Origin of the sequence: Gemmiger formicilis, assembly GCF_016901605.1 — a bacterium.
GTDB classification, from domain to species: domain Bacteria; phylum Bacillota; class Clostridia; order Oscillospirales; family Ruminococcaceae; genus Gemmiger; species Gemmiger formicilis_B.
In genome coordinates this window covers 1-54,779 of sequence record NZ_JACJKP010000001.1, presented here as the reverse complement: position 1 = coordinate 54,779, position 54,779 = coordinate 1, and the positions used below count along the sequence as shown (strand labels likewise).

Below are 54,779 nucleotides of genomic sequence, written 5' to 3'. Positions count from 1 at the left end.
AGATGTGTATAAGAGACAGATGATGAAGTTGGCGGGGGCAAAATCCACCTCGGCGCTGTGGGAAATTCCGCTGGTTTCACGCCCGGCCATGGGGTGGCTGGCAATGAACTCCACTCCTTCAGGCAGCATCTCCTGAATGGGTTCCACCACACCGCGTTTTACACCGGAAACATCGGTCACCAGTGTGCCGGGCCGCAGCAGCGAGCCATATTCCCGCACCCAGTCCAGCAGTACGGTGGGGTACAATCCAAAAATCACACAGTCGGCACCGGTGACCAGATCTGCGAAATCTTCCGTTTTGCCGGCCTGAATATACCCATGAGTCAGTGCATACTCGATGGTGGAACGGCTGTGGGTAATGCCGGTAACATGATAGCCTTTCTGGCTCAGCACCTGTGCATATTTGCCGCCCAGCAGGCCAAGGCCCACGATGAGATAGGTTTTGCTTTTGTCTAACATTCCATTCACGCCCCAACTTTAGTCAAATTCCACTTTGGCGCCCAGTCCGCGCAGGGTATCCCAGAAAGCGGGCCAGCTTTTGTTGACGGCTTCCGCACCGGAAATCAACGCCGGCAGACCGGATGCCGCAGCTGCCACAGCAAGAGCCATCACAATACGGTGGTCGTTGTGGCCAAAAAGCGTTCCGTTGGGAGCATGCAGCGCCACACCGGTAATATGCACTTCGTCGCCTTCCACCTCAATGCGGGCACCCATCTTTTTCAGTTCGGACTGCATGGCTTCAATGCGGTCCGATTCTTTCAGGCGCAGACGCCCGGCATTGCGGATGATGGTTTCGCCGCTGCAGAAACAGCCCAGCGTAAACAGGACCGGTCCCAAGTCGGGGCAATCGGCCAGATCGATCTCGGTGGCGCGCAGCAAACTGCGGGAAAAACGGTATCCGCCGTCCACGGCTTTGAACTTGCCGCCGCAACGCTGCAGAATTTCCAGAATGACCTTATCGCCCTGTTGGCTGTCGGGATTCAGTCCGGTAACGGTGATGCCGCCGATCACACATCCCAGCACCGCCAGGAACGCCGCCTGGCTGTAATCTCCTTCCACCGCAAAATCGCAGGCGGTATAGCGCTGAGGGGCGGCAATGCGGTAGATCACGCTGCCGTTTTTGCGGGCGCGGGCGGTGACCTTTATGCCAAATTGCTGCATGGCTGCCACCGTCAGGTCCACATAGGAACGGCTTTCATAAGGGGGGAGTACCTCGATGGTGCTCTCGGACTCCATCAGCGGTGCAGCAAACAGCAAACCGCTGATAAACTGGCTGGATACATCCCCCGGCAGTGTAAAGCCGCCCGGGCGCAGCCGACCAAAAATGCTGATGCCGTCGCCAGACTGCTCAAAGCGCAGGCCCTGCCGGTCGAACAGCATCTGGTATACGGCCTGGGGACGGTCGAACAACCGTCCCGCACCGGTAAAGCGGACTTTCTGGGCCGTCAGGCTGAACAGCGGGATCATGAACCGCAGGGTGGAGCCGCTTTCGTTGCAGAACACGGGCCGGGTCACTGTCACAAAACCATTGGCATTGCCTCGCCCGGTGATGGTGACAGCGTTGGGTTCTTCCTGAATTTTGGCGCCCAGCTGGGCCGCCGCCCCCAAAGTGGCGCGGATGTCCTGGCTGTACTCAATATTGGTAATATGGCTGACGCCGTCGGCCAGCGCTGCACACAAGACTGCGCGATGAGCCGCGCTTTTGCTGGGCGGCACCGGGGCCGAGCCACTCAAACGGCTGACATGCAGACGCGCGTCCACGCTTACATCTCCCGGCCGATGGCAGCGGCTACCTTGCGGCACATGGCAATGGTCTCGGCAAATTTATCGGGTTTCAGGCACTGGGCGCCGTCGCTCCAGGCGCACTGCGGATTATCGTGTACTTCGATCTCCAGACCGTCGGCACCGGCAGCCACGGCGGCAATGGCCATGCTTTCCACATATTTGTAATCACCGGTGGCGTGGCTGGGGTCTACGATAATGGGCAGGTGGGTCTTTTCCTTCACCACGGGCACCGCCGAAAGATCCAGCGTGTTGCGGGTGGCACGTTCAAAGGTACGGATGCCGCGTTCGCAGAGGATAACGTTCTCGTTGCCGCCGGCCATGATGTATTCGGCGGACATGATCCACTCTTCGATGGTGTTGGCCAGGCCGCGCTTGAGCAGTACCGGCTTATGCATCTTGCCAACGGCCTTGAGCAGCTGGAAGTTCTGCATGTTGCGGGCACCGATCTGCACCACGTCCACGTATTCTTCAAATTCGTCAATGTGGGCTTCGTCCATCAGTTCGCTGACGATGGGCAGACCGGTGATCTCACGGGCTTTGACCAGGTCCAGGATACCCTCGGTACCCAGACCCTGGAAAGAGTAGGGGCTGGTACGGGGCTTGTAGGCACCGCCGCGGATGAAGTTGGCGCCGCCTTCCTTGACCAGTTTGGCCATCTTGATCATATGATCTTCGCCTTCCACACTGCAGGGACCGGCCATGACCGCAATGGGGGCGTGACCGCCGATTTTGGTGCCGTTGACATCCACAACGGTGTCCTCGGGGTGGAACAGACGGTTGGCGCGCTTGTAGGGAGCCGAAACACGGGTCACGTTTTCGACCCAGGGGTTGGCCAGCACGTCTTTTTCGGCGATTTTGGTGGTATCGCCCACCAGACCGAAGACGTTATAATCGGTACCGCGGATCAGTGTGACCGACAGCCCCTGCTTTTCGAAGCTGTCAATAATACGGTCCAGTTCAGCTTGCGGCGTACCCTTTTTGGTGGAAATAATCATGAAGGAAACCTCTTTCTTGCAAATTTATACATCAGAATGTTACAGCAGATTGTCAGATTCAAAAATCCGTACGGCAGCTTCCACCACATTGTTCAAGGTGGTGGAATTGTCCAGTACGGCGTTGGCGGCCGCGCGGTAAAGGGGCGTGCGTTCCGCCTGCAGCTGTTTGAGGGCTGCGCCGCCCTGTGACAAAGGACGGCCGCCGGTAGCCAGCTTGCCCAGCGGGCGCTGTACCCACAGCACGGTGCCGTTCTGGCGCAAAGCCCGTACGTTGGCAGGCGTTTTGATCACGCCGCCGCCGCAGGCAATGACCTGGCCGGTCTGTTTGGCAAGGTCGGCCAGGGTATCGGCTTCGTAGCGGCGGAACGCTTCTTCCCCTTCCCGGGCAAAAATATCGGGGATATTATTCCCGGTACGCCGCTCAATTTCTTCGTCCAGGTCCACAAAGGTTTTGCCCAGACGTTTGGCCAGAGCAGCGCCGATGGTAGTTTTGCCGCAGCCCGGCATACCGATCAGCGAAATGTTGGCCAGCTGATGGGCCAGACGCCGGGTGGCGGTGGGGATCATGCTGTCGGTGGCATAAAAACGACCGGTGAAATGCTGGGCCGCAAAAACAGCCTGCGCCACCAGCATCTCAAACCCTCCGGCGATGGTGATGCCGTGTTCTTCGGCGCGCAGCAGCAATTCGGTGCGGAAGGGATTGTACACCACATCCAGCACCGCTTCCAAAGCGGGGAAGGCTGTGGGGGCCAGCATGCACTGGCCCACATTGGGGTACATACCACAGGGGGTAGTGTTCACAATGATCTGTACATCCCGGTGGCGCATGGCCTCGTTGTACGTCAGCGCGCCGTATTTGCCGGTACGGCTGGCGGTAAGGATGGTGGCGGCGCCGCCGTCACGGCAGACAGCTTCCACGGTGGAATGGGTGCCGCCCGTGCCCAGAATCAGCACGGTTTTGTCGGCAAAATCCACATTGTGGACGCGGGCTAAGTAAGCAAAACCCGCGTAATCGGTATTGTATCCGTACAGCTTGCCGTCCCGGTTCATAATGGTATTGACCGCACCGATGGCCTTGGCCTTGGGGTCCACCACATCACAGTAGGGAATGACCAGCTGCTTATAAGGAATGGTCACATTGATGGCGGAAAAAGCACGTTTTTCCATAAAAGCACGTGCCTCCGCCTCGGTCGGCAGGGGAATCAACTCATAGTGGTAGCCGCCAACCTGTTCATGAATGATTTTGGAATAGCTGTGCCCCAGCTTGGCACCGATCAGACCATACAACTTTTGTTCCATAGCGGTTCACATCCTTTCCGCAGGTTCATAGGTGGGCAGCCCGTGCTTCTGGGCCAGGGTACCGTAGCGCACGGTCAGCAGATCCAGCAGACCGAAAGCGGTCAGGGTGTTCTGCACCACAGCCGCACGGGGAACGATACAGGGGTCGTGCCTGCCTTTGATCTGCAACAGGGCATCTTCCCGGGCCATATAATCCACGGTGTGCTGCTGTTTGTAAATGCTGGGCGTGGGCTTGAGTACAGTGCGGAACACCAGCGGCATACCATTGGTAATGCCGCCGTTGATGCCGCCGTTGCGGTTGGTGGCGGTGACAACCTGACCGTCCCGCATGGTAAACGGGTCGTTGGCTTCACTGCCGCGCATACTGGCAAACCGGAACCCTGCGCCGAATTCCAAACCCTTACAGGCGGGAATGGCAAACATCAGATGAGCCAATTCGCTTTCCACGCTGTCAAACCACGGTTCACCGATGCCGGCCGGCAATCCGGTGACAATGGTTTCCAGAATGCCGCCCACACTGTCGCCCTCACTGCCCGCCGCGCGGATGGCTTCCTGCATGGGGGCTTCCCGGCTGGGGTCCAGCAGGGAAAAATGGCCGGGCACCGGTTCCGGCAGTACCAACCCGGCAGCACTGGACAAAGGCGCATCCTCAACACCGGCGCAGGCGGCAATATGGGTGTAGACCCGGATGCCCAGGTTTTTCAGCACGGTTTCGCACAAAGCCCCGGCGGCTACCGAGGCTGCCGTGATGCGGCCGGAAAAATGACCGCCGCCGCGGGCATCCTGCCAGCCTTCGTATTTCGCGTAAGCGGTAAAGTCGGCGTGACCGGGGCGCAGCAGGTCGGCGGTTTTGGCATAGTCGCCGCTGCGCGTGTTTTCGTTGCGGATCATCAGTGTGATGGCGGTGCCGGTGGTGTGGCCCTGGTAGACACCGGAAACAAACTCTACGGTGTCTGCTTCGGTGCGGGCGGTGGAAAGTCCGTCGCCGCGGGCACGGCGGCGGTCCATGGCGGCCGCAATGGTGGCTTCATCCACCGGCAGCCCGGCGGCCAGACCGTCCAGCACCGCACCCACGGCGGGACCGTGGCTCTCGCCAAAAATCGTCAGGCTGATGGCGTTGCCAAACGTGTTTTTCATCCAACAGGTCCTTTCAAGAGGGAAAAAGAGCACGCCGCACCGGGTGCGGCGGCAAATGAAACGAAACTTATTCCAGGCCCAGCAAATGGGGCAGCTCGGCAGTAGAAATCTTGTCCGCACGCCAGCAGCCCAGCCCCGGGCAAAGGATCACGGTGATGGAAGCACCGCAGGTCTTTTTGTCGTGCTGCATATATTCCAGCACTTTGGCCTTGTTCACGCCGGTGCGGGTGGGCAGCCCCAAAGTCCGGTAGATGGCGCGGACGCGCTTGACCAGCGCGGGGTCTTCGATCATGGGCAGCATGCCCAGCGCAACACATTCGCCGTGGTACAGACCGGTGGTGCGGCGGCCGCGGATGCCTTTGACGGCTTCGATGCCGTGGCCGATGGTGTGACCGAAGTTCAGGCAGGCACGTACGCTGCCTTCCCGCTCGTCCTGTTCCACGATCTTTTTCTTGAATTTCAGGCTGCGGTAGACGATCTGCTCGATGTTTTCTTCCGGGTGTTCGGTTTCAAACATGGCGAATAACTGCGGGTCGCCGATCAGGGCGGTTTTCAACGCTTCGGCCAATCCGTTCACAACATGGCGCCGGGGCAGGGTGGCCAGGGTATCAAAGTCCACCAGCACTACCTTGGGCTGCCAGAAAGCACCCACAATGTTTTTGGTTTCGCCCAGGTCAATGGCGGTCTTGCCGCCGATGGAGGAGTCCACCTGGGCCAGCACTGTAGTGGGGCAGTTGACAAAATCAATGCCGCGCATATAGCTTGCGGCACAGAATCCGCCCAGATCTCCCACCACGCCGCCGCCTACGGCCACCAGCAGGTCCTTGCGGTCCATGCCAAAATCCAGCATGGCCTGCAGTACCTGGCCAAACACCTTCAGGCATTTGCTGCCTTCCCCCTGGGGAATGGTGTAAATGGTGGAGGTGGGGCACTGGGCGGCAATGGTTTCGGCATACTGGGCGGGCACGCCGGAATCCGTCAGTACAAAGACTCTGCGGTTCTGTACGTTGGTAAACTGGTGCAGATTGGCAAGGCATCCTGCTTTCAGGATGATATCATAGCTGCGGCTTTTCAGTTGCATCGTCAGTTTCATGCTTTGCACGTCCTTTTTTATCGGTTAATTCTCCGCGGTATCCAGGGTAAAGGCACCCAGCAGACGCAGCGTACTGCAATCGGTGCGCAGGGTGTCCAGCAGAGTGTCGCAGTCGGTGCTGGTGCATCCGGCCGGGCAGACCAGCTGGACATAAAAATAATACTCAAAGGGTACATGGGGCAGGGGGCGGCTTTTGATACATTCCATATTGAAGCCGCAGGCACCGATCTGGTCCAGAACGGCTGCCAGCTGCCCCGGCTTGTGCCGGGCGGTGAACAGCAGCGCCAGCCGCTGGCCGTCACCGGTCATCACCGGGGGCTGTGCTGCGCGCTCAATGACAATAAAGCGGGTGGTGTTGTCGCCGTCGGCATTCACGCCCTGGGCCAGAATCTGCAGTCCGTACAACCCGGCGGTTTCGGCGCTGGCAATGGCGGCCACTGTGGGATCGTTCAGTTCCGCAATGTGGCGCGCGGCATCCGCGGTGTTGTTCCAGGCGCGGGTAATAAACCCGTGCTGCTGCAGAAAAACGCTGCTTTGCGCCAGTGCCTGGGGATGGCTGACCACCGTGCGCACATTGGCCAGAGCAGCGCCCGGTACCCCCAGCAGGTCCTGCCGGATGGGCAGGTCACACATCCGTGCTACGATGATGTCCGGGTGGGTATACAGCAGATCCAGTACGGTGGAAACGTCCCCGGCGTTGGAATTTTCAAAAGGCAGTACACCAAACTGGGCGTCGCCGTTCTGTACGGTGTCGAACACTTCCCCCCAGGTGGCAAAAGATACCGCCCGGGAAAACGGAAACAGCCGGCGCAGGGCAATGTGGCTCCAGGCACCTTCCACACCCTGGTAGGCGGCGGTATCCCGGCCCAGCATGGCGCGCTGGTAAGCGCGGGAAACCGACATGGCCTCCTGCAAAAAAGCCCGGTAGTAGGGGCGCAGGGTTTCATCCTGCAGCCGGGCGGTGTTTTTTTCCAGCACGGCTGCTTCCCGCACTGCGTCAAAAACAGGCTTGCCGGTCTGGGCCTTGTAGCGTGCCACATCGGCCACCGCGCGCATACGCCGTTCAAACAGTACGGCCATTTCGGCATCAATGGCGTCAATCTCGGTTCGCGCTTGCTGCAAAAGGTCCATATCCGGCGGCTCCTTTGTCTGATCAGAATTATAAATATACATAATCAGTATACCATAAAGAAAATGCCACCACAAGAGTGGCGGCAATAAAAGTGAGAAATCCTGGTTAACCGTGCAGGGCACTGCGCAGGGCAGCCAGCAACTCTGTCTGGTATTCCGGGCTGAAGGTGCCGTGCAGCAGCTTGGGCAGGGCTTCTTCCTGCAGGCGGCGCCAACTTTCGGCTTCTCGTCCCGGCAGGATGGGAACAAAAGAAACACCGTTGGCAGCAGCGGCCTGAGCGTCCCCCATGGCGTCGCCCACCATCATGACTTTGCGGCTCTGGTAGCCGCAGGCCAGCATGGTGGCAATGGAGTTGGCTTTGCTGCCCACTTCCTGCCCGAAAATAATATCGGCGTGCTGTGCCAGGCCGTAGCGCTTCCATTCACTGGCAATGGCGCTTTCGTTGGCGGCACTTACAACTGCCAGGTCGGCCACGGCATGCAGCTGGCGCAGACTTTCCTGTACACCGGGGAACGGTTCAAAAGTAGGTTCCAGCGCCTGAATACGGCGATTGCAGGCGTTGCTCCATTCCAACAGCTTGCGCAGCGCCAGGCTGCCGGTCTGCTTCAGTTCATGCTGCAGGCTGGCGGTGGCCAGCTCGGTGGACGTGCTGACCCAGGCGGCAATGTCATCGCTGCCCGGGATTTCGATGCCGCGATTTTTCAGACGGTCGAAAACCAGCACGACACTCTCAAACCGGGAGATGCCCCGCGTCATGGTATGCAGATTGATTTCCTCCCAGGCGGCGGTAACAAAGTCGGCGTGGTCCTCCAGCGCGAATACACGGATGAGCTCCGGGCACATGACCGTGGTATGCTTGATGCGCACGGTGTCCATTACACAGCCATCTGAGTCCATGCAGACCAAAAATTCACGTTTCTTGGTAAAATCTGTCAATGCGTTTGCCACGGTATCATACCCCCCAATACCTTCCCAAACAATACCTTATATACACCTTTATCATAACAAATACAAATGGTGCTTGGCAATGGTTTTTTGAAAAAAATCCGCGTTTTGTATAAAAATTGCCGTTTATTCGGCAGCCTGCAGGGATAGTGCCTCTCCAATGGGCCGGTTGAGTACCAGCGTGGCCATGGAATCGGCCGGGGTAGGCTGTTTATTGATGACCACCAGCTCGTCACCCCGGAAATAGCGCAGCAATCCGGCTGCCGGGTACACCGCCAGACTGGTGCCGCCTACAATGAGGGTGTCGGCGGCAGCAATGGCGCGGATGGCGTTTTCCATTGTCTGCTCGTCCAAACCTTCCTCATACAGGACCACGTCGGGCTTTACAATCCCGCCGCATTCGGTGCAGCGGGGGATGCCGTCGCCCTGCCCGGCGGCCTCTTCTATGAATTCCACCGGATAAAATTTTCCGCACCGGGTGCAGTAGTTGCGCAGGGTGGAGCCATGCAGCTCATATACGGTATGGCTGCCGGCGGCCTGGTGCAGGCCGTCAATGTTCTGGGTGACCACCGCTTTGCAGATGCCCTGTTGTTCCAGCTGGGCCAGACGCAGATGGGCGGCGTTGGGTTTGGCACCGTGGACAATCAGTTTGTTGCGGTAAAAATCAAAAAACTCCGCCGTATGGGATTCATAAAAACTGTGGGAGAGCATGACCTCCGGCGGATAGCGGAATTTCTGGTGGTACAGCCCATCCACCGAGCGAAAATCCGGGATGCCGCTCTCGGTGGATACACCGGCACCGCCGAAGAATACGAGATTTTTGGATTTTGCCAGAATGGCCTCCAAAGCCGGAACCATACAAACTGCCCCTTTCGTTTTTGGTACAGATGGATTATAATGATTCACAAGGAATGTACTTCCATTATAATCCATTTTAAGGGGGATGCAAGATGCAGGACATCACACGGGAAATGGTGCGCGGTCTGCTGCCCGAACGCCGGGCAGAAACCAACAAGGGCAGTTTCGGCAGTGTGCTGGCGGTGGCCGGCAGCATGGCGTATCGCGGTGCGGCGTCGCTCTGCGTGGAAGGCGCGCTGCGGGGCGGCGCAGGGCTGGTGTATCTGGCCAGTGTGGAACCGGTACTGCAGCTGGTGCTGGCCCGCACACCGGAGTGCTGCGCCTGCGGCTGCCGGACAGATGCAGGCGGCGGTATCCATCCGCAGGATACCGCTGCGTTGCGCGCCTGGTTTACGGATAAAAATACCGTGCTGCTGGCCGGTCCCGGTCTGGGGGAGAGCGCCGGCAACATCTGTAATGTGCTGCTGGGTAAGCGGCAACCCTGGGCGGCAGCCGTGCTGGATGCCGACGCCCTCAATGCCCTGGCGGCAGGCACGCTGCGCGCCGCTTTGCCGGAGCACACCATCCTTACCCCTCATCCGGGAGAAGCTGCCCGTCTGTTGGACACCACCGTACAGGAAATTCAGGCCGACCGGGAAGGGGCAGTGCGGCAGCTGGCAGAAGAATATAACTGTGTTGCGGTGCTGAAAGGAAACGGTACGTTGATCACTGCGCCCGGTGAACCGGTCTGGCGCAATACCACCGGCAATGCCGGTCTGGCACGGGGTGGCAGCGGGGATATTCTGGCGGGCATCATGGCAGGCTTGCTGGCTTCCGGCTGGCAGCAGGGGCGCAGTGCGCTGCAGGCGGCAGTTTCGGCGGTCTGGCTGCATGGCGCCGCTGCTGACCGCTGCGTCAAACGGCGCAGCAGCACCGCGATGCTGCCGCAGGATATTTTTGCGGACCTGGGGATTTTGCTGGCGGAGATGGATGCCTGAAAAGTGAGTAAGCAATAGGGGAGAGAAGAAACACCATGGCAATTGAAAAAGTAAAACAGTTTTTTGCACAGTATGGGATGCAGGAGCGGGTACTGGAATTTCCGGTTTCCAGCGCCACGGTGGAACTGGCTGCCGAGGCCCTGCACTGTGAGCCTTGCCGGATCGCCAAGACCCTGTCCTTTTTGGTGGAGGATGGTCCGGTGCTGATTGTGACGGCAGGAGATGCCAAAATCGACAATCCGAAGTATAAGGCGCAGTTTTCCACCAAAGCCAAGATGCTTACGCCGGAACAGGCTGCCACGATGGTGGGCCACGCGGTGGGTGGGGTTTGCCCCTTTGCGGTGAACCCCGGCGTCAAGGTTTACCTGGATGTTTCGCTGCGCCGGTTTGAAACGGTATTCCCGGCCTGCGGCAGCAGCAACAGCGCCATTGAACTGACCATTCCGGAACTGGAGCAATATTCCGGTTATCTGCAGTGGGTAGACGTCTGCAAAGGCTGGAATTGAAAGAAAGGAGCTTGTCATGACCTACGAAGAAGTGTTTGCCAAGGTAAAGGAACTGTTTGGGGATGCGGACGTGAGCGGCATAGGGGAGCATCTGGCCTATCAGTTCAATGTGACCGGGGAAGGGGCCGGGGCTTTCTATGTGGAAGTCCGGGACGGAAAACTCTTCATGGAACCTTACGAGTATCATGACCGGGATGCCTGCTTTACCTGTTCGGCCGATACGCTGCTGAAAATCGCGTCGGGCAAAATGGACCCGGTGCCGGCGGTCATGCTGGGCCGTCTGAAAGTAGAGGGCAGCATTGAAAAAGCCCTGCGCCTGAAGGAATTCCTCAAGGAGCGCAGGGACTGAACAGCCGTGCACAACACGCGGAAGGAGTGTGCCCGATGGTCTGGCTGGGAATGACGGCTACAACGGCCTGGTTTGTCTTTATGACCTGGCTTTCCCATCAGAGCGGAGAAAAAACCTCCCGTGCCAGCCGCATGCTGGCGGAAGACCTGGGGGAACTGCTGCCGTCCGAAGACCCGGAACGACTCAATACCCTGCTGCGAAAAACGGCTCATGTGGTGGTGTTTGCCGTGCTGGCGGTCCTTTCGCTGCTGACCTGGCAGGCGGCAGGAAAACGGCCTGCCGGATATGGGATTTGGGCGGCACTGCTGTTATGGTGCTGGGGCGACGAGGCCACCAAACGGATGGTGCCCGGGCGGCATTTTTCCTGGCTGGATACCGGCCTGAATGTGTTGGGCGTGCTGGTTGGCGGCGCGGTTTGTGCTGCATGGTGACAGGTAAATAAAAAAGGAGATACGAATCTGCTTATGCGGCAGGCTCGTATCTCCTTTTGATTTGTAATTGTGACGCCGGGCGGTCAAATGAACCGCTCTGTGGCAAAGGCAGATTACTTTTTGTGGTACTTGCGGTCCTCTTCTTCGTAGACGGGCTCGCAGGTCAGGTACATGCCCAATTTGTTGAGGGTATCGCTGTCCACACTGGAAAGGATTACGGTAGAATGAACATCGCAGCCTTTCAGTTTGGGCAGTTGAGCCAATGCGGCGGCTGCGTACTCATTTTCGGACACCGAGCTGGACAGGGCAATGAGAATCTCATCGGTATGCAGACGCGGGTTTTTGCTGCCCAGATAGGTGGTTTTCAGCGTCTGGATGGGCTCAATGGCACGGGCGGAAACAAGTTCCACTTCCTGGTCGATGCCGGACAGCTTTTTCAGTGCGTTGAGCAAAGCCGAAGAAGCGGCGCCCAGCAGAGGGCCGGTTTTGCCGGTGACGATGGTGCCGTCCGGCAATTCAATGGCCGCAGCCGGCAAGCCGCCGGTCTCCTGAGAGCGGATGTGGGCTTGCTGTTCCACGCCGCGGCTGCCTACGGTCAGGCCGGCCTGGTTGAGCAGCAGTTCCAGTTTGAACCGCTCTTCTTTAACGGTGCCGCCCACTTTCTGCTCACACAGGCACTTGAAGTACCGGCGAAGGATCTCGTTGCGGGAAGCTTCGCAGCAGACGGCATCGTCCACAATGCAGTTGCCGGCCATGTTGACACCCATATCTGTGGGGGAGCTGTAGGGGCTTTTGCCGGAGATCATCTCGAACATAGCGTTCAGTACCGGGAAGATCTCAATGTCGCGGTTATAGTTGACGGCAGTCTCACCATAGGCTTCCAGATGGAAGGGGTCGATCATGTTTACGTCGTTCAGGTCAGCGGTGGCGGCTTCGTACGCCAGGTTGACCGGATGCTTCAACGGCAGATTCCAGATGGGGAAGGTTTCGAACTTGGCGTAACCGGCTTTCACACCACGATGATGTTCGTGGTACAGCTGGGACAGGCAGACGGCCATTTTGCCGCTGCCGGGACCGGGTGCCGTGACAACGACCAGCGGACGCTGGGTCTCGATATATTCGTTTTTGCCGTAGCCTTCATCGCTGACGATGCGGGATACGTCGTTGGGGTACCCGGGAATCTTGTAATGGCGGAAGGTACGGATGCCCAGTGCATGAAGACGGTTCTCAAAAGCCTCCACTTCCGGCTCGGCCGTGTACATCGTCACACAGACACTACCCACAAACAGCCCCACTTCCTGGAAGGCGTCGATCAGGCGCAGCACGTCCATGTCATAGGTGATGCCGTAGTCGCCGCGCATTTTGTTGCTGACGATGTCCTCGGCGCTGATGACGACTACGATCTCGGCCTGGTCCTTCAGCTGCAGCAGCATCTGCAGTTTGGAATCAGGGTGGAATCCGGGCAGTACCCGGGAGGCATGGTAGTCATCAAACAGTTTGCCGCCGAACTCCAGATACAGTTTGTTGTCAAACTGGGCAATCCGCTCACGGATGTGCGCAGACTGCATGGACAAGTATTTGTCGTTATCAAATCCGATCTTCATGTACAGCTCTCTTCTCTTTCCAAAATCCCGGCAGGGCAGAACCCTGCAAAACAACATATCGAAAAAAGTATACCACACCCAAAAGCGCAGTGCAATGTACTTATGGGCAGCGGGGCTGCAAATTTTTACCGTGGTGCATTTTGTGCCGGAAAATTTACAAGGGAACAAAACCGCAGAAAAAACAAAAAACCTCACGCCAAAGCGTGAGGTTTTTGGTGCGCCCGCAGGAACTCGAATCCTGGACCCTCTGATTAAAAGTCAGATGCTCTACCAACTGAGCTACGGGCACATATGCGCTGTGCGTTCACAGCCTTCACATTATAGCAAGGTGAAACGGGGTTGTCAATATCTTTTTTCAAACAAATGCAGAAAAAATCACGGCCCATTTGGAGGTCTGCCCTTGCCAAATACAGGGCGGCGCGGTATAATACTTTTTTAGAATAGAAACCGTAAAGGGGATTGGAAATATGGAAACTTTGGGCAACCTGCGCCGTACCCGCTATTGCGGGGAGGTCAGCCTGGCCGACGCCGGTCAGGAAATGACCGTCTGCGGTTCCATCGCCCGTGCGCGCGATAAGGGCGGCATTATCTTTGCCGACCTGCGCGATACCACCGGCATTCTGCAGCTGGTGTTCGATGAAGATACGCCGAAGGACGTTTTCGCCAAGGCGGAAAGCCTGAAAAGCGAGTACGTGGTGATCTGCCGCGGCAAGCTGCGGGAACGCGCTGCCAAGACAGATAAGATTGCCACCGGCGATGTGGAGTTGTATGTGTCGGAACTGCGCATCCTGAGCGAAGCACAGACCCCGCCGTTCGAACTGCGGGATGAGATCAACGTCAACGACGATCTGCGCCTGCGTTACCGCTATCTGGACCTGCGCCGTCCTTCCATGCACGCACCCATCGTGCTGCGCAGCAAGATCATGCAGATCATCCGCAGCTACTTTACCGACAATCATTTTACCGAGATCGAAACGCCTACCCTCATCAAGTCCACGCCGGAGGGCGCCCGTGACTATCTGGTACCCAGCCGTGTGCAGCCCGGTCACTTCTACGCACTGCCTCAGAGCCCGCAGCTCTACAAGCAGATTCTGATGCTGTCCGGCTTTGACCGTTACTTCCAGATCGCCCGCTGCTACCGCGATGAGGACCTGCGTGCCGATCGTCAGCCCGAGTTCACCCAGGTGGACGAGGAAATGTCCTTCGTCACCGAGGACGATATCATGACGATGAACGAGGGCCTGCTCAAGCGCTTGTGGAAGGAAGTGCTGGGCATTGACCTGGTCACGCCTTTTGAGCGTATGCCCTGGAACGACGCCATGAGCCGTTTCGGTTCCGATAAGCCGGACACCCGTTTCGGCCTGGAGATTCAGGACGTGACGTCGGTTTTTGAACATACCGAGTTCAAGCCTTTTGCGGCAGTTGTGGAGGCGAAGGGCTCCATCCGGGCCATCAATGCCAAAGGTATGGCCGACAAGCTCACCCGCAAGAATATCGATAAACTGGGCGAGGTTGCCAAAACCTACGGCGCCAAAGGTCTGGCTTACAGCCGCCTGACGGCAGATGCCACTTCCTCCAGCTTTGAAAAGTTCCTCACGGAGGAAGAAAAGACCGCGCTGTATGCAGCCCTGGGTGTGGAAACCGGCGACGTGCTGCTGCTGGTCAGCGATGCCGACTGGGTCAAGGCCTGTACTGCGCTGGGCCAGGTCCGTCTGGAGATCGGCCGCAAGTATGAGCTGATCGACAACGATAAGTTCAACTTCCTGTGGGTGGTGGACTTCCCGCTGTTCGAGTATAGCGAGCAGGAGAACCGCTGGATGGCTATGCACCATCCCTTTACCATGCCCAAGGCCGAGGACCTGGACAAGATCGAGAGCGACCCCGGTGCCTGCCATGCCGTGGCATACGATATTGTGCTGAACGGTGTAGAACTGGGCGGCGGTTCCATGCGTATCAACGATCCCGCACTGCAGGATCGGATGTTCAAGGCACTGGGCTTTACCGAGGAAAAGGCGCGGGAGAGCTTCGGCTTCCTGATGGATGCCTATAAGTTCGGCGCGCCGCCTCATGGTGGTATGGCCTACGGTCTGGACCGTATGGTGATGCTGATGCTCAAGCGGGATTCCATCCGCGATGTTATCGCATTCCCGAAGGTACAGAATGCCGGCGAGCCCATGAGTGGTGCGCCGGACGTGGTGGACGAGAAGCAGCTGGCAGATCTGTCCATTGCGCTGACTCTGCCCGAAAAAGAATAATTTTTCCAACCCCCGCTGCACACCCTGCACGGGGGTTGTTTTGAACCCGCAAAAAACAGGGAAAGGAGCGTCCCCGTCATGAAGCGAACGGCTTACAGCCTGATGACCGCTTTGCTGGCTGTGATGAACGAAAGTGAGCCCGGCGAACCGTATTACGTTCTGGCGCAATACCTTTTGTACCACTTTGACCAGCTGAAAGATCTGAATATCTATGATGTGGCGGAGGCGTGCTTTGTTTCCCGGTCCGGGATTCGGCGGTTTTGCCAGTCCATTGGCTTTGATAATTTTTCCGATATCAAAGCTGAAGCGGAAGAATGGCAGCGCCAGTGCAACTATTTTATCGGGTACAGTATGCGGCCCCAGTACAAGAATTATCTTTCCGGTTCCATCACAGCCATGATGGAGGAGATCAACCGCCTGGCAACACCGGCTGTGCTGGAAAAACTGGCGGAACGCATCCATGCCAGCCGCAATGTGGTGCTGTTTACCTCGGATTTTTCCGGTATGACGGCCCGGGGCTTTCAGCAATCCATGGTGGTTATGGGAAAACTGGTGCTGATCGTGACGGATGCCCAGAATATTCCCGGATATCTGCAGGACCTCACACCGCAGGACTTGCTCATTACCATTTCCGCCACCGGCAGTTTTGCTACGGTGATGGAACCGGTCGTCCGCAAATCGGCGGCTTACAAAGTGCTGGTCACCGTCAATCATGCCAAACGCTTCTGGTCGCAGTATGATCATGTGATTTACCTGAGTGAAAAGGATGCTGAAGGGGTTCGTACCGTTTATTCCCAGTACGGGACCAACTATTTCTTCGATATTCTGTACAGTTGCTATGTGCAGAAATACCTGGAAAATGGCCGGGTTCAGGGTCCGTTTCCGGAACCAGTCTTGTCAGAAACCACCAAAAACAGGGCGCAAAAACGGTTGGAATGACGAAAACGACTGGCAATGTACCCAAAAAGAATGGTCATAATAAGTGATAATGTACAAATGGGGTTCGCAGGGCGAACCCCATTTTTGTTTTCGGATATGCTATGATGTGGATGTAAGAAAACGGTGTGCACACAATCTGGTGCCGCCCATGCGACGGCAGGACGGTAAAACCCCATCAGGAGGACATGCAACATGTATTACAATCACAATCCCCGTTTCCCCGAAGGTTTTCTCTGGGGCGCATCCAGTGCGGCCTGGCAGGTAGAGGGGGCCGTGGCCGAAGGAGGACGCACACCGGCCATCATCGATCTGAACTCCAAGACCAAAAAGCCTTTTGCCGATAATAGTTATGCGGCGGACCACTACCACCATTTCAAAGAGGATGTGGCGCTTATGGCGGAATGTGGGCTGTCCAGCTACCGGTTCTCCATGTCCTGGTCCCGCATCATCCCCAAATCGGACGGAAAAGTTAACCCGGAAGGAATTGCTTTCTATAACGCGTTGATCGACGAACTGGTGGCGCATCACATTACCCCCATCGTCACGCTGTATCACTACGACATGCCCCTGTGGGTAGAGGAAGAACTGGGCGGTTGGAAGAACCGCGCCATTATCGATGCATTTGAACATTACTGCCGTGTCTGTTTTGAAAATTTCGGCGACCGTGTCAAGTATTGGCTGGCCATCAATGAGCAGAATATGCAGATCTGCTACGGCCATTGGCTGGGGGTCAGCAAGGGGTGCCAGGATTGGTTCCGTGATCAGTGGAAGATCAATCACATTATGAACCTTTGCCATGCCAAAGCCGTCAATGCCTGCCATGAAATGGTAGAAGGCGGCAAAATCGGTCCAGTGCCCGGGTGTGTGCCCATCTATCCCGAAACCTGCCGCCCCGAAGATCAGATCGCGGCTATGAATGCCGAGGAATTCACCGAAAAACTCTGGATCGATACCGATGTATACGGCGAGTACAGCCGTTTCCTGAAACGGTACTGGGAAGAAAACGATATTGACCCCGATATCCGTCCCGGCGACGAAGAGCTGATGAAGAGTGCCAAGATCGATTTTATTGCTGTGAACTGCTACCGCAGCAATGTGGGGAAATTTGCTCCCCACGATGCCAAACAGCAGGATTATCTGTTGAACAAAAACGGCGTCAAAGGCCAGATGGTATTCCCGGTGGAACCGGGACGCTACGCCCTCACCCGCAACCCTTACGTGGAATATACCGACTGGGATTGGGAGATCGACCCGGTTTGCCTGCGGTATGAGCTGCGCTATTTGTGGGATCACTATCATCTGCCCATGATGATCACCGAAAACGGCTTCGGCGCCCACGAAAGCAAGGATGCAGACGGTAAGGTGCATGATGCCCAGCGGATCGAGTACCTGCGGGAGCACATCTACCAGTTGGGCCTGGCCATTGAGGATGGCTGTGAAGTCATTGGGTACAATCCCTGGTCCTTCACCGACCTGCTTTCCACCGGCAACGGCATGGCAAAGCGCTATGGTCTGGTGTATATCGACACCACCGACGAGGAGCAGAATGCGGCCAAGAGCGTGGAAGAACTGTCCATGAAACGGATTCCCAAGGATTCCTTCTACTGGTATTCCAAACTGGTTCGCTCCAACGGTAAAGAGTGGGGAAAGGAGATGCTGAAATAATGGCAAAGAAAGATTATGCTGCCATGGCCCGCGGGATTGTGGCAAAAGCGGGCGGCGAAGGAAATATTGTCAGTGCCACCCATTGCATGACCCGCCTGCGGCTGGTCTTGCGGGACACTGCCAAATTTGATACTGACGGTGTAAAGGCAGTGCCGGGGGTTCTCAATGTCATTATCCAGAACGGTGAGTATCAGGTAGTCATCGGGCAGGACGTCCCCGATTTGTATGCCGAGATACAGAAGTTTGAAGGCATTAAGGCGGGCGGCGCAGTAGAAGATGCCCAGGCCGCCGCAGCAGATGCAAAGCTGCAGCACGGCAATGTGGTCAATGGGATTCTGTCCTTTATTGGCGGTACTTTCAGCCCGGTGATTCCGGTTCTGGTGGCCGGTGGTTTGACCGGTGCGGTGCTCTCGCTGCTTACCAGTGTGTTTGGTGTCTCTGCAGAGTCCGGCACTTACACCATCGTATACGCCATCAACCAGGCAACGTTCTATTTCCTGCCGGTATTCATTGGTTTTGCCGCGGCCAACCGGCTTAAAGCCAACGGGTATCTGGGGGCTTTCCTGGGTGCGATCCTGTTGTATTCCACCATCAACGGGGCGGAAGGACTGGATTTCTTCGGCATTCCGGTGCAGACGGTGACGTATAGTTCCACGGTATTCCCGGTTATTCTGGGTGTGCTGTTTATGAGCGTCGTCTACAAGTTCTTGCAAAAGCATACGCCGGTTTTCCTCAAGACGATTGTGGTGCCGCTGCTGACGATGCTCATTACGGTACCGGTCACTCTGATCGTTCTTGGTCCCATCGGCAATACCCTGGGTACCTGGCTTGCCAACGGGGTGTACGCCATCTATCAGGCTGTGCCGCCCATTGCGGTTATGATCATCGGCATCACCACGCCGCTGATGGTATTCTTTGGCATGAACAATGCGACCTACCCGGTGGTATTTGCCCTGATGGCGGCGGTGAACTCCGACCCGCTGATCTGCACCGGCATGGCACCTGCCAATGTGGCGGTGGGCGGCGCCTGCCTGGCGGCCGCACTGCTGGCCAAATCGGTGGAAGAAAAATCTGTCAGTGTTTCGGCGGGCGTTACGGCTCTTTGCGGAATTACCGAACCGGGCGTTTACGGCGTACTGTTCCCCAAAACCTATCCGCTGATCGGCGCAATGATCGGCGGTGGTGTTGGCGGTTTGCTGGCCGGCCTGTTGGGCATGACCCAGTATGTTATCTCTACTCCCGGCTTTATCAGCATTGCAGCGTATATTGATCCGTCCGGTTCCAGCTATAACCTGATGGTATCGCTTCTGGTTATGGTGGTGGCACTGGTTATCGGCTTTGTGGCCACCTATCTGGTGGGCAAGCGGATGAGCGCCAAATAAAACCAATTTCTCCCCTTACTTCATCATAAGGCACGAAGAGGCTCCTGCCGTTTGGAAGGAGCCTCTTTGTTATATTAGAGATACTTGGGCTTGGAAGAATCTTCCTCGGATTGCGTCGGGGCAGGGGCGGTGTACTGGGCCGGCGCGGGACGGCTGCCTTTGGGCGGCAGCGGGTGATTTTTGCGGTGACGGCGCACCAGCATGCGGATGATCACAAAGGCAACCACGGCAATCAGCAGCAGCGGCCACAGATACACCAGCGCCAGGATCAACCCCTGAATAAAGAGGAGGAATCCGTTCCAACCGCCGGCAAAGGCATCTGCCAGCCGCTGGGGGAAGGTGACACCGGTGGGGGTCAGGGAAGAAACTTCCCGCAGGGTGACATCTACGGTGGAGTAGGTCACCTGCCCGTCCAGATTGCGCAGCTGCTGGGTGTAACTTTCCAGCTGATATTGCACATCGGAAAGCTGGCTTTCAATTTCCAGCAGGTCTGCGGTGGTTTCCGCTTTGGCGGCCAGTTCGTTCAGCCGGTCCCGCTGGTTTTCCAGCGAGGAAATCCGGGCTTCCATATCAATATAGGTACTGGTCACATTTTCGGCACTCTCGTTCAGGCTCAGCATGCTGCCGGCCTGCCCGGCCTGGGTCAAAAAGTCCTGGTAATGCTCCACCGGAACACGTACCGTATAGTTGGCATAGCGGTCCCGGTCCTCGGCGGTGCCGCTCAGATGGCTGTATTCCATCCAGGAACCGGTATCTTCCACCGCGGCCAGCAAGGCGTCCCGGGCAGTGTCAAAATCTGTGGATTCCAACGTCATGTCAGCGCGGTAAATGATTTTTTGCTGGGCGTTTTCTCCGGTGGAAACATCTTCCGGCATCAGGCTGCTTTCGCCGCCGCCTTCCGCCACGGCGGCTTCCTGGGAAAGATTCATGTCATAGGTGGCGGCGGTGCTGTTGGCGGCGCTGCTGCCGCCGCATCCGGCCAGCAGGGCGGCGGCCAGCAAAGCAGCGGCCAGCCGGGATAACCGTTTTTTCATAATAGGCTCCTTTCTTGCTGAAGCGGGTATGGCCCGCGTGGTTTCTGGCCCCAGTATACCATAGAAGAGCCGGGTTGTGGGTTACAGCTTGCCAACAAAAGGGAAACAAAAAAGGAACAGGCTGAAATTCAGCCTGTTCCACAATTTTTTCCCTGTTTATTCGGCTTTTTGACCAAGGAGTTTCAGGTCGTTGTTGTCCGCAAAGGCAACGGCGTTGTACCCGGCGGCTTCCAACGTGCCGAACTGCTTGCCCAGCTTCTTGGCCTGGGGCAGTACGGTTACATCGTAGTCGGCGCGCAGTGTTTCGGCTTTCTGCAGCACAGCGGCAAAGTCGGCGTCCTTGCAGTAGAGCAGGGCCAGACGCGGTTTGGCACCGGGAATCCGGTAGCCCTGTTCCAGCAAAATGCCGCATACCCGTTCGAAACCGATGGAGAAGCCCACAGCCGGTACCTGCTGGCCGATGAACTTGCCCACCATGTTGTCATAACGGCCGCCGCCTGCCACGGCGCCGCTGAACTGCGGGCAGGTGACTTCAAACACCATACCGGTGTAGTAACCCTGACCGCGCACCAGGCTGGGGGCGTAGGCAATGCCATACCGGCCGGCTGCAATCTTTTCGCTGGTGGCGATCACATACCGCAGGTCGGCGGTCAGCGCATCATCGTCCACCTTGGCGGCGACGGTATCCAGGCTGAAATCCCCGGCACGGAGGAACTCGTCCAGCGCGGCCACAGCCTCGGGGGCAAAGCCCTTTTCAGTCAGTTCGTTTTTCACGCCGTCGGCGCCGACTTTATCCAGCTTGTCAAAGCTGATGCAGACGGAGTCCAGGTCCTCGGCGGCAAAGCCCATCTTCTGCAGCATGGCACGCAGGATGCGGCGGTCGTTGATGTTCACGGTGAAACCGGTAAAACCAATGGCCAGCAGCGCGCGGGCGGTCACGTCGATCAGTTCCACCTCGGCGTTGGGGCTGGAATCGCCCAGGATGTCAATATCACACTGCACAAACTCCCGCAGACGGCCTTTCTGGGGGCGTTCCGCGCGGTACACGCGGTCGGTCTGGATGACCTTAAAAGGCGTGGGGAGTTCGTTGCGGTTGGCAGCGTAGTAGCGGGAGAGCGGCAGGGTCAGGTCATAGCGCAGGCCCATATCGGAAAGCTGCTTTTCCTCCCCGCTGGCGAGGGCTTTTTCCAGCTTGTCGCCGCGTTTGAGCACCTTGAAGATCAGGTTCAGGTTGTCGCCGCCGTCGCTCTTGTCCAGGTTCTCCATGTCCTCCAGGATAGGGGTGGAAATCCGCTGGAATCCCGCGGCGCGGTAGGTGGCCAGGATCTGGCCCTGAATATAGTCGCGCAGTGCCTGCTCATGGGGCAGCAGGTCACGCATGCCTTTTAACGGCTGGGTTTTCATCTGCAATGGCTCCTTATCTGATAATGCTGTCGTTAATGGTATCATCATAAACTTCCCGCCGCATTTTGTCAATGCAAACCGGCCATACTGGAAGAACGGGGGAGGGATCTGCTATGGCAAAACAAAACCGGGGTCCGTACATTCTGGCGGCGGGGGCGGGCGTGCAGTTGCTTACGGGAATTCCTGCGGCCTGGGGTGTTTTTCAGCGTCCCGTTATGCAGGGGTACGGATTTTCCCGCGGGCAGGCTATGTTGGTCTTTGCGCTGCTGGTGGCTTCCTACGGCGTGGGCTGCGCTGTGGGTGGCCTTTTGCAGGACCGGCGCGGTCCCCGTACAGCCGGACTTGTGGGGACCGTGCTGCTGGCAGGGGGATTTCTGGCGGCTGCGCTGGTACCGCCGGACAATCTGCCGCTGTTTCTGCTGGTATACAGCCTGCCTGCCGGTGTGGGCAGTGCCTTTCTGGCCCCGGCGGTCATGGCCTGTGCCCAAAAATGGTATCAGAACAAAAAAGGTTGGGCCACCGGGGTGACCGGGGTGGCCATGGGGCTTTCCGGGGCATTTTTTACCTTATTTGTAAAAGGCATAGGCGGATTGTGGGGCATCCGCGTTTGTTTTGCAGCACTGGGAATCACTATGCTGGTGGTCTGCGGCAGCGGTGCCGCCATTTTGCGGGACCCACCCCGGTCCGGTCAAGACGCGGCGCAGCTGCAGGGGCTGGACCATCACCGGATGATCCGCACCCGGCAATACAAACTTTGTGTGGCGGCAGTGGCACTCAGTGCGCCGCCGGTACTGCTGTTCAGCCCCGAGATTTTTACCATCGCCACAGACCGGGGCCTGCCGGAAAATGCTGCCCCCTTCAGCATTGTGCTGGGTTCGGCGGCCAGTGCGGCGGGGCGGCTGCTCTGCCCGGCGGGCAGCGATCATCTGGGCCGCAAACGGGTGCTGTATGGGGTCTACCTGGGGCTGGCAGCCGGTTCCCTCTGGTTTGCTTTTGCCCGGGAGTGGTGGCTGCTGGCCGCCTACGCGGTGCTTACCTTTTTTTATTCGGGGGGCGCGGCGGTTCAACCCGCACTCAACACCGACCTCTTTGGCTTGCGCCATGCCGGTGTCAACTACGGATTTATTGCACTGGGCATGAGTGGGGGCAGTTTGCTCAGCTATATTGGCAGTCAGGCACTGCCGTTGGCGGCGCGCCATTGGTTGGCAGGAGGGTGTGCACTGGCCGGCCTGGTTTGTGTAACTCTTGTAAAACCCTTGCGCGAAACTTGAAAAAATGCTGCACAGCGTGTAGACTATATAGGTTATCCTTTTGTTCGACAGATTCTCAAAGGAGGGGTCCCATGCAGCAGACCATTCAACTGCGCAAATTTGCAGCACGTTCGGCCACTGCCTTTTTGCTGGCGGTTCTGTGCGTCTATCCTTTATATATTGACAAATTCTCCAACCTGGGTGTGGTCAAGTTCACAGGTGTGTGCACTCTGTCCTGGGCGTTTTGCCTGTGGCTGGGAGCATTGCTTCTGGTGGGCGCAGTGCCGCGTTCCGGCCGTTTTTCGGCCAAAGATCCGACGCTGTGGGCGCTGGGAGCGTTTGTGCTCACGGGGTTTCTTTCCACGGTGATGTCATTGTCACCGGTATCTTCTTTCTGGGGACTGGGCGGCTATTACGGCGGCTTCATGATGGTCCTGTTTACGGCTGCCGGGTATCTGGCAGTGCGCGCCTTTGCGCCCCAGGGGCTGCTCAACGGCCTGACGTTCTGTGTGGGTATCACCACCGCCATTGTTACGGTGTTGTATGTGCTCAACATTTTCAATATTGACCTGATCGGCGCCTATGAGGATACGGCAGTCATCGAGCGCGCTCAGTTCTTCTCCACTTTAGGACAGAAAAACTTCAACTCCGGCTTTATGGCCTTTGCGCTGCCGCTGGTGTTTTATGCGTTTTTGGTGGCACGGGGTGTGCGTCATACAATTTTGTACGGCGTTCCGGCGTTTTTTGGCGGCCTGGCCCTGGCTGTGGTGGATGCCGAAGGTCTGGCCCTGGGCATCGGTGCCGCCGTGCTGGTGCTGATGTGCCAGAAGATGTTTACCACCCGTACCCTGCGCCGCATTGCGGTGATCGGCGCTTTCTTCTTTTTCCATGCGGGATGGATGCAGTACATGCGCAGCCATTTTTATACCCAGGGCGGCAAGCCGATGCTGGCGGCACTGGGACACTTTGGCCTGGATGGATTCCTGATCTGTACAGCACTGTGGGCATTGCTTCGCTTTGGCCTGCGCGGGCGGGAAATTCCGCTCTGGCGTGCCGGCCGGGTGGTGGCGGCGGTGGCCGTTACCGGGACGGTGCTTTTGTATGCACTGGCCAATTTCTGGCCCGGCTTCCCCAGTCTGGGACGGCTGGATGATGTGCTGATCATCAACGATGACTGGGGTACCTACCGGGGCACGGCGTGGCGCATTACCTGGTGTACCTGGCTGGACCAGCCGCTGTGGCGCAAAATCTTTGGTGTGGGCACCGGCATGATGCATACCGCCATGATGGAATGGGCGGGCAGCGATGTGACCGACCGTATGAAAACCTTCTATGCGGCCCATAATGAATATCTGGAACAGCTGCTCACCACCGGTTTGCTGGGGCTGGCGGCCTGGATCTGGTTCATTGTGTCGCATCTGCGCAAAGCGGCCAAAAACTGGCTGCGGCCCGGCGTGGCACCGGTGACGCTGGCGCTGGTCAGCTACCTGGCCCATGCGGTGGTCTCCATCCGGGTGTCCATGATCTTCCCGGAAATCATGCTTCTGTTTGCTTTGCTGCAGGTATTCTGCCTGCCGCCCGAAAGTGATGCACTCCCGGCGGAAAAGACGCACCGCGGCAAAGGCAAAAAGGCAAAGACGGTCCGGCCGGAACCGGCGGCAAAACCGGGGCTGGTGCGTACCTGGGCGCCCCCTGCGGCAGCTGCCGTTGTGATGATGGCAGTGTGCGGGGCGGCATCCCGCGTGATTTTCGGCTTTTTGTTCTGACAAAAGGGGAAAAGGGCGAAACGGATAAAAAAACGGCTGGTTAGGCTGTGCTAACATCTTGCAAAAAATGCTTCGACCCTTTATAATAAACTTAGCTGTGAAAAGCCTAACAATATGCAAAGGAGAGAAAATTATGATCGAATACTCCGCACAGGTCAATAACATGTGCCCGATCACAAAAGGGCCCAAGCACGGTCCCGCGCCCATTCCCGAAGAGGGCGAATGGGTAAAGGCCTATAAAATTGAGGACATCAGCGGTTACACCCATGGTGTGGGCTGGTGCGCTCCCCAGCAGGGCACCTGCAAGCTCAGCCTGAACATCAAGAACGGCATCATCGAGGAAGCTCTGGTCGAGACCATCGGCTGCTCCGGCATGACCCATTCTGCTGCCATGGCTGGCGAGATCCTGCCCGGCAAGACCATTCTGGAAGCCCTGAACACCGACCTCGTCTGCGACGCTATCAACGTTGCTATGCGTGAGCTGTTCCTGCAGATCGTCTACGGCCGCAGCCAGACTGCTTTCTCTGAGAACGGCCTGCCCGTGGGCGCCGGCCTGGATGACCTGGGCAAGGGTCTGCGCAGCATGACCGGTACCATTTTCTCCACCAAGGCCAAGGGCGTTCGTTACCTCGAACTGACCGAGGGCTATATCCTCAAGACCGCGCTGGACAAGGACAACCAGGTTATCGGTTACCAGTTTGTCCGCCTCGGCAAGATGATGGAAGACATCCGCCACGGCAAGGACCCCAAGGAAGCCTACGAGAAGAACATCGGCACCTACGGCCGCTTCTCTGCTGAGCAGGGCGCTGTCAAGTACATCGACCCGCGTGAAGAATAAGAGAGGGAGGAACATACACTATGGCAACTTTTGAATCCCAGGAACGCCGTATGCCCAAAATCGAGGCCTGCCTGAAAGCCAATGGCCTGGAGAGCCTCGACGCCTGCAACGAAATGCTGCTGGCCAAGGGCATCGACTGCGATAAGATCATCCGCGGCATTCAGCCCATCTGCTTCGACAACGCCGTTTGGGCTTACACCCTCGGCACTGCCATCGCCGTCAAGCGCGGCCTGAAGAGCGCCGCTGAGTGCGCTGCCGCCATCGGCGAAGGCCTGGAAGCCTTCACCGTGCCCGGCTCTGTTGCCGAGCAGCGCAAGGTTGGCCTGGGCCACGGCAATCTGGGCGCCATGCTGCTGCATGAGGACACCCACTGCTTCGCCTTCCTGGCCGGCCACGAGTCCTTCGCCGCCGCCGAAGGCGCCATCGGCATTGCCCGCACCGCCAACAAGGTCCGCAAGGAGCCCCTGCGTGTTATCCTGAACGGCCTGGGCAAGGATGCTGCTATGATCATCAGCCGCATCAACGGCTTTACCTATGTGCAGACCGAGTATGACTTCAAGACCGGCGAGCTGAAGGTCGTCAACACCACCGCTTACTCTGACGGTGAGCGTGCTGCCGTTAAGTGCTACGGCGCCAACGATGTTCTGGAAGGCGTTGCCATCATGAAGGCTGAGGGCGTTGAAGTTTCCATCACCGGTAACTCCACCAACCCCACCCGCTTCCAGCACCTGGTTGCCGGCACCTACAAGAAGTGGGCCATCGAGAACGGCAAGAAGTACTTCTCCGTTGCTTCCGGTGGCGGCACGGGCCGTACCCTGCATCCCGACAACGTGGCTGCCGGTCCCGCTTCTTACGGCCTGACCGACTCCATGGGCCGCATGCATGGCGACGCTCAGTTCGCTGGCTCCTCCTCCGTGCCTGCGCACGTTGAGATGATGGGCCTGATCGGCGCCGGCAACAACCCGATGGTCGGTATGACCGTCGCTTGCGCGGTTGCTGCTTCTCAGGTCAACGCCTGATCTCCTTTGCAAACTGCATAATTTTTGCCGCCGTCCGGTATCTGCCGGACGGCGGTTTTTGCTTGTGTTTGAAAGATTTGTAAACTCTGTGGCGATACTTGCCCAACCGGTTTGCAGGGTGTATAATAGGACTGTATATGTGAAATTTCGGGAGGGCGTTACGTTATGCCACGTAAAGAAGGTCAAAAACGGAAACTTCTGGTCCTTTTGGAAATTCTGGTTCGTGAAACGGATGAAAACCATCCTCTCAGTGTGCCGCAGCTGGTGGAAAAGCTGCAGGAACGTGGAGTGGAAGCGGAACGCAAAAGCGTTTACGGGGACCTGAACACATTGAACAATCTGCCGGGGGCACCTTACGAGATCGTGCAGCTGCGCGGCCGGGGCGGCGGATACTATATGACCGATGCCCTGTTTGAGCTGGCGGAACTGAAATTGCTGGTGGATGCCGTATATGCCAGCAAATTTATTACGGCGCGCAAGTCCAAGATCCTGATCGATAAGCTGGGGCAGTTCACATCCCGCTACCGGCAGGATGAACTGGACCGTAAGGTTCTGGTCAGCGGCCGGATCAAGAGTACCGATGAAAAAATCCTGTATACGGTGGATGCACTGCATACCGCCATTACGGCAGGGGAGCAGGTACAGTTCAAATACTGTGACTGGAACCTGCAAAAGAAGATGACGCCCCGCCATGACGGACAGCTCTACCGTGTCAGCCCCTGGGTGCTGGTGTGGGAGAACGGCAACTACTACCTGATCGCCTATACCGAGGGGCGGCTGAAACACTACCGTGTGGACAAGATGCAGAATGTGCATCAGCTGCCGGGCACCGTGCGGGAAGGTGCGGCCGAGTATGCCGAATTTGATGTGAATACCTATATGCAGCAGATGTTCGGCATGTTTAACGGTCCGCTGAAAAAGGTGACGCTGCTGTGCGAAAATCGGTTCGCCGGGGCAATGATCGATCGCTTTGGTACCGGTCCTATCCTCAACCCGTGTGAAGACGGGGAACATTTTACCATGACGGCACAGATTCAGGTAAGCCCGCAGTTCTTTGGCTGGGTGGCCGGTTTTGGGCCCGGTGTGGCCATTGCCGGTCCGCCGGAAGTACGCGCCGAGATGAAAAAGACGCTGGATCGCCTGCAGGAGCTGTATCGCTGATTGCAAACAAGGGCGAAATATGGTATGATAATTAGATAATTTTTCCCGCCTTCGGGCAGGGAGGATGCCGCGCCGACGCGGCAGACAAGCAACATCCAAGGGAGGGCACCGCCGGTGCTGGAAAAAAACCAACGCTACAAAAGCATATTGAGTGGCTTGCTGGATGCAGTCCTGCTGTTTGTCGGGTTTCTGCTGGCCAACTATGTACGATTCAACTACGTCCGCTTTTTTGAGCCGGGCGGTGCCGGTCCTGCGCTGGATGTGGCACAGGACCCCCGCAATATTCTGGCCGGGGCGGCCACATCACTGCTGCTGGTCGCTGCCTACTGGGTGGCGGGCATTTACAGCAATTCCCGTCTGCGCGGCCTGTCTGAGCGCAGTACCATCATTGCCATCGTCAACGGTGGCGGCATTCTGGTCTTTGTCTTTATCCTGTACCTGATGCATCTGGATGACTACTCCCGCTTGGTTCTGGCACTGTTCTATGTGTTTGCAACCGCTGCGGTAGTGGCCAAACGTGTGGTGCGCCGCTGGTATGACCGCGCCCGCCGCCGCAAGGGGCTGGGGTTGCGTCATATTTTGCTGGTGGGCGGCGGCAAATCTGCAGCGCTCTATCTGCGCGCCCTGGAACACAACCCCTATTACGGGTTTGTGGTGGACGGTTATCTGGCGCCTATTGAGGAACCCGGCTTAGGGGTGAACTATCTGGGCGGCTATGAAAAACTGGATGAAAGCCTGGAAAATCCGGATATCGACGAAGTGGTGGTAGCCCTGGAAGCGGAAGAAATTCACATGCTGCCGCACACTTTTGCTGCCTGTGACAAGCACGGTACCCGCATTACCATGGTGCCGTTCTATAGTGACTATCTGCCTGCCCGTCCCACCATCGATGTGCTGGACGAGTGCAAGCTGATCAACGTGCGGCAGACGCCCTTTGACAATATTCTCAATGCGGCCGTCAAGCGCGGCCTGGATATTGTGGGCAGCCTGGTATTGATCGTACTCACAAGTCCGGTCATGCTGGTCACCGCCATCGGCGTCAAATTGTCCAGCCCCGGCCCTGTGATTTTCCGGCAGGAACGCATTGGGTTGAATAAAAAACCCTTCATGATGTACAAGTTCCGTTCCATGCGGGTCAACGCCAAGCAGGAAACCGGCTGGTCTACCGACTACGATCCCCGCAAAACACGGTTCGGCAGTCTGATCCGCAAGTTCAGTCTGGACGAGCTGCCCCAGTTCTTCAACGTGCTGAAAGGGGATATGTCCCTGGTGGGGCCGCGGCCGGAAGTGCCCTACCATGTTGAACATTTCAAAGAAGAAATCCCGCGCTATCTGGTGCGCCAGCAGGTGCGCCCTGGCTGTACCGGCTGGGCGCAGATCCACGGCCTGCGCGGCGATACCGACATCGCCGAGCGCATTCGCTATGATATCTGGTATATTGAAAACTGGACCGTGGCACTGGATATCAAGATCATTTTCCGCACCGCATTTGGCGGCAAGATGATCAACGACGAAAAACTACAGTGACTCACTGGAAATCGGGTGAAAGCTATGAGCAAGAAGGAACCGAAAGTTGCCATTGTGCATGATTGGTTGGTGACCTACGCCGGTGCAGACCGCGTGGTGGACTGCATGCACCACGTGTTCCCCAATGCCGTCATTTATACACTGGTCTATGACCCTAAAAAGATGCCGGCCTGGTTTCAGGGGTATGATGTGCGCACCACCTGGGTGCAGAAGATCCCCTTTGCTACCAAACTGTACAAGAATCTGCTGCCGCTGATGCCCGGCGCGTTTGAAGCGCTGGACCTGTCGGAGTATGATCTGGTGCTGTCCTCTTCGTCCTCCTGCGCCAAGGGCGTGATTACACGTCCCGATGCGGTGCATATCTGTTACTGCCATACGCCCACGCGCTACGTATGGGATTTTTATTACACCTACCGTAACAATGCCAACTGGCTGGTGCGTATGGTGATGCCCCATCAGATGCACAAGATCCGTATGTGGGACAAGTGCGCCGCGGACCGGGTGGATTACTTTATTGCCAATTCCCATTACATTGCCCAGCGCATCAAAAAGTATTACCGCCGTGACAGTGATGTGATTTATCCCTGCTGCCATATCAATGAGGCTCCCTTTGTGAAAAAAGAGGAGTTCTATCTGGTGGTTGGCCGCCTGACCTGGTACAAGCGGATCGATTTGGCGGTGGCGGCCTGCACCAAGTTGGGCAAGCGCCTGGTGGTCATTGGTGCCGGTGGCGAGGAATCCAAGTTGAAGGCTATGGCCGGCCCCACCATCGAATTTGAGGGCGGCGGCCTGACCGACGAACAGGTGCGCGGATACTATCTGCGCGCCAAGGCTTTCCTTTTCCCCGGGGAAGAGGATTTCGGCATTACCCCCGTGGAAGCACAGTCCGCCGGTACGCCGGTACTGGCCTATGGCCGCGGCGGTGCCTGCGAGACCGTGCTGCCCGGTAAAACCGGTTACTGGTTCCATGAGCAGACGGTGGAAAGCCTGATGCGCTGCATGGAACTGTTTGAACGTGACGGCGTAGCCTACACCAAAGAAGAAATCCGTGAACACAGCCGGTCTTTCAGCGAAGAACGGTTTGAAAATGAATTGCGCGACTATTGCGCCCGCCGTATGGCGGACTGGCAGCAGGAATTGCTGGACTGCTCCCATTGGGAGAAGGAGGAACTGGATTGAAGCCCATCGTCATCAACGGCACGGTATTGTGCGATTCCATCACCGGAATCCCCCGCTACGTCTATGAAACCGTAGTGCGGCTCGATAAACTGCTGGAAGGCACCGGTCTGGATGTGCGCATTGCCTACCGGGACGACGGTCGTCCCATTCATCTGCCGGAATTGCAGAATATCCGGCTGGTACCGCTCAAGGCGGTGAAGTATTTCTACAATATGGCAGTGCTGCCTTCCTATCTGCGGCGCAACCACGCGTTTTTTGTGGGCCTGGCCAGCGATATGCTCATGACCCGCCGCAGCGTTGTGGTGCTGCATGATATCCGCCCGCTGGTGATGGACACCGACCGGGGATTTTTCCGTTTCAAGTTCTGGGTGCATTGCCTGTCCACCAAATGGTTTGCCCGCAAAGTTTTTACCGTCAGCGATGACCAGCGGCATCTGATCAGCCGTAAACTGGGCATCCCGCTGGATAAAATCGGCATTACCTATAACGGATGGGAACATATGCGGAAAGTGGTGCCCGATGAAGAAATCTTTGACAAGCTGCCGGGAGTAACCAAAGGCGAGTATTTTTATGCGTTGGGCAGCCTGGCCAAGCACAAAAATTTCCGTTGGATTCGGGAAGTGGCCAAGCGCAATCCCGACAAAATCTTTGTGGTGGCCGGCGGTAAGGATTTGCGGGCCTTCGGTGATGATGCCGAGGCAAAAGATACCCACAACGTATTTTACCCCGGCTATGTCAGTGATGCGGAAAACGCTGCCCTGATGAAACATTGCAAGCTGTTCCTGCATCCGGCTGTCTTTGAGGGATTTGGCATCCCACCGCTGGAAGCGCTCTCGTTGGGCGCCCCCATTGCGTTGGCCCGTGCCACCTGCCTGCCGGAATTGTACGGCGATACAGCGCGGTACTTTGATCCCTATGATTATGAAGTGGACTTGGATGCACTGGCTGCCCAACCGGTGGCGCCGCCCGATGTAGTGTTGGAAAAATACAGCTGGGATAAGACGGCTGCCTTCTGGCTGGAGCAAATTAAGAAATACGCCGAGGAATAATTTACAAACCGTATAAAGCGGCGAAAATAAACAGGAAGGAGAGGGGATGCAGGGAATGATGCTGGTTCTGGCGTTCATTACAACGGCCCTTCTCTCGGCTGTGTGCGGATTGGCGCCTGCCTTTGTGGAACGCCGCAGTGTGCGTACACGGGATCTTGGCTGGGTGGCTGGTCTTTGGGCAGCTATATGGGTGTTCTGCCTTTGTGCCTACCATCGGCCCGGGCTGGCGGAAGGGTTTGATGCCTTTCGCCTGATTGCGATTACTGCTATGTGTGGTTGGGCCGGTGTTTGCATTGCGGCGCTGCGTGCCTTTGGAAGGCGCGGTCTGCGCTTTGTGGTACCGGTCCTTCTGGTGGCGGCGCTGGGAGCCGAAGTATTTGTGGGCAATGTGGCGTATTTCAATACCCACAGCTACCAGCCGTTCCAGCTGATGGATTATCTAGACCCCAACGTGAATGTGGGGCGGGGAACAGGAACCTACACGCTGGACGAGGATCGCAGCTACCTGCGTTTTCTGGAGATAGACCAGCCGATTTATAACCTGCATATTGACGGTCTGGTCAATGATGATACCGACCCCTTGCATGCCGACAGCGCGCTGTTCTTTAAAATCGAAGCCACCGATGAAGCCAACAGCGAGCTGAACACCTTCGGCACCTGGCAGGTGGGAACACAGGCACCGCGGACCCACACCATCAGCCTGGATCTGACTGGCAACGTGGGAACGCTGACCCTGACGGCCAGTGGATACAGCAGCACCTATGCCCAGTATCCGGTGGCGGTGACCATGACCGGCATTACGGCCAATACGCCCCGGGCTATGGATTTCTCTTTGCTGCGCTGTGCAGCTGTATTTCTGGCTTTGCTGGCTGTATACGGGCTGCGCCCGGCCAGTGGCCTTTGGAAGCGCCGTTGGCTGGCCGGAAATGTATGTGATCGGGGCGCGGCGTTGGTGCTGGGCGCTGTGATGGCTGCTTTTGTGATCGTGGTGCCTTTCTGGCAGCCGGGCAATACCGGTCTTGCCACAGAACATTACAATACCGCATACTGGGACGGTGAAAGTACCGTCAGCTTTGTATATCAGCAGTACGGTGCACTGGCGCACAGCCTGCTCAACGGCCGTCTGGATCTGGAAGAAGACCCGCCGGCGGCGCTGGCGGAACTGGACAACCCCTATGATCCCACTGCACGCAACGCGGCCCAAATCGAGGGCGGCCGTTGGGATCATGCCTATTATAACGGCCGATATTACGTCTATTTCGGCATTGTACCCTGTCTGCTGTTCCAGCTGCCCTTTGAGGCAATTACCGGCATCCAGAACCTGGCCTATGCGCCCTGTATGGTAATTTTGGGGCTGGTGTTCCTGCTGGGATGCTTCGGCGTGATGGGCCAGGTGGTACGCCGCTGGTTCCCGCGGACTTCCTCGGCCGCCTACCTGCTGTGTGTGGCGGCGCTGGTGCTGGGCAGCCAGCTGTACAATCTGCTGGAACGCCCTTATATCTACGAATATACCATCCTCTGCGGTGCGGCGTTGTTGATGCTGGGGTTGTGGCTCTGGCTGCTGGCTGCTGCAACTCCCGTGGAACACGGCGGTGTGCTTGCGCTGCGGTTGGGGCTGGGAAGCCTTTGCGTGGCGCTGGTAGCCGGCTGTCGGCCGCAGATGGAATTGTTTGCCTTCCTGGTAGTGCCCATTTTCTGGAATCGCTATGTTACCAAAGGCCGCCTGCGGCAACGCGGGGCGGTACGGGAACTGCTGGTCTTTGCGCTGCCGGTGGTGCTGGTGGCGGCAGGGCTGATGTGGTATAACGCTGCACGGTTTGGTTCGCCCTTTGATTTTGGTGCCAACTACAACATTACCGGCAACGATATGACCCGGCGCGGGTTCAATGTGGTGCGCATCGGCCCGGCAGTGTTTACCAGTTTGTTTGACCCGCCCCGTCTGCAAAGTGTGTTTCCCTTCCTGCAGGAGGTGGATGTGCAAACCAATGCGGTCATCCGGACCATCAGCGAAAAGTTCACCGGAGGAATGCTGGCGTCCACGCCCTTTACTTGGTCGTTGATTTTGCTGGCGGTTCCGGCTGCCCACCGCAGTTTGCGCCGTCGTCCGGCCGTATACGGGACCGTGCTTGGCGCCGTGGCGGCTATGTTGATCATTACGGTGGTGGACTGCCAGATGGCCGGTGTTCTGTACCGTTATCTGATGGATTACAGCCCTGTTTTGCTGCTGGGAGCGGCGCTTTGCTGGCTGTTGTCAGAAACGGCGCTGGCCCGCCGTGCAGACGGTGGAGAAGCCTTGGCCGTGATGGAACTGCCGTGGCTGCGTATTGGTCTGGCGGCAGCGGTAGCCTGGAGCCTGCTGTATCGTTTCTGTACTTTGTTTGCTATGGAACCCTGGCTGCAGGGAATGAATCCGTCGCTGTATTATACTGTGAGCCGTCTGGTCCAGTTCTGGATGTAAAGGCAAGAAAGAGAGGCCCTTATGGATAAAATTGCTGTTTTGATTCCCTGTTATAACGAGTCCAAGACTGTGGAAAAGGTTGTGACCGATTTCCGGCGTGTCCTGCCTGAAGCCACCATCTATGTCTATGACAATAACTCCACCGATGGTACGGCGGAACTGGCGGAGCGCGCCGGGGCCGTGGTACGGCATGAGTATCAGCAGGGCAAGGGCAATGTTATGCGCCGCATGTTCCGCGAAATCGATGCCGAAGCCTATGTGTTGGTGGACGGCGACGATACCTACCCCGCGGAGGCAGCCCCCGAGATGGTGAAGGCTGTCACCGAGCGCCATGCGGATATGGTAGTGGGGGACCGTCTGTCCAGTACCTACTACACCCAGAACAAACGCCCGTTCCATAACTTCGGCAATGATCTGGTACGTTTTTGCACCAACAACCTGTTCGGCGGCAAAATCAAGGACATTATGACGGGTTATCGTGCGTTCAGCTATCAGTTCGTCAAGACCTACCCGGTACTTTCCCGTGGGTTTGAGATCGAGACCGAGATGACCATTCATGCCCTGCAGCGCAACATGCAGGTAGACAATGTGATCATCGAATACCGGGATCGCCCCGAAGGGTCCGAGAGTAAGCTCAATACCTACTCCGACGGTTTCAAAGTATTGGGGACCATCGTTCGTCTGTTCAAAAACTATCGTCCCTTTGCCTTCTTCGGCGCGATTGCAGCCGTGCTGGCGGTGTTTGGGGTCGGCTTTATGATTCCGGTGTTGAATGATTATTTCCATACCGGTCTGGTGCCCCGTTTCCCCACGCTCATCGTCTGCTGCTTTGTTCTGGTGGCGGCGCTGCTGCTCTTTGTTTCGGGGGTGATCCTCTCCAGCCAGTTGGCCAAGGATGCACGGGACTTTGAGTTCCAGCTCCAGACGGTAGAACATTGGCATCATGCTGCCGAAGAATAATGACAGCCGGTTCCAGGGCAACGCGTTTGCCGGACACTGCCATGAACCCGGAAAAATCTACGCAGGAGGAAATCACAGCTATGTATGATTATCTGATTGTAGGCGCCGGCCTGTTTGGTGCGGTGTTTGCCCATGAAGCCACCGCCGCCGGCAAGCGCTGCCTGGTCATTGACAAGCGGGACCATATTGCCGGTAATATCTATACGGAAGATGTAGAGGGCATTGCCGTACATCGTTATGGCGCCCATATTTTCCATACCAACAATAAAGAGGTATGGGACTACGTCAACCGTTTTGCGGAGTTTAACCGCTACACCAATTCTCCCGTGGCCAACTACAAGGGCGAACTGTACAATATGCCTTTTAACATGAACACCTTCAACAAGATGTGGGGTGTCATTACGCCGGCAGAAGCCCAAGCGAAAATCGAAGAGCAGCGCGCAGCCCATTACACTGAAAATCCGCAGAACCTGGAAGAACAGGCCATCAACCTGGTAGGCACCGATATCTACGAAAAACTGGTCAAAGGCTATACCGAAAAACAGTGGGGCCGCCCCTGTACCGCCTTGCCGGCCTTTATCATCAAGCGGCTGCCGGTGCGGTTTACCTTCGATAACAACTATTTCAATGCCTTGTACCAGGGTATTCCCAATGAAGGCTATACGGCGCTGGTGGCCAATTTGCTGGATGGCATCGAGGTTCGCTTGAATACCGACTACCTGGCGGATCGCGCTGCATTGGATGCGCTGGCCAAAAAGGTGGTTTATACCGGCCCCATTGATGCTTATTTTGATTACAAGCTGGGCGCGCTGCAATATCGCAGCGTCCGGTTTGAGACCGAAACCCTGGATATGCCTAACTACCAGGGCAACGCGGTGGTGAATTACACCGATTCCGAAACGCCGTATACCCGCATCATTGAGCACAAGCACTTTGTGTTCGGCTCCACGGAACCCGGCACCAAAACCGTGATCAGCCGGGAATATTCCGCAGAATGGAAGCCCGGTGATGAGCCCTATTACCCGGTCAATGACGAAGAAAACGGGGCGCTGTATGCCCGTTACAAGGAACTGGCGGATGCCCATTCCCATGTACTGTTCGGCGGACGTTTGGGCGAGTACAAGTACTATGATATGGACCGCGTGATCGAAGTGGCCCTGGCCCGTGTGCGGGCCGAACTGGCATAATGTAAAAAAATACCGCAGAGCTGCCCCAGGGCGGATCTGCGGTATTTTTGCCGTTGGAGGCAAGGACCGTTACCTTGCTTTTTACCCGGTGATGGGCTATAATAGTCTAGTATATTGCTGTATGGTGTACCCGTAAGGCAAGATTGTGGGAAAGAATAAAGGGAGTACGAATATGACCAAAATAGCCGCATCAATTCTGTCGGCGGACTTTGCCAACCTTCAGCGTGATTGCACCCGTCTGTTGGACGAAGGTGTCGATCTTTTGCACATTGATGTTATGGACGGGCATTTTGTGCCCAACATCAGTTATGGCGCGCCGGTACTCAGCTGCCTGCACGCCGCTTTGCCGGATGTGTATTACGACGTCCATCTGATGATCAGCGACCCGGCACGTTATGCCGCTGATTTTGCCAAAGCCGGCGCCAACCTGATCACCTTCCATCTGGAGGCGGTGGGGAATGCTGCAGAGGAAACCATTGCCGCCATTCGGGCAACCGGATGTCAGGTGGGAATCAGCATCCGTCCCGGTACCCCGGTGGAAGCCGTGTTCCCGTATCTGGGCGTAGTGGATCTGATTCTGGTCATGAGTGTGGAACCGGGATTCGGCGGGCAGAAATTCCTGCCTGCGACCCCTCAGCGCCTTGCCGCATTGGATGCGGAGCGTAAGCGCCGTGGCTGCACCACCCTGCTGGAGGTGGACGGCGGCATCAATACCGAAACCGGCCCCCTGTGTGTACAGGCCGGGGCCGATTGGCTGGTTGCCGGCAATTCGCTGTTTCATGCGGAAGATTTGCAGACCGTTGTCCGGCGCCTGCACGGTGAAGCCTGAACGAACCAAAGGAGAAGCCAAACCCCATGTCCAATCGTGTTAAAATTGAGCGCAGCGAAAATTATGACTACTATAATGATCTGCTGTGGTGTTCCGTTCCGCTGATCGGAATGGCATGGTACTATTATGGACCGCGGCCTGTTCTGCTGCTGCTGACAGGCCTGCTCACAGCCTATCTGTGTGACTGTGCCCTGGCACCCCTGCATGGCGCCGGGTATCATTCCCATGAACCATCCAGTGAGTGTTTTGCCGCGCTGATCGTGCTGATGATGCCGGCCACGGTGCCGTATATGGTGGTTGTGGCGGCCGTTATTGCAGCCGTGCTTGTAAAAGAAGCTTTCGGTGGTGAAGGTCACTATCCTTTCCACCCGGCGGCGGTGGGGATGGCACTGGTCGGCATTTCCTGGCCGGAAAGTGTTTATACCTATCCTACGCCCGGCAACTGGCTGCCGGTATTTGGGAATATCAATGTGTCCCTTTCGGAAGGCATGAACGCTACCCTGCGGGACGGCGGTCTGCCCAGTGCCAGTACCATGAACCTGCTTACCGGCAACGTAGCCGGCGGCCTGGGAATCAGTGCGGCCTTGGTGGTCATGGCCTGCGGCCTGTTCTTGTTGGTGCGCGGTCATGTGAAACTGACTGTATTGGTGCCGTTCCTTGTGTTTTGTATCGGCCTGCCCTGGCTGCTGCCGCAGCTGAATGAGCTGCCGGTATTCAGCTGGCCGTGGGAGTTTATCCGCCAGCGCATTTATCTGGAAAAATATGTGATTCTCTCGGGTTCGGTTCTGTTTGGCTCGCTGTTCATGATCTGTGAACCGGTCACTATGCCAAACCGGACCAGCAGCCGGATTGTGTACGGTGCGGCCCTGGGTATTGCGACCCATGCCTTCCGTGTATTCAGCCCCTACGAGAGCGCAGTTTGCTTTGCACTGCTGATCGTGGGCGCCATTCCCGAGTGGCTTGACCTGATCAGCCACCGTACCGAGCGTATCCGCTTTATGAGGAAGGAGGAACGGCGTCTTGCCCAATTCACAAAACCGGAATAATCGCCGTAAGCGTGGGGACCATTCCGAAACGCTGATCATCCCCCATATTACCAAAGAAATGTTGGAAAAGGCCCGTTCCATGGCGGCGCAAGGGGCTTCCCGTGCCGAGATCGAACAGGCCATTCTGCAGATGCAGACGGCGAAGTCTGCAAGCGACAATACAGCGCAGCCCGCTGCGCAACCGGCACCGCAGCAGGAGCCGGATATTCACCGCATTATTCCTACCAGCCGTCCGCGTTATACCGAAGAAGAGCGCAAGGCCATGCTGGAAAAGATGCGTCAGGAGCAAGAACAGCAGGAGGCAGCCCGCAGGGAAGAGGCAACCCGCCGCACCGAACGCCCGGCCTGGCATTTCCCGCGTCCGGAACCTGTACATCGACCTTTCCCTCATCAAGAGGAGCAAACCGCTGTTCAGCAGCCGGAGCCGGTTGTACAAAACGAGCAGAGCACCCAAGTTGAGGCAACACCGGAACCGGTGGTACAGGAACCCGTTGTACAGGAAGAACCTACCCGTACAATGGAGGCTGTCCGCCCCAAGCAGCAGCCTAAGGAAACCGCTGCAGCCAAAGAAGAACCGGCAGTGCAACGGTCTGTTCAGCCAGCGGCACAGTCAGGCCAGAAGCGCCACGCGGGATTGTTGCGCAGCCGCAATGAAGCAGAAGCGGAACTGAATGAAAAGATCCGCAGTGACCATGTGTGGCTTTCCAATCCGGTTATGGTGCGCGGTCTGGGGTTGGCTCCCGTTGTGGGCGCCGCTTTGGACGGCGAGCGTGCGCTGATGCTGTGTGTGGCCTGCCTGTTGCTGGTTACCTTTACGCGTGTACTGGCGGTTGCGGTGTGCCATATCAGCAACAACCGTTTCCGGCCGATGATCTATTGCTACACGGCCGCGGTGCTGTACATCCCCGTATATGTGCTGTTGTACAATCTTTTTGGAAACGATCTGACGATGCTGGGGATTTATCTGCCTATTTTGGTGGTGGAACCTGCTATTGTCAAACGAATGGAGTTTACCGAACTGGAACCCATCCGCGATGCCTGGCGCCATGGCTTCAACAACGGCATCGGCATGTGTGCGGCGCTGCTGATCGTGGGTTGCCTGCGTGAACTTCTGGCAACCGGTGCGGTTTTTGGTCACCAGTTGCTGCAAGTACAGCTGTTTCCTCTGGCTGCACAGCCGGCCGGTGGGTTTGTTCTGGTGGGCGCGATTGCTGCCGTATGGTGCGCCGTCGCCAATGCCTATACCGATTATAAGCGGGAGGAGGTGCGCCGCCTGTATGCCGATCGCAAACATTGAATGGACACCACTGCTGCGTGGCGGGCTTGAGTTTGCCAGTTATATGGTACTGGCCATCTTTGCCGAAAACGTCATTCTGGCCCGCGCCCTGGGCGTTACCCGCCTGCTCAAGCTGGTGCCGGACCACAAAGCCCAGATCTGGGACTTCAGTCTTCCGCTGATTCTGGTCATGGGACTGTCGGCCCCGTTGGGATGGGCAGCCCATAATTTGTTTTTCCCGTGGCTGCGCAATTACCTGCCGGTATGGCTGCCCATCTCGGCATTGCGGCCGTTGGTGTATCTGACCTGCGGCTCTTTGGCCATGGCGCTTACCTGGCTGCTGCTGTTTGTATTGCCGCGCCGCCAGCGTCAGGCCTGCCGTGCTCAGCTTACATTGGGCGGATGCAGTACCGCTGTATTGGGCACACTGCTGATTTGTGCCAACCAGAACTACACCATGCTGCAAAGCATTGCCTTCGGTATTGGCAGTGCGCTGGGCTATGTGTTTATTATCTTTATCGTTCGTGAAGGCCGCCGTCGTCTGCGCAGTAAAGACGTACCTGCGATCTTCCAGGGATTGCCCAGCTCCCTGATTTATATCGGCATCCTTTCTCTGGCCATCTATGGTCTGGTAGGCCATGCCGTTGTATTGTAACTACTGCAGGAGGCATTGGATATGACTCAGCCTTGTTTTGTCCCGGCCGATATTTTGCTCCCCGCTGCGGGAACGCCGCTGGACCCCTGGGCCTGCATTGCGGTGGATCAGTTTACTTCCCAGCCGGAATATTGGCAGCGTGCCGAAACGCTGGCACAGGGGAAACCCAGCACGCTCCACCTGGTTCTGCCGGAAGCGTACCTTGGCACCCCGCAGGAAGAAGAACGCCTGCAAAGCATTCGTGAAACAATGAAAACCTACCGGGATTCGGTTCTGACCCGTCAGGTACATGGGTTTGTGTATGTGGAACGTACCCAGATGGATGGCACCATCCGGCAGGGACTGGTAGGTGCTGTGGACCTGGAAGCCTACGAATATACCGCGGGCGCCAAACCGGCCATTCGCCCCAGCGAAGCTACGGTACTGGAACGGATTCCGCCGCGGCTGAAAGTACGCCGTGGGGCTTTGCTGGAAACGCCCCATGTGATGATGCTGGCCGATGATGAGGAAAATACACTGATCGAGCCTATCGGTGCCCGCAAAGAAGAACTGCCGCTGCTGTACGACGGGGAACTGATGCTGGGCGGCGGTCGGCTGCGCGGCTGGGCGGTGGAAACCCCGGAACTGATAGCGCAGATTTGTGCTGCACTGGCGGTGCTGGCAGACCCGGATGCCTTTGCGCGGCGGTGGCCGGCGGCGCAGGGGCAAACACCCATGGTACTGGCGGTAGGGGACGGAAATCATAGCCTGGCTACAGCCAAAGCCTACTGGGAAGAACTGAAACCAACCCTGACGGAGGAAGAACGGAAAACCCATCCGGCACGCTGGTGCCTGGCGGAAGTATGCAATGTACATAGTCCTGCCATTGAGATCGAGCCGATTCACCGGGTAGTGTTTGGGGTTACCGCTAAGGAACTGTACCAGGCACTGGACGCCTGGGATCAGGCCAACGGACCCGCAAAGGAGCCTTCTTCCCAGCGTTTTCAGCTGGCAGACCGCCAGGGGGAAATTGCGGTGGCGCTGCAAAATCCCACCGCGCCGCTGACGGTGGGCAGCATCGAAGATTTCCTTGCGGCCTGGCTGCCGCAGCATCCGCAGGCACGTGTGGATTATATCCACGGTGCATCCACGGCACTGGCATTGGCAGCACAACCCGACCGACCGGCCGCGGCCATTCTGCTGCCGGATTTCCACAAGGCGGACCTTTTCCGCGGTGTGGTGCTGGGAGGCGTATTGCCGCGCAAGACCTTCAGCATGGGCCATGCAGAGGAAAAACGTTATTACAATGAATGCCGAGTTATCGGATAAGGAAAACAGGTGAAGTATGGAAAAAACTGCACAATCTAGTTCCGGCGCACCGCGCCGCCGTCGCCGCCGTCGTGGTTCCGGTGCAGGTGCTTCCCAGGCGGCACAGGCACAGACCCCCGCAGCCAAAGAAAACGCAAAGCAGGTTCAGCAGGCCGCCCCGGCCAAAGCACAGCGCCAGCAACCCGCCCGTAAAGAGAACAAGGAAGCTAACGCCGGCAGCCGCCGCCATCGCGGTCAGCCTGCCGAGGCTGCCAACACCGGGAACCAACCGCAGCCTTCCGGACGTCGCAGCCGTTCCGGCAACCAGGCTCCGGCCAAGGAACAATCTTCCCACACTTCCAAGCAGCCGCAGCGGGCAGCTCGTGCGGTGCACCGCACGGCGGAGGAAGAACCGGGTATTGCTTTGATTTCCCGCCGCCCGCCCAAACAGAAGTTTGCCAATTTTGAGGAATATCTGGCCGCACACGGCGGTATGACAGTTCCTCTGCCGGAGGAAGAAACTGCACAGCAGGAACCCGTACCGGAAGCCCAGCCTGCGGCAACTGAGGCAGCCGAATGACGCCCGCACTGGCAGGTGCCTTGCGGTGCCCGGTCTGCGCAGGGCCGTTGCTTCTGATAGGGCGCAGCCTGCGCTGCCCCAAAGCACACAGTTTTGATCTTGCGCGGGAAGGATATGCCAATCTGCTGGCTATTCAGAAAAAGCATGCAGCTGACCCGGGTGACGGCAAAGAAATGGTGCGTGCCCGCCGTGCTTTTCTGGCAGCCGGGCACTATCAACCGTTGATGGCGGTACTGGCAGAACTGTGCGGTACTTTGCCCCACGAGAAAATCGTGGATGCCGGTTGCGGAGAGGGCAGTTACGACCGCTTTCTGTATGATGCGCTGGGTGAGCCCCAGATCGTGGGATTTGACCTCTCCAAGGAAGCTGTTCGTCTGGCAGCCCGGCTGGTACCGGAAGCTGCGTTTTGCGTAGGCGGCAGTTTCAGCGCCCCGGTGCGGGACGGTTGGGCGGATCTTTTGCTGAATATTTTTTCGCCCTTTGCAGGGGCGGAGTTCAGCCGTATGCTGCGCCCGGGCGGGCACCTGATTTATGCGGTGCCCACGGCGCGCCATCTTTACGGTTTGAAAGAAGTGCTGTACACTACGCCTTATGAAAATGAAGTGAAAGATACCCGTTATGAGGGATTCGACTTTGTGACCGAGCGGGAAGCTGCCGCTACCCTTACACTGGAAGGTGAGAGTGTACAGCAGCTGTTTGCCATGACGCCCTATTACTGGAACACGCCTGCAGAAGGTGCTGCCCGTCTGGCAGAATGTGACCGGCTGACTACAGAAATCGGTTTTCGCTTCCTTGTGTATCGCAGACAATCAGAATAAGAAAAGCCCCCGGCCGAAAACATTCGGCCGGGGGCTTTTGTTTGGTTTCTTACAGGTCGTCGGCGTCCTGGGTGGGGGTCTCGTACTCGTTGTCACTGGGTACGCCGGTCCAGCTGCCCAGAGGGTCCTGCCGACTGGCTGCATCTTCAGCGGAAAGCGTTTCCGGTGCAAGGGGCATTTCCTGTACGGTATCCGGCACGTAGTGGGGCGGATAATGGGCGGAATCGGTGCCTACCGTACGCCGGGGCTTGTCCGATGCACTTTCCGGATCATCCCGGTACGCAGCATCGGTCACTTCACCCAGATCGGTCCAGAAGGTATCGCGCTCATCCTCGGCGCCGCGGGGGCCAAACGGTTCATGAAACATAACTACAACCTCCTTTGGTATACAGGCAGGCCATGCGGCCCACACTATACCATAGATTTTTACACAAAGAGGTGTTGTTTATGCGTTCACGGGCCGGTGTTTTTTGGTACAGCCTGGGTTTAACGCTGCTGCTTTTGCTGCCGCTCATTGCACTGACAGCGTTTCTGATTCATCAGCGGCAGCAGCAGAATGAATTGCGGCAGGCAGCGGCAGAACGCGGCGGTTTGCAGATCGAGCAGGGTGCCCAGGATACCTGGTGTGCATTGCTGGTGGTCCAGCAGGAGGAACCTGCGTTTGTGCTGGTCCGGGCCGATGGTCCCGAACAGAATGTGACCTTTTGCGCATTGCCGGGGAAATTACAGGTGCAGGCTCCGTCCGGCACCACCACGCTGGCCGCCTGCACGCTCTCGGCCGGGCCGGGGCGTGCCGTGCAGCTGCTGAGCCAGACCGTTGCCACGGGGGAAACTGCCCAGCGGCCGCTGCATTATCTGGCGGCGACCCAATCCTGCTGGCAGGACTGCGCCGGAGAAGAAGCAGTTGCCCGGCTGGATACCGCTTCGCTGCTATCCCAGGCAGAGCGGGCATCCATTGGCTACGGGGAGGACTCGGTGGCGGAAGCAGGTGCGGCCCAGGCGCCGGAACTGATCGCCAAACTGCAGAACTGCCTAGATACCCCGACGGAAAAGGCCGATGCCCGTGCTGCCGTGTGGGAAGCCTTTGCGCGGCAAAATGAAAATTTTCTGGCATCCATGCCCGAAGCCTGGAAAAGCTACAGCGCCCGGATACTGACCGACCTGATGGCCACTGATTTGGCCGATATGAAAGCAACACTGCAATATATAAGCAGTCAACCAGGTATGACTACCGGCTACCGCAGTGCTGAAACCCAGCCCGCAGCAGGCGGAGAAGTCATGCTGAGTGATGACGGGATGCAAACCCTTCGGGAATTGCTGCGGTAAAAAGAAAAGGGACTGTTCTTTCGGAACAGTCCCTTTTGTGCTGTTTACTGCTGACGGAACCGGGAGAGAAATTCTGCGGTCCGGGGATTCTGCGGATGCTCAAAAATGTCTGCGGGAGTGCCTTCTTCGGCAATCACGCCGTCAGCCATATAGACCACATGGCTGGATACATCCCGGGCAAAGGCCATTTCGTGGGTGACCACGATCATCGTCAGGCCATCGGCTGCCAACTGCCGCATGACGGACAGAACCTCACCGACCATCTGGGGGTCAAGGGCAGAGGTGGGTTCGTCGAACAGCAGCACTTCCGGTTTCATGGAAAGCGCCCGGGCAATGGCCACGCGCTGTTTCTGACCACCGGAAAGCTGGCGGGGCTTGGCATGGATATAGGGAGCCATGCCCACCTTTTCCAGGTTCTCCAGCGCGGTGCGGCGGGCAGTTTCCTTGTCCTGGTGCAGCACGTAGCGCAGACCGGCGGTGCAGTTCTCCAGCACCGTCATGTTGTTGAACAGGTTGAAGCTCTGGAACACCATACCGACCTTGGCACGGTAACTGCAGGGGTCAAAACCTTTTTCGGTGATTTCCTGCCCGTGGAACAGCACAGCGCCGTTGGTGGGTGTTTCCAGCAGATTGATGCAGCGCAGCAGGGTGGATTTACCGCTGCCGGACGCACCAATCACGCAGGTGACGTCGCCGGGATTTACCGTAAAGTTCACGTCGCGCAGCACTACATGGGTGCCGAAACTTTTGGAAAGATGCCGTACTTCAATGATCGGTTCAGACATGGGCGGCGCCTCCTTTCATATCCAGATTCTGCGGTTCGTGCACGGGATCGGGCGCGTTGTGCATGCCGCTGGTATAGGCGAGGGTATCGGTGGTGTTCAGATCGTAGTTCTGCGGGCCGTCCAGGGCTTTCTCCCACAGGCGGAGCAGGTAACTGGCCAGCAATGTCATGGTCAGGTAGATGATCATGACGATCGTGGCGCTTTCAAAATAGGTGTACAGGGCACCTACCACACTCTTGTGGACAAAGAACAGGTCAGTGATGGAAATAACGGACAGTACCGAGGTGTCCTTGATGTTGATGATAAAGTTGTTGCCGATCTGGGGGATGATGTTGCGCAAAGCCTGGGGCAGAATGACGTGCAGCATGGTCTGCCAGTGGTTCATACCGATGGCCATGGCACCTTCGGTCTGGCCGGGATCGATGGAAACAATGCCGCCGCGGACGGTTTCTGCCATGTAAGCGCCGGTGTTGATGGAAACAATGAGAAAACCGGTGGCCCACATCCCCAGTTTGATGTTGAACAGCTGCATCAGACCGTAGTAGATGAAAACGGCCTGGACGATCATGGGGGTGCCGCGGAACAGTTCCACGTAGCAGCGCAGTACGCCGCGCATCAGCTTAATCAATGTGCGTTTCCAGAGCGGATCACGCTGTTTGTCCACCGGAATGGTCTGCAGAGCGCCTACCGCAAAGCCGATCACGCAGCCGAAAAAGGTGCCGACCAAGGCCAGCAGCAGGGTAGTGCCCGCGCCGCGCAGGTAAGAAAAACCGTACTTTTGCAGCACGGTGGCGCAGTTGGTAAAAAAGTCTTGCATGGGATTACTCCTTTGTGTTTTTCGGCCCGAGGCCAGAAACCACCACAGCCCCAGGCTGCCAAAAAATGGCTGCCTGGGGCAATGTGGAAAGATTACTCGCTCAGGGGCTGCACGCTGATGGCCTCATCCATCATGGTGTTGTAGTCATCGGCGGTCATGGTGGACAAAACGCCGTTGATGGCGTCCTGCAGGGCGGTGTTGCCCTTCTTCATGGAGATGCCGATGTTGATGTCTTCATCACTGACCTGGAAGTCGTTTTCACCGCCGCCAAAGTCCAGCGCTACAAAGTCCGGGTAGGCGACCAGCGCAGCCTGAGCGGTGGGGCGGTCGGTCACGACCACGTCGCAGGCGCCGCTGTCCAGGGCAACCAGCATGGCGGGAGCCGTTTCCTGGGCGGCCAGAATGGTCGCACCGGGAATCTGCGGCAGGCAGTTGTCGTACCAGATGGTGCCCAGCTGGCTGGTACATACGGCACCGGCCAGGTCAGCTACACTGGTGGCGGAAGCATAGGGGCTGTCCTTTTTGACCAGCGTAATGATGGACGCATAGTAGTACGGATCAGAAAAATCCACCTGCTGGGAACGCTCCGCCGTGATGGACTAGCCGGCGATGACACAGTCCACATCGCCGCTCATAACAGCGGGAATCAGGCTGTCCCAGTCCAGCTTGACGATCTGAACGTTCTGGCCCAGGGCTTCCGCGATCTTTTTGGCCATCATTACGTCGTAGCCGTACGCGTAGTCGCTGGAATCACGGATCTGAATGGCACCGTTGGAATCATCGCTCTGTGTCCAGTTGTAGGGGGCGTAAGCGCATTCCATGGCAACAGTCAGAGTGGTGGGATCGCCGTCACCGTCCGGTGCGTCGGAATCTGCAGCCTTGGAGCCGCAGCCTGCCAGACCGGCAGTCATCATGGCAGCCAGCAACAGGCTCAAAGTCTTTTTCATTTTCATAGGGTCCTTCTCCTTTTCCAAATCCCTCATAATCGCTAAAAACCCCGGTAATCCTTACGGAATACCGGGGCTCAAGCTTACAAATCCCGGCAGCAATACGGCGCAGAGCCTGCCGCGCCGTTGCGGCCATAGGATATTTTACGCTATCGAGTAGGTTTTGTCAAGTACAGATCTAAATTCCGGAAAGGCTTTTCTCATTGAGCGGTGGCCTTTTCGCCGCCCTTTTTGCTGGCGGCATAGGCGCGCAGAGAGTTGACCACAATGACCACGCCCAGGGTGATGAGCAGGATGGCCAGAATCAGCTGCAGGCCCTGCATCAGGAAGGTGGCCGTGCCGGCGGCGTAAGCCTTTACACAACCCACCAAAATCTGAACCAGCGCGGTAAAGGTAACGCACAGCATGATGATGAGCGGCGGGAACAGCATCTTGTTGCTGCGGCCGGTCACTTTCAGGAAGACGCACAGGGTGACGAGCACCAGTGCGCTGAGCAGCTGGTTGGCGGAACCAAACAGGGGCCAGATGTTGTTGTAACCGATTTTGGCAAGGATAAAGCCGAAAGCCAGAGTGATAAAGGTGGAAAAATAGGTGTTGCAGAACAATTTGCGCCAGGCGGCGGTGTGTTCCATGTCATCCACGCTGAACAGTTCCTGGAAACTCATACGGCCGATACGGGCCACCGCATCCAGGCTGGTCAGAGCCAGAGCGGAAACGCACATGGTCATAAAGACGGTGGCGGCATAAACGGGTACGCCGAACATTTCAAAGAAACCGGCCACACCGTTGCTGAACACCTGGAAGGGGGTGCCGGCGGCAGGGGTGCCGTCCGCCGCGGCGGAAGCACCGGCCACACACAAAGCCAGGACAGCCAGCAGGCTTTCCAGCACCATGGCACCGTAGCCGACCTTCAGCATGTCCTTCTCGTTTTCTACCGTCTTGGAAGAAGTACCCGAGGATACCAGGCTGTGGAAGCCGGACACGGCGCCGCAGGCCACCGTAACGAACAGAATGGGGAACAGGCTGCCGCTGATCAGGCTGCCGTTTTCGCCGGCCACCACGTTCCAGCTGGTGAAGGGCTGCAGGTTCATGGTGGGATGGGCCACCAGCAGACCGACCGCCGCACCGATGATCATGGCAATGAACATGAAGGTGGTCATGTAATCCCGGGGCTGCTTCAAAAGCCACATGGGCAGTACAGCCGCAAAGAAAATATACACAAAGGTGATGTAGATCCAGCCTTCCTTGCCCAGGATGATGGGGCAATTGGCGCCAATGACGAAGGAAAGCACGATCAGCACAATGCCGACCACCGCTTCTTTCCAGCCGTCAAAATGGAATTTCTTCTGGATCAGGCCAAACACCACGGCAAACACCATGAACATGATGGAAACCATACCGGCGGCACCGTTGGTTTTGGCGGCCGCAGCCAGCGAGGTGACACCGTCGGTGGTGGTGTAGGCGTTGAAGGTACCGGCCACCATGTCGGCAAAGGCGGCAATGACCAGCAGGGTGAACAGCCAGCAGAACAAAAGGAAGAGCCGGCGGCCCAGTTTGCCGATGTATTTTTCAATCAGCATACCCATGGACTTGCCGTCATTCTTGACACTGGCATACAGGGCACCAAAGTCCGTTACGGCGCCGAAGAAGATACCGCCCAGCAGGACCCAAAGCAACACCGGCAGCCAGCCGAACGCGGCGGCCTGGATGGCGCCGGTGACGGGGCCCGCCCCGGCAATGGAAGAAAACTGGTGGCTGAACACGGTCCAGCCGTTGGTGGGAACATAATCTTTGCCATCTTCCAGCCGCACAGCAGGGGTTTTGGCGTTGGGGTCCACACCCCAGGTTTTGGCGATCCAGCGGCCATACCCGGCGTACGCACATACCAGGCAAACCGCTGCGATCAGAACGATCACAAGCGTATTCATGATTCTACTCCCTCTTTCCTACAATTGAATTTACAATCGCTTGCTTCATTACTTTAGCGCGCTGATGTGCCTATGTCAATAATTTGTCAATATTTTGGAGGTTTGACGGTTTTTTGGTTGAAAAGTAGAAAATATATAGACTGTTTTGTATAAAATGTGCAATTGACAACCTTGTTTTGAATGGATAGTATAAAGAAAAACGGGTGTCTTTGTCTGAAAACGCCCTGATTCAGGAGGTTTACCATGAAGCAATGGCTCAAAGATGCAGTGTTTTATGAGATTTATCCGCAGAGTTTCTGCGATACAAACGGGGATGGTATCGGCGACTTGCCGGGCATTACTTCCAAACTGGACTATATTAAAGGTCTGGGCTGCAATGCCCTGTGGATCAACCCCTGTTTTGACTCCCCCTTCAAAGATGCCGGCTATGATGTGCGGGATTACAAGAAGGTAGCTCCCCGCTACGGCACCAACGAGGATCTGGCCCAGTTGTTCCGCACAGCCCACGAAAAGGGCATGCACGTGCTGCTGGACCTGGTGCCCGGCCATACCAGCGAGGAACACCCCTGGTTCAAAGCCAGCAGCCAGGTGGAGAAGAATGAATACTCCGGCCGGTACATCTGGACCGATCACTGCTTTGCAGGCGGTGACGGTATGCCGTTTATCGGCGGCGAGACCGACCGCAACGGTACGTATATCCTGAACTTCTTCAAGTGCCAGCCTGCCTTGAACTATGGCTATGGCAAAATTCATGAATCCTGGCAGCAGCCCACCGACGCACCGGATTGCCGTGCTACGGTGGAAGCCATCAAGGATGTGATGCGCTTCTGGCTGGCCATGGGCTGTGACGGTTTCCGGGTGGATATGGCGTTCAGCCTTGTCAAAAACGATACCCATCACAAAAAGTATACCTGTGCCATCTGGCGGGACATTGCCGCCATGTTGCAGGAAGAGTATCCCCAGGCGGCATTGATCAGTGAGTGGAACGCGCCGCGTCTGGCCCTGAAGAACGGTTTTGACATGGACTTTATGCTCAGCGGAACCCATAACGGTTATGACTGGCTTATGCGCGCTTATGACGGCACCATGGATTCCAATCCGCACAACATCGGCAAGGCGTATTTCTGCAAGGATTCCGGTACCGGCATTGACAAGTTCCTGGATGACTGGCTGCCTAGCTATAAAGCGACCCATAAAGACGGCTTGTACTGCCTGATTACCTGCAACCACGATACCATCCGCCCGGCAGCCGGGCTGACCACCGACGAACTGCGCATTGCCTACGCCATGCTGTTTACTATGCCTGGAGCGCCGTTCCTTTATTATGGCGACGAAATCGGTATGCGGTACCAGAAACTGCCCACCAAAGAGGGTGGCTATTTCCGCACCGGTTCCCGTACTCCCATGCAGTGGGCACCGGGGAAAAACCTGGGCTTCTCGGACGCAGCACCGGAATCCCTGTATCTGCCGGTAGACCCTTCTGCGGACGCGCCTACGGTAGCACAGCAGCAGGAAGATCCCAACAGCCTGTGGCATACGGTGCAGTCCATTCTGGCATTCCGCCATGCCCATCGGGATCTGGATTCCGATGCACCTTTCAAGGTGTTGTTTGCCCCTAAGGCTAAGGGGGATTACCGTCCCTTTGCCTGGCGCCGCGGCAAATTGATCTGTGCGGTCAACCCGGCAGGAGCGCAGGCGGAACTGCCCCTTAAACTGAAAGAGGGAACCCGTACGCTCTTTGTCATCGGCAGCGCCGAAGTGCGTGGGGAAGACCTGATTCTGGGTGACCAAAGCTTTGCCGTGCTGGGATGATCCTTGCTATAAAGCAGGGCGGTGAATGGGTTTTATCGCCTGCCGGGATGGGCATTCCGGTTGGTATGGTGGCAGAGCTGAAACATTGGGAAGACTGCGGAATCATCCCTTGAACAGCGCGTTTTATACAACAAACATCCCGGGAAAGGCATGCCTTTCCCGGGATGTTTTAGGTTGATTGTGGTTTTACAGCGTTTTCAGCAGAACTTCTTCCATGGGGCGCTTGGGCACACAGTAGTCCCGCGCGTCATCCAGATAGTACTTGGTGTCGCCGTCTTTCATGGAAACCAAATGGCTTTCGTGACTGGGGTAACCCAGCGCTACCATATAGCGCAGCTTAACGCCTTCCGGCAGACCCAGCAATTTGCTCAGGGCCGGGCGGTCGATGGAACCCATCAGGCAGCTGCCCACACCGTGACCCCAGGCGGCCGCCGTCAAGCTGCCCATGGCCAGGCCGGTGTCTGTATCACTGTAGCCAGGCAGCCGTTCGTCCTGCAGCACGGCAATAAATGCGACCGGTTGTTCACCCGGTTTGGGGCGGCCCAGTTCCGGCGGCAGGCTGGCAGCCCAATGAACCAACGGTTGTACAGCTGCTACGGTCTCCGGGCTTTGCACAATGATATATTTCAAGGTCTGGCGGTTGGCGCCGCAGCTGGCAATGCGGGCGGCATCCACTGCCTCGGTCAAAATCTCCGGTGCCACAGGGCGCTGTTCAAAGCGGCGGTAGGTGCGGCGGGTGCGCAGGAATTCCATGATTTCCACAATCGGTCACATCCTTTTTTCAGTTTTTTCCATTATACCAGCAAGACGATCATTTATCAACGACGGTGGAAGTGCGTCCGATACCCACTGCCGCCGAGGCAATCTTTTTCCAGCTGCTGCAACCGCAGATGCCGTCGGCCGTCAACGAAAAATCTTTTTGTATAGCCTTGAGTGCGTTTTCGGTAGCTGAACCGAAAATGCCGTCCAGTGTGCCGCTGGGGTAACCCAACGCGTTGAGGGCGTCCTGCAGGATCAGCACATAGGTGTTGCGGCTGCCCCGGCGTACGGTAGGGTAGCCGGCGGTAGTGGTGGGGCAGGCGGGCTTGCCGTAACGGCGGTCAAAATGCACCCAGGTGGGCGTCATGGAAAGGGGTTCCACATATCCCCAGGCACCGGTGGCCACGGCAGTGTCGTAGATTTTCCGGCGTGCGCTGCTGCTCAGGCTTTGGCCGACATCAAACGCCACACCGGCGTAGTGTTGGCTGGTGGTGCCGTGGCCGCCTTCCCAAATGCGCTTGAATGCGTACCCCACAGGGATTCCACTGCCGTAATTGCGGCGGGTCAGGTTCCAGGCTTCCATGGCGGCTACCGTAGTCCACAGCACGTTGGCGTTGCTGGACCCGCGGAACTCCCGCACCCGCAGCGTAGTGCCGGAACTGTAAGGCATTGCATCGTTTTCGCTGAGATTGTAGGTGTAGAATTTGTTGGTATAGGAATCGTACACTAAGACTTTTGTCATGATGTTATCCCTCCTTGGAACGCTGGCATTCACTGCACAACGCCTGGGCTGCGGTGCGCAGGCTTTCCCAGGTGGCTGCGTCTACTACTCCCAGAGTGGGCAGTCCGGCGGTAAGCTGGTAGCTTTCCAGAGCCTGCTGGGTAGCAGCATCCAGTTCACCGGTTTCCGGTACAAAGTTGTATCCCTGGTCCACAGAGGCAATCAGATTCAGCCAGCGCTGTACCTGCCGTACCGCAGGACCAGAACTGCCCAGCGCCAGGGATGATGCGGGCCAGACACCATCCGGCTCAGGGGCGGCCGCCGCGGGGTTCACTTCAGCCAGCGCCTGTGCTGCCTGCAAAAATGCCGTCCAGTCAGCGGTGGTTACAATGCCGGTCTCGGGCAGGCCAAAGTACCGCTGGGCGCTGCGCACAGTGATTTCCAGGTTGCTGTCAAAGACGTTGTCCGGGGCGGTGCCGTTCAAAAAGTTGATCTCCGGCAGCCATTGCCCTAAAAATTGCAGCAATTGGTCCAGGCGCAGTACTGCCAGTCCTTTGTCGCCCGGCCGCAGCGTGCTGGCGGGGGCAGGCAGTGAAACGGTCCGAACCACCGGGCCGCTGGTGGCAAGGCTTTGTGCGGCGGTGTACAGGCTGTTCCAGGTCAGCAACCCCACAACGCCGTCCACTGTTAATCCGGCACGGGCCTGCCAGGCTTTGACGGCTTTTGTGGTGGCAGAACCGAATACGCCGTCCACCGTTACAGTGGGAATGTCGCTGTAATAGGCCGCCAGCCGCCGCAGATAGAACTGTACCGCCCGCACGGCGGTGCCGCGGCTTCCTTCCCGGACGGTGGTGGTGAACTGGCCGGGTGCTACGTTGGGGTCTACGATCTCGTTGGCTACCGCCAGTGCCACTTCGTTGAGCTTGTTCCAGGTGGCGCGCCCCACCAGGCCGTCTGCCGTCAGGCCGAACAGGCTCTGGAAGCCGGTCACGGCATTTTGGGTTGCAGCCCCAAAACTGCCGTCTACGTTGATGGAGGCAAGGGAAGTATAGTTGTCCGCAGCCAGCCGCAGCCAGAACTGTACCAACCGTACCTCCATCCCCGTATCGCCCCGGCGCAGCACCACACCGGGCCAGGCCGTGCCGCCAAGATCGCTTTGCATATCCAGCCAGGCGTCGTACAGAGCATCCCAGGTGGCCTGCCCAACGATGCCGTCGGCAGTCAATCCCTGTTCCTGCTGGAAAATTTTGACCGCCCGTTCGGTGGCGGCGCCAAAATTGCCGTCCACCGTCAGGTTGGGCAGTGCGCTGTTGAACTGTGCCAGTTCCGACAACCAGAACTGTACCTGTTCCACCTCGCTGCCGGTAGAACCGCGGCGCAACACCACGCCCGGCCAGGTACCGCTGCTTTCGGTGCCGGTGGCGGTTTCGCCTTCACTGGTCAGTTCGGCCAGATCCTTTACGCTTACATAGATATAACTGATCTTGTACCAGGTGGATTTGCCCACCAGGCCGTCCGCAGTCAGGCTGAATTGTTTCTGGAACTTTTTCACGCAGCTTTCGGTGGTGGCATCAAAAGTTCCGGTCACTTCTGGTTTGCCAAAGGCCGGGTAATCTTTGGCAATGCGGGAAAGCTGCCGCTGCAAAATGCTTACGCTGGTTCCGGTGGAGCCACATTTCAGCGTGATACCCGGCCAGCTGGACGGGATACTGGCAATGTTGTTGGTGGTCACCAACTGAACGCGGTCCCCGTAGTAGTAGCGCAGGATCTGCAACGCGTTCTTTCCTTCGTTGGCACGGTCTACCGTGCCCCACTGCTTCATACCGGGGCAGGTCACAAGCTTACCGTCGCAGTACTCGGTAAAATAGGGTTCCTGATCACCGAACCGCCGAACATAGGTATTGAACAGTTCGGCGGTCAGCCGCTCCATCACCGCAAAAACAGTGCGTCCTGCCACGTAAGCCTGATCATAACCGGGGGAGCCGGTAATGTTGAAAGAATATCCCCGGCTGGGATACCATTCGGTCCAGATACGGTTGAGCGCCAGACTGATCTGGGCCAGAATATTGGCCCGCAGGGCTTCCTCCGGCCAGGTGGGGTACACCTCGCTGGATGCCACGTTGGCGATGTATTCCTGAAATCCTACCGTTACGTTGCCCACGTTGGCCGAAGGTTTGCCCAAATGCACGGTAATCTTTTTGGGGATGACCACCTCGGTGAGTACCCGGGCGTTGAGGTTCTCTTCCGGTGTGGGGCCGCTGCCGCCGCCACCGGCAAACAGCACGTGGGGCGGAATGGTGGTGATTTCTCCGTTTTGCTCTTTGGCGCGCGTATCGGCCAATGTGGGGTTGCCGGTGGTTTCCACCGGTAAAAATTCCAGCCGGGCCACCGTCTGCTGGTCGGCAAAAATCTGCACACCGTCCAAAATCCGGGGCTGCCAGCCGTCGGCTTCCGCCGTAAGGCGATATACCGAATACGGGCGGACTGTACGGTTGTTTTCATCCAGGCTGTAACTTGCGTCCGGCGCGGGCAGGTCCAATGGCTGGCTGGCACCCGATGCATCGGTGGTCATCCGGGAAAGTACCGCCCCCGATTCATCCGACACAGTCAGGCGAACGCCGGGCAGGGGAGCAGCCTGCTCGGCGATCGATGTGTAAACGATTAAATTTCCGTTTGGCATACAAACACCTCCTGCCCACAGGCTATGCCGGGGTGGGGCGGGAGGTGACAAGGCAGGGGTGACACCCGGAAACCGACAAGGGGCCACCTATGGGTGCGGGCGGCCAAAGGTCCGGCTGCTGGGTGGCGGAGCAAAAAGCAAAGCTTGCATCCCGGCGGGTATCGGAATTATAATGGGCATATCCACCAGGTCTGGTTTGGCGACCTGGATTGACCCCATACCGAAACGTTACCGGTAAAAATTGTATCAGTCTTTTCCCGTTATGTTGTATCCATGAAGGAGGTACAAAACAATGGCAATCAAGAAAAGGGAACTGAGCGGTACCCCAC

The 54,779-nt window shown here is 57.3% G+C and carries 47 protein-coding genes, 1 tRNA gene and 1 pseudogene; 28 read left to right on the top strand and 21 right to left on the bottom strand.

The features are described 5' to 3' along the window. From H6B10_RS00245 to H6B10_RS00205, 9 genes are all read right to left on the bottom strand, one after another. The coding region (locus H6B10_RS00245; RefSeq protein WP_204648906.1) for a prephenate dehydrogenase/arogenate dehydrogenase family protein at nt 1-459 on the bottom strand (459 nt) is incomplete at its 3' end. An 18-nt stretch (nt 460-477) separates the two neighbouring features. Then, nucleotides 478-1,761, bottom strand: a complete 1,284-nt coding sequence (gene aroA, locus H6B10_RS00240) for a 3-phosphoshikimate 1-carboxyvinyltransferase (protein WP_204648905.1) — start codon at nt 1,759-1,761, stop codon at nt 478-480. A gap of 2 nt (nt 1,762-1,763) precedes the next feature. Then, entirely contained in the window at nt 1,764-2,780 is a 1,017-nt protein-coding gene (gene aroF, locus H6B10_RS00235; RefSeq protein ID WP_204648904.1) for a 3-deoxy-7-phosphoheptulonate synthase, read from the bottom strand. Between the two features lie 39 nt (nt 2,781-2,819). After that, nucleotides 2,820-4,079, bottom strand: coding sequence for a shikimate kinase (locus H6B10_RS00230; RefSeq protein WP_204648903.1), 1,260 nt, complete (start codon nt 4,077-4,079; stop codon nt 2,820-2,822). 6 nt (nt 4,080-4,085) lie between these two features. Continuing rightward, nucleotides 4,086-5,216, bottom strand: coding sequence for a chorismate synthase (gene aroC / locus H6B10_RS00225; RefSeq protein ID WP_204648902.1), 1,131 nt, complete (start codon nt 5,214-5,216; stop codon nt 4,086-4,088). A 67-nt stretch (nt 5,217-5,283) separates the two neighbouring features. Beyond that, entirely contained in the window at nt 5,284-6,309 is a 1,026-nt protein-coding gene (gene aroB / locus H6B10_RS00220; protein WP_204648901.1) for a 3-dehydroquinate synthase, read from the bottom strand. A 24-nt stretch (nt 6,310-6,333) separates the two neighbouring features. After that, nucleotides 6,334-7,440 carry a bifunctional chorismate mutase/prephenate dehydratase gene (locus H6B10_RS00215; protein ID WP_204648900.1) on the bottom strand — a complete coding sequence of 369 codons (1,107 nt, stop codon included), beginning with the start codon at nt 7,438-7,440 and terminating at the stop codon, nt 6,334-6,336. A 106-nt stretch (nt 7,441-7,546) separates the two neighbouring features. Beyond that, complete coding sequence (locus H6B10_RS00210) at nt 7,547-8,389, bottom strand: HAD family hydrolase (RefSeq protein WP_204648899.1); 843 nt, start codon at nt 8,387-8,389, stop codon at nt 7,547-7,549. Nucleotides 8,390-8,512: 123 nt separating this feature from the next. Beyond that, nucleotides 8,513-9,244, bottom strand: a complete 732-nt coding sequence (locus tag H6B10_RS00205) for an NAD-dependent protein deacylase (protein WP_204648898.1) — start codon at nt 9,242-9,244, stop codon at nt 8,513-8,515. A 92-nt stretch (nt 9,245-9,336) separates the two neighbouring features. Between H6B10_RS00205 and H6B10_RS00200 the strand changes: the two genes are divergently transcribed. The 4 genes from H6B10_RS00200 to H6B10_RS00185 are packed head-to-tail and all read left to right on the top strand — an operon-like array spanning nt 9,337 to nt 11,507. Beyond that, nucleotides 9,337-10,221, top strand: coding sequence for an NAD(P)H-hydrate dehydratase (locus tag H6B10_RS00200; RefSeq protein ID WP_204648897.1), 885 nt, complete (start codon nt 9,337-9,339; stop codon nt 10,219-10,221). Between the two features lie 35 nt (nt 10,222-10,256). Continuing rightward, nucleotides 10,257-10,727, top strand: coding sequence for a YbaK/EbsC family protein (locus H6B10_RS00195; protein WP_204648896.1), 471 nt, complete (start codon nt 10,257-10,259; stop codon nt 10,725-10,727). Nucleotides 10,728-10,743: 16 nt separating this feature from the next. Further along, nucleotides 10,744-11,076, top strand: a complete 333-nt coding sequence (locus H6B10_RS00190; protein WP_204648895.1) for an SCP2 sterol-binding domain-containing protein — start codon at nt 10,744-10,746, stop codon at nt 11,074-11,076. 35 nt (nt 11,077-11,111) lie between these two features. After that, nucleotides 11,112-11,507 (top strand): VanZ family protein, encoded by a 396-nt coding sequence (locus H6B10_RS00185; RefSeq protein WP_204648894.1) that lies wholly within the window; start codon nt 11,112-11,114, stop codon nt 11,505-11,507. A 113-nt stretch (nt 11,508-11,620) separates the two neighbouring features. On the opposite strand, the gene H6B10_RS00180 is transcribed toward H6B10_RS00185, so the two are convergent. Then, on the bottom strand, nt 11,621-13,111 hold the full coding sequence (locus H6B10_RS00180; RefSeq protein ID WP_204648893.1) for a DUF1846 domain-containing protein: 1,491 nt from the start codon (nt 13,109-13,111) through the stop codon (nt 11,621-11,623). A 213-nt stretch (nt 13,112-13,324) separates the two neighbouring features. After that, nucleotides 13,325-13,400 (bottom strand) — tRNA-Lys (locus H6B10_RS00175). A 178-nt stretch (nt 13,401-13,578) separates the two neighbouring features. On the opposite strand from H6B10_RS00175, the gene aspS reads away from it, so the two are divergent. The 4 genes from aspS (at nt 13,579) to H6B10_RS00155 (ending at nt 19,352) form a co-directional block, all read left to right on the top strand. Further along, complete coding sequence (gene aspS / locus H6B10_RS00170) at nt 13,579-15,366, top strand: aspartate--tRNA ligase (RefSeq protein ID WP_204648892.1); 1,788 nt, start codon at nt 13,579-13,581, stop codon at nt 15,364-15,366. Nucleotides 15,367-15,444: 78 nt separating this feature from the next. Beyond that, a complete protein-coding gene (locus tag H6B10_RS00165) occupies nt 15,445-16,305 on the top strand; it encodes a MurR/RpiR family transcriptional regulator (RefSeq protein WP_204648891.1) in 861 nt (286 codons plus the stop codon). 192 nt (nt 16,306-16,497) lie between these two features. Next, nucleotides 16,498-17,970 carry a glycoside hydrolase family 1 protein gene (locus H6B10_RS00160; protein ID WP_204648890.1) on the top strand — a complete coding sequence of 491 codons (1,473 nt, stop codon included), beginning with the start codon at nt 16,498-16,500 and terminating at the stop codon, nt 17,968-17,970. After that, entirely contained in the window at nt 17,970-19,352 is a 1,383-nt protein-coding gene (locus H6B10_RS00155) for a PTS transporter subunit EIIC (RefSeq protein WP_204648889.1), read from the top strand. The genes H6B10_RS00160 and H6B10_RS00155 overlap by 1 nt, the downstream gene beginning before the upstream one ends. Nucleotides 19,353-19,426: 74 nt before the next feature. Here the strand turns inward: H6B10_RS00155 and H6B10_RS00150 are convergent, their stop codons facing one another. Together H6B10_RS00150 and hisS are read right to left on the bottom strand one after the other, a co-directional pair. Continuing rightward, entirely contained in the window at nt 19,427-20,386 is a 960-nt protein-coding gene (locus H6B10_RS00150; protein ID WP_204648888.1) for a DUF4349 domain-containing protein, read from the bottom strand. Between the two features lie 156 nt (nt 20,387-20,542). Next, on the bottom strand, nt 20,543-21,790 hold the full coding sequence (hisS, locus tag H6B10_RS00145; RefSeq protein WP_204648887.1) for a histidine--tRNA ligase: 1,248 nt from the start codon (nt 21,788-21,790) through the stop codon (nt 20,543-20,545). 113 nt (nt 21,791-21,903) lie between these two features. Between hisS and H6B10_RS00140 the strand changes: the two genes are divergently transcribed. The 18 genes from H6B10_RS00140 to H6B10_RS00055 all read left to right on the top strand — a co-directional run bounded on the left by H6B10_RS00140 (nt 21,904) and on the right by H6B10_RS00055 (nt 42,675). Beyond that, nucleotides 21,904-23,061, top strand: coding sequence for an MFS transporter (locus H6B10_RS00140; protein WP_243427192.1), 1,158 nt, complete (start codon nt 21,904-21,906; stop codon nt 23,059-23,061). A 71-nt stretch (nt 23,062-23,132) separates the two neighbouring features. After that, complete coding sequence (locus H6B10_RS00135; protein ID WP_204648885.1) at nt 23,133-24,806, top strand: O-antigen ligase family protein; 1,674 nt, start codon at nt 23,133-23,135, stop codon at nt 24,804-24,806. Between the two features lie 136 nt (nt 24,807-24,942). Continuing rightward, nucleotides 24,943-25,644, top strand: a complete 702-nt coding sequence (locus H6B10_RS00130) for an iron-sulfur cluster assembly scaffold protein (protein WP_040917932.1) — start codon at nt 24,943-24,945, stop codon at nt 25,642-25,644. Between the two features lie 20 nt (nt 25,645-25,664). Continuing rightward, nucleotides 25,665-26,663 carry a GGGtGRT protein gene (locus tag H6B10_RS00125; protein ID WP_204648884.1) on the top strand — a complete coding sequence of 333 codons (999 nt, stop codon included), beginning with the start codon at nt 25,665-25,667 and terminating at the stop codon, nt 26,661-26,663. Between the two features lie 165 nt (nt 26,664-26,828). Further along, nucleotides 26,829-27,824 carry a helix-turn-helix transcriptional regulator gene (locus tag H6B10_RS00120; protein ID WP_204648883.1) on the top strand — a complete coding sequence of 332 codons (996 nt, stop codon included), beginning with the start codon at nt 26,829-26,831 and terminating at the stop codon, nt 27,822-27,824. 114 nt (nt 27,825-27,938) lie between these two features. After that, complete coding sequence (locus H6B10_RS00115; protein WP_204648882.1) at nt 27,939-29,351, top strand: undecaprenyl-phosphate glucose phosphotransferase; 1,413 nt, start codon at nt 27,939-27,941, stop codon at nt 29,349-29,351. 24 nt (nt 29,352-29,375) lie between these two features. Beyond that, on the top strand, nt 29,376-30,530 hold the full coding sequence (locus H6B10_RS00110) for a glycosyltransferase (protein WP_204648881.1): 1,155 nt from the start codon (nt 29,376-29,378) through the stop codon (nt 30,528-30,530). Beyond that, nucleotides 30,527-31,579 (top strand): glycosyltransferase family 4 protein, encoded by a 1,053-nt coding sequence (locus tag H6B10_RS00105; protein ID WP_204648880.1) that lies wholly within the window; start codon nt 30,527-30,529, stop codon nt 31,577-31,579. The genes H6B10_RS00110 and H6B10_RS00105 overlap by 4 nt, the downstream gene beginning before the upstream one ends. Before the next feature lie 46 nt (nt 31,580-31,625). Further along, nucleotides 31,626-34,037, top strand: coding sequence for a hypothetical protein (locus tag H6B10_RS00100; RefSeq protein WP_204648879.1), 2,412 nt, complete (start codon nt 31,626-31,628; stop codon nt 34,035-34,037). A 21-nt stretch (nt 34,038-34,058) separates the two neighbouring features. After that, nucleotides 34,059-34,997 (top strand): glycosyltransferase family 2 protein, encoded by a 939-nt coding sequence (locus H6B10_RS00095; protein ID WP_204648878.1) that lies wholly within the window; start codon nt 34,059-34,061, stop codon nt 34,995-34,997. An 80-nt stretch (nt 34,998-35,077) separates the two neighbouring features. Then, nucleotides 35,078-36,184 (top strand): UDP-galactopyranose mutase, encoded by a 1,107-nt coding sequence (glf, locus tag H6B10_RS00090; RefSeq protein ID WP_204648877.1) that lies wholly within the window; start codon nt 35,078-35,080, stop codon nt 36,182-36,184. A gap of 172 nt (nt 36,185-36,356) precedes the next feature. Further along, nucleotides 36,357-37,013, top strand: coding sequence for a ribulose-phosphate 3-epimerase (rpe, locus tag H6B10_RS00085; RefSeq protein WP_204648876.1), 657 nt, complete (start codon nt 36,357-36,359; stop codon nt 37,011-37,013). Nucleotides 37,014-37,039: 26 nt separating this feature from the next. Further along, nucleotides 37,040-38,059 carry an RnfABCDGE type electron transport complex subunit D gene (locus H6B10_RS00080; RefSeq protein ID WP_204648875.1) on the top strand — a complete coding sequence of 340 codons (1,020 nt, stop codon included), beginning with the start codon at nt 37,040-37,042 and terminating at the stop codon, nt 38,057-38,059. Beyond that, nucleotides 38,034-39,356 carry an Rnf-Nqr domain containing protein gene (locus H6B10_RS00075; protein ID WP_204648874.1) on the top strand — a complete coding sequence of 441 codons (1,323 nt, stop codon included), beginning with the start codon at nt 38,034-38,036 and terminating at the stop codon, nt 39,354-39,356. Before H6B10_RS00080 ends, H6B10_RS00075 begins: the two co-directional genes overlap by 26 nt. Beyond that, complete coding sequence (locus tag H6B10_RS00070; RefSeq protein WP_204648873.1) at nt 39,337-39,990, top strand: Rnf-Nqr domain containing protein; 654 nt, start codon at nt 39,337-39,339, stop codon at nt 39,988-39,990. Before H6B10_RS00075 ends, H6B10_RS00070 begins: the two co-directional genes overlap by 20 nt. A 21-nt stretch (nt 39,991-40,011) precedes the next feature. Further along, entirely contained in the window at nt 40,012-41,298 is a 1,287-nt protein-coding gene (locus H6B10_RS00065) for a DUF1015 domain-containing protein (protein ID WP_204648872.1), read from the top strand. A gap of 16 nt (nt 41,299-41,314) precedes the next feature. Then, complete coding sequence (locus tag H6B10_RS00060) at nt 41,315-41,857, top strand: hypothetical protein (protein WP_204648871.1); 543 nt, start codon at nt 41,315-41,317, stop codon at nt 41,855-41,857. After that, a complete protein-coding gene (locus H6B10_RS00055; RefSeq protein ID WP_204648870.1) occupies nt 41,854-42,675 on the top strand; it encodes a putative RNA methyltransferase in 822 nt (273 codons plus the stop codon). Before H6B10_RS00060 ends, H6B10_RS00055 begins: the two co-directional genes overlap by 4 nt. A 49-nt stretch (nt 42,676-42,724) precedes the next feature. On the opposite strand, the gene H6B10_RS00050 is transcribed toward H6B10_RS00055, so the two are convergent. After that, the gene (locus H6B10_RS00050) at nt 42,725-43,042 is read right to left on the bottom strand and encodes a hypothetical protein (protein WP_204648908.1); all 318 of its coding nucleotides are present in this window, start codon (nt 43,040-43,042) and stop codon (nt 42,725-42,727) included. Nucleotides 43,043-43,122: 80 nt separating this feature from the next. Between H6B10_RS00050 and H6B10_RS00045 the strand changes: the two genes are divergently transcribed. Then, nucleotides 43,123-44,001: a hypothetical protein gene (locus H6B10_RS00045; protein ID WP_204648869.1), complete on the top strand. Its 879-nt coding sequence runs from the start codon at nt 43,123-43,125 to the stop codon at nt 43,999-44,001. 44 nt (nt 44,002-44,045) lie between these two features. Here the strand turns inward: H6B10_RS00045 and H6B10_RS00040 are convergent, their stop codons facing one another. The 4 genes and pseudogenes from H6B10_RS00040 to H6B10_RS00025 form a co-directional block, all read right to left on the bottom strand. Then, complete coding sequence (locus H6B10_RS00040; protein WP_204648868.1) at nt 44,046-44,786, bottom strand: amino acid ABC transporter ATP-binding protein; 741 nt, start codon at nt 44,784-44,786, stop codon at nt 44,046-44,048. After that, nucleotides 44,779-45,603: an amino acid ABC transporter permease gene (locus H6B10_RS00035; RefSeq protein ID WP_204648867.1), complete on the bottom strand. Its 825-nt coding sequence runs from the start codon at nt 45,601-45,603 to the stop codon at nt 44,779-44,781. Before H6B10_RS00035 ends, H6B10_RS00040 begins: the two co-directional genes overlap by 8 nt. Nucleotides 45,604-45,695: 92 nt before the next feature. Beyond that, nucleotides 45,696-46,424 (bottom strand): annotated as a pseudogene (locus H6B10_RS00030) (transporter substrate-binding domain-containing protein). Between the two features lie 326 nt (nt 46,425-46,750). Further along, nucleotides 46,751-48,478: a carbon starvation CstA family protein gene (locus H6B10_RS00025; protein ID WP_204648866.1), complete on the bottom strand. Its 1,728-nt coding sequence runs from the start codon at nt 48,476-48,478 to the stop codon at nt 46,751-46,753. A gap of 243 nt (nt 48,479-48,721) precedes the next feature. Between H6B10_RS00025 and H6B10_RS00020 the strand changes: the two genes are divergently transcribed. After that, the gene (locus H6B10_RS00020) at nt 48,722-50,290 is read left to right on the top strand and encodes an alpha-amylase family glycosyl hydrolase (RefSeq protein WP_204648865.1); all 1,569 of its coding nucleotides are present in this window, start codon (nt 48,722-48,724) and stop codon (nt 50,288-50,290) included. 186 nt (nt 50,291-50,476) lie between these two features. Here the strand turns inward: H6B10_RS00020 and H6B10_RS00015 are convergent, their stop codons facing one another. From H6B10_RS00015 to H6B10_RS00005, 3 genes are read right to left on the bottom strand one after another with little or no spacing between them, the layout of a single operon-like run. Then, entirely contained in the window at nt 50,477-51,043 is a 567-nt protein-coding gene (locus H6B10_RS00015; protein WP_207751549.1) for a nitroreductase family protein, read from the bottom strand. Between the two features lie 58 nt (nt 51,044-51,101). Then, complete coding sequence (locus H6B10_RS00010) at nt 51,102-51,791, bottom strand: peptidoglycan-binding domain-containing protein (RefSeq protein WP_204648864.1); 690 nt, start codon at nt 51,789-51,791, stop codon at nt 51,102-51,104. A 4-nt stretch (nt 51,792-51,795) separates the two neighbouring features. After that, a complete protein-coding gene (locus H6B10_RS00005; protein ID WP_204648863.1) occupies nt 51,796-54,450 on the bottom strand; it encodes a peptidoglycan-binding protein in 2,655 nt (884 codons plus the stop codon). Nucleotides 54,451-54,779: the final 329 nt, after the last annotated feature.

What these genes read in the sequence shown, in the direction of transcription:
- H6B10_RS00100 (WP_204648879.1), top strand. Translation starts at nt 31,626, where the DNA reads ATGCAGGGAATGATGCTGGTTCTGGCGTTCATTACAACGGCCCTTCTC.
- H6B10_RS00140 (WP_243427192.1), top strand. Translation starts at nt 21,904, where the DNA reads ATGGCAAAACAAAACCGGGGTCCGTACATTCTGGCGGCGGGGGCGGGC.
- H6B10_RS00155 (WP_204648889.1), top strand. Translation starts at nt 17,970, where the DNA reads ATGGCAAAGAAAGATTATGCTGCCATGGCCCGCGGGATTGTGGCAAAA.
- H6B10_RS00165 (WP_204648891.1), top strand. Translation starts at nt 15,445, where the DNA reads ATGAAGCGAACGGCTTACAGCCTGATGACCGCTTTGCTGGCTGTGATG.
- H6B10_RS00010 (WP_204648864.1), bottom strand. Translation starts at nt 51,791, where the DNA reads ATGACAAAAGTCTTAGTGTACGATTCCTATACCAACAAATTCTACACC.
- H6B10_RS00110 (WP_204648881.1), top strand. Translation starts at nt 29,376, where the DNA reads ATGAGCAAGAAGGAACCGAAAGTTGCCATTGTGCATGATTGGTTGGTG.
- H6B10_RS00160 (WP_204648890.1), top strand. Translation starts at nt 16,498, where the DNA reads ATGTATTACAATCACAATCCCCGTTTCCCCGAAGGTTTTCTCTGGGGC.
- H6B10_RS00125 (WP_204648884.1), top strand. Translation starts at nt 25,665, where the DNA reads ATGGCAACTTTTGAATCCCAGGAACGCCGTATGCCCAAAATCGAGGCC.
- H6B10_RS00195 (WP_204648896.1), top strand. Translation starts at nt 10,257, where the DNA reads ATGGCAATTGAAAAAGTAAAACAGTTTTTTGCACAGTATGGGATGCAG.
- H6B10_RS00065 (WP_204648872.1), top strand. Translation starts at nt 40,012, where the DNA reads ATGACTCAGCCTTGTTTTGTCCCGGCCGATATTTTGCTCCCCGCTGCG.
- aroC (WP_204648902.1), bottom strand. Translation starts at nt 5,216, where the DNA reads ATGAAAAACACGTTTGGCAACGCCATCAGCCTGACGATTTTTGGCGAG.
- aroB (WP_204648901.1), bottom strand. Translation starts at nt 6,309, where the DNA reads ATGAAACTGACGATGCAACTGAAAAGCCGCAGCTATGATATCATCCTG.
- H6B10_RS00080 (WP_204648875.1), top strand. Translation starts at nt 37,040, where the DNA reads ATGTCCAATCGTGTTAAAATTGAGCGCAGCGAAAATTATGACTACTAT.
- H6B10_RS00060 (WP_204648871.1), top strand. Translation starts at nt 41,315, where the DNA reads ATGGAAAAAACTGCACAATCTAGTTCCGGCGCACCGCGCCGCCGTCGC.
- H6B10_RS00050 (WP_204648908.1), bottom strand. Translation starts at nt 43,042, where the DNA reads ATGTTTCATGAACCGTTTGGCCCCCGCGGCGCCGAGGATGAGCGCGAT.
- H6B10_RS00215 (WP_204648900.1), bottom strand. Translation starts at nt 7,440, where the DNA reads ATGGACCTTTTGCAGCAAGCGCGAACCGAGATTGACGCCATTGATGCC.
- H6B10_RS00120 (WP_204648883.1), top strand. Translation starts at nt 26,829, where the DNA reads ATGCCACGTAAAGAAGGTCAAAAACGGAAACTTCTGGTCCTTTTGGAA.
- H6B10_RS00025 (WP_204648866.1), bottom strand. Translation starts at nt 48,478, where the DNA reads ATGAATACGCTTGTGATCGTTCTGATCGCAGCGGTTTGCCTGGTATGT.
- H6B10_RS00135 (WP_204648885.1), top strand. Translation starts at nt 23,133, where the DNA reads ATGCAGCAGACCATTCAACTGCGCAAATTTGCAGCACGTTCGGCCACT.
- H6B10_RS00185 (WP_204648894.1), top strand. Translation starts at nt 11,112, where the DNA reads ATGGTCTGGCTGGGAATGACGGCTACAACGGCCTGGTTTGTCTTTATG.
- H6B10_RS00070 (WP_204648873.1), top strand. Translation starts at nt 39,337, where the DNA reads ATGCCGATCGCAAACATTGAATGGACACCACTGCTGCGTGGCGGGCTT.
- H6B10_RS00045 (WP_204648869.1), top strand. Translation starts at nt 43,123, where the DNA reads ATGCGTTCACGGGCCGGTGTTTTTTGGTACAGCCTGGGTTTAACGCTG.
- H6B10_RS00205 (WP_204648898.1), bottom strand. Translation starts at nt 9,244, where the DNA reads ATGGTTCCGGCTTTGGAGGCCATTCTGGCAAAATCCAAAAATCTCGTA.
- rpe (WP_204648876.1), top strand. Translation starts at nt 36,357, where the DNA reads ATGACCAAAATAGCCGCATCAATTCTGTCGGCGGACTTTGCCAACCTT.
- H6B10_RS00020 (WP_204648865.1), top strand. Translation starts at nt 48,722, where the DNA reads ATGAAGCAATGGCTCAAAGATGCAGTGTTTTATGAGATTTATCCGCAG.
- H6B10_RS00150 (WP_204648888.1), bottom strand. Translation starts at nt 20,386, where the DNA reads ATGAAAAAACGGTTATCCCGGCTGGCCGCTGCTTTGCTGGCCGCCGCC.
- glf (WP_204648877.1), top strand. Translation starts at nt 35,078, where the DNA reads ATGTATGATTATCTGATTGTAGGCGCCGGCCTGTTTGGTGCGGTGTTT.
- aroF (WP_204648904.1), bottom strand. Translation starts at nt 2,780, where the DNA reads ATGATTATTTCCACCAAAAAGGGTACGCCGCAAGCTGAACTGGACCGT.
- aspS (WP_204648892.1), top strand. Translation starts at nt 13,579, where the DNA reads ATGGAAACTTTGGGCAACCTGCGCCGTACCCGCTATTGCGGGGAGGTC.
- H6B10_RS00055 (WP_204648870.1), top strand. Translation starts at nt 41,854, where the DNA reads ATGACGCCCGCACTGGCAGGTGCCTTGCGGTGCCCGGTCTGCGCAGGG.
- H6B10_RS00040 (WP_204648868.1), bottom strand. Translation starts at nt 44,786, where the DNA reads ATGTCTGAACCGATCATTGAAGTACGGCATCTTTCCAAAAGTTTCGGC.
- H6B10_RS00095 (WP_204648878.1), top strand. Translation starts at nt 34,059, where the DNA reads ATGGATAAAATTGCTGTTTTGATTCCCTGTTATAACGAGTCCAAGACT.
- H6B10_RS00005 (WP_204648863.1), bottom strand. Translation starts at nt 54,450, where the DNA reads ATGCCAAACGGAAATTTAATCGTTTACACATCGATCGCCGAGCAGGCT.
- H6B10_RS00180 (WP_204648893.1), bottom strand. Translation starts at nt 13,111, where the DNA reads ATGAAGATCGGATTTGATAACGACAAATACTTGTCCATGCAGTCTGCG.
- hisS (WP_204648887.1), bottom strand. Translation starts at nt 21,790, where the DNA reads ATGAAAACCCAGCCGTTAAAAGGCATGCGTGACCTGCTGCCCCATGAG.
- H6B10_RS00015 (WP_207751549.1), bottom strand. Translation starts at nt 51,043, where the DNA reads ATGGAATTCCTGCGCACCCGCCGCACCTACCGCCGCTTTGAACAGCGC.
- H6B10_RS00190 (WP_204648895.1), top strand. Translation starts at nt 10,744, where the DNA reads ATGACCTACGAAGAAGTGTTTGCCAAGGTAAAGGAACTGTTTGGGGAT.
- H6B10_RS00035 (WP_204648867.1), bottom strand. Translation starts at nt 45,603, where the DNA reads ATGCAAGACTTTTTTACCAACTGCGCCACCGTGCTGCAAAAGTACGGT.
- H6B10_RS00200 (WP_204648897.1), top strand. Translation starts at nt 9,337, where the DNA reads ATGCAGGACATCACACGGGAAATGGTGCGCGGTCTGCTGCCCGAACGC.
- H6B10_RS00230 (WP_204648903.1), bottom strand. Translation starts at nt 4,079, where the DNA reads ATGGAACAAAAGTTGTATGGTCTGATCGGTGCCAAGCTGGGGCACAGC.